Raw genomic sequence first — 57,671 nt, 5'->3', positions numbered from 1 at the left:
GTCGCCGCAGGGTTGTGGACCGTGCTGAGCGTGGCCGTCGCCTTCGGCCTACCGGCACCGGCTCCGTCCGCAACGGGAGACGGAGAGAGTGAGCGAGCGAGCACGGGAACCGAGGGTGTCTCCGAATTACCGTCCGATGGATACTACCTCCCGCAGTACGATGATTGGATCGGCCGCTCCTTCCGGCAGCTGGAGATCGCATCCTGGATTCGAAATCTCCCTGAAAACATTGATGTTGCTTCGCACTACATTATCTTTTATCGAAAGGACTGCGAACACTGTCACGAGCTCATGGAGGTTTTTTTCAGCGGTTCACTGCGCGTTCCAACGACCGCCATCGCGGTGCCGGAACGCGACGGTTTCCCAACCGAAAACCTCCAACCCTTCGCGTGTTCGGAGTGCCAGATGGCCGAGTTGCCGGCAGGCATCGATTGGTTCCTGCAGACCCCGGTACTGGTGCGCCTGGTGGACGGCGTCGTCGATTGCGCCGCCGAGGTCGACGTGTCTGAGCTGAAATGTATTGACTGGTAAGGATTCTCGCTGATATGAGACACGAGGCTTGCACCCGAGAATGTGTTATAGTATCGCCGTGCTAGTCGGAGTCAGCAGAAAATAAATAGAGCAACGACTAATTTTGGAGGTGGATGATGCGGAAAACCCTTTCCCCGGTTTTGGTGCTGCTTCTGGTGGCGACAGTTGGTCTGACTGGCTGCGCGACCAAGTCGTGGGTCAACGAGCAGATTTCGACCTACGGCCAGGTCACCAACACCAAGATTCACGAGATTCAGGACAGCCTCGAAGCCAATCAGCAGGGCATCTCGGACCTGGCCGCCCAGCAGGCCAAGCTCGAGGCCGATGTCGCCAAGCTGTCGGAGACAGCCAACGATGCGCTGAAGCGCGCTGAAGAGGCTGGAGTGCTTGCGCAGGGCAAGTTCCTGTATGAAGAGACCCTGGCGGTGAACGACGTGACCTTCGCGTTCAATCACGCCAATCTCTCCGATGGCGCCAAGGCTGCTCTCGACGCCTTTGCTGCCAAGGTCAGGGGCATCTCGAAGGACGCGTACGTCGAGATCCAGGGCCACACCGATAACATCGGCAGCGAGGTCTACAATCTCAAGCTCGGCCAGCAGCGTGCCGACGCCGTTCTCCAGTACCTCAACATGGAGCTCGGTGTGCCGCTGTTCCGGATGAACACGATTTCCTACGGCGAGTACAAGCCGATCGCCGACAACTCCACCAAAGATGGTCGCGCCCAGAACCGCCGCGTGACCCTGGTGGTGATGGAGTAGTCCATCAATTTTCATTCGAAATCGCCCGGGCAACGCCCGGGCGTTTTTTTGAAAATTGAAGAGGATTGGATGAGGGTGGGATGAAGACAATCGGCCAATCCGATGTAACGCCATTCCATGTCCTCGCTGTTCTTGGTCCTTCGGATGCGTCGCCGGAGGAAAACGCGATTGCCGAACGTGTGGGAGCGGCCGCCGCCCGCGCACAATGGGTGGTGCTGACCGGTGGTGGTCGCGGAGTCATGGAGGCCGCAAGCCGGGGAGCTGCCGAGGCCGGGGGAATCACGGTGGGCGTACTGCCGACCGCAGGACCCGGCGCTGGCTACCCCAATCGATGGGTTCGCCTGCCGATCTATACCGGTTCGGGTAGCGCACGAAATGCCTTCAACGTCTTGTCGGCAGATCTGTGCGTCGCCATTGGCGGCGGCCCGGGCACCCTGTCTGAAATTGCTCTCGCGCTGAAGAGCGGCACCCCGGTCTGGTGCCTTAATAGCTGGGTGTTGAAACCCCCTCCCGGCACGCATCGTCCGCTTCCGACAGTCTTCGACAATGAAGGTGAACTGATCGAGGCCCTCGAGGCACGGCTCGAGGTGGGGGGCTGAGAAGGTGAAAAGGGTAAAAGGGGCAGAGGAGCACAATCAGCCTCTCCTCTTCTCCTTTTCCCCTCCGCTCCTTTTCTGGCCCAGCGAGTCAGAATTCATTCTCGGGTTGGGCTTCCGGTCCTTTACGCCTCCTCGCCGCTTTCTTCCTCGAGCTGCCACTCGGCACCCTTCTTCGCCAGGAAGTAACAACACGCGACCAACGCCGCGAGTCCGAGAACACTGACCAGCTGACCACCCAGCCCTTCGTACCAGGTGGCGAAGGTGTTCGCACCCTGTTCGGAGTGGTGGAGAACATCGACCATGAGCATCGACTCACCAAGCTGCGGCAGCAGGAGTATGGCGCCAATGGTGCCAATGATGGCGGCCCCCGCCATCAGCCCCGAGGCGATGAGGGTGCCCTGTTCCTTTCGGGCTTCTCGTTCCGCTTCAGTCCGACCGCTCTTGGAAATGAAGTGTCCGACCGCGGCTCCGAAAAACACCGCCATGTTGATTTCGATCGGCAGGTACATGCCGAGTCCGAAGGCCAGCGCGGGCACCTTAGCCATCTCCAACATCACCGCGATGATGCCGCCGAGCAGGAAGAGGACGATCGCCTGTTGCTCGCCACCCATCACCGAAGAGACGATGGTCGCCATCAGATTGCCCTGCGGTGCCGGAAGGTCCGGGTTGGCCACCATCTGGCCGGTGCCGTCGGCGATCATGAATCCGTAAGAGGTAGCGAGCACCCAGATCACCGCGCCGACGCTGAGGGAGGCGACGAGGATCCCGAGAAACTTCCAGCGCTCCTGCTGGTACGGACTGGCCCCGAGCCAGTAACCGACCTTGAGATCGGTGATGAATGCGCCCGACGTGGAGAGCGCAGTGCAGACCGCACAACCGACGACCAGGGCAACCGACATCCCGAGCGCGTCCCCTCCGAGGCCGGTGGCGACCAGAGCCAGGCAGGCAATGATCAATGTCAACATCGTCATACCGGAAACGGGATTGACGCCGACGATCGCGATCGCCCGTGCAGCCACCGGAGTGAACAGAAACGCCAGAATGAAGGTGATGACTGTTCCGACGAGAGCGGTCGCAGCGCTGCCGCTGATGAACCAGAAGAGCAGGAACATGCCGACGACCGCTCCGATCTCGATCAGGAAGGTGTTGCGCGGGGGCATGTCGCGATCGGTGCGAATGTCGTCGCCGCCGTCACCTCCACCGACCAGTCCCTTGAAGGCGAGCGACACGGAGGAAACGATGATCTTTCCCATCTTGAGGATTCCGATGATTCCGGCGACGGCGATACAGCCGATACCGATTGGGCGCACGTAGTTTCCGAATATCTGAGCGGAGTCCATGTCGGCGATCAACGATTCCACCGCCGGCGGCGTCAGGGGAACCGTCAACCCGTTGGCCGCGAAATAGATCAGGGGAACCAACACCAGTACGGAAAGAACAGAACCGGCGGCGATGATGGCGGCGTAGCGAACTCCGATGATGTAGCCGAGGCCGAAGTAGACTGCGGTGGCATTGAGGCGAATCTCGAAACGCAGGTCGGCCATGCGCTGTCCAAAGGAACCGAAGAGCACCTTCGAGCTCAGATGATGGTTCCACAGATGGAGGAATTCCACGATAAGGTCATAGACAAAGCCCAGGCCGAAGGCCATCAACAACACTTTCCCGGCCGAGCCCTTGGATTTTTCTCCGGTCGCGAGGACGTTCGCGATGGCGGTGCCCTCGGGGAAGGGGAGCTGGCCGTGCAGGTCCTTGACGAAGTACCGTCGCAGCGGAATAAGCAGCACCACGCCCAGGTATCCGCCGAACAGGCACGAGAAGAAGATCTGCAGGAACGATGGTTTGAGATCGAGGATATAGAGCGCGGGGATCGTGAAGATCGCGCCGGCGACGACCACACCCGCGGCCTGCCCGATCGACTGGATGATCACGTTTTCGAGCAGGCTGTTGCGGCGGGCGAAGAGCGTGCCCAGGAACACTGCGAGAATCGCGATCGGGATCGAGGTTTCGATGACGTTGCCGGTTTTGAGGCCGATGTAGGCGGCGGCAAAGGTGAAGATCACCACCATGATGACGCCGATGATCACCGACCGCGCCGTGACCTCCGGCCGCGTATCGTCGGCTGGCACAACAGGCGTGTACGATTCGCCGGGCTCGAGCTCACGAAATGCGTTCTGGGGCAAGACCTTGGTGGATTCTGACGACGGCTCCATGAGCACCCTCCTCGACCTCGATTACGAACGATCGAAGTGTAGCAGGGAGGAAGTTTGAATGAGGATTTCGGAAATCGGAATGAGGGATGCCGCCCGGCGCTGCGATGTCATCCAGAGTGAGGTAGCGACCGAATCGAGGGATCTGTAGGCACGTCAGTAGTGCGCCTCGGCCTGGGACAGAGATCCCTCGACTTCGCGCCTTTGGCGCTCCGCTCGGGATGACGTTCTGACTGGGCTCGTCGGACGAGCCCGTCATCACGTCATTTTGGATTTTGAATCCTTCACCTGCAACCTCGGAGAAAGAGAAGGTGAGTCAAGACGCCCGCGGGGCGTCGGTTATTTAGAATTTTGAATTCAGAATTCAGAATTCGAACCAGGGTTCGTCAGTCGAGTTTGATGATGGCATCTCCGACGCCGACCGAGACCTGGATACGATAGCTGCCGTCTCCGGTCCAAGAGGCCGCTTTGGCGATGAACCCTCCGCCGTCGACCTTTTTTCCGTGGACGGTGAGGCGTGCGTCACCGACGCCTCCCGCGGCTTCTGCGGCACCGTATGCCATGGCCGGTGCGCGAACCACCGCCGTTCCGACTCCGAGATCGACGTTCACATTGCCCTCTGGAACCTCGATTGCCACGTCTCCGACACCGGAGTCGAGCTCCACGCCGGCGACAACTCCGTCAACCTCGATGTCGCCGACACCATGGTCGAGCCGGATCTTCAGACGAGCCGGTACCGTGATGTTCCACTGTTCCTCGAAACGCCGGTCCTCCTTGTCTTCAGACGACTCGATCCAAAGACTGAGACGGTCTTTCTCTACCACCGCTTCCAAGGTCGCGGCATCGACATCTCTCTCGGCCTGACGTTTGGATGAGAAAAAGCCTCCCCGACGGGGCGTCAGGATGACCTCGATTGCGATGTCCTTCTGATCGGTATTGGCGGTTATCGTGATGTCTCCGATTCCGCTGTCGAGCTTCAAAAACCCAATATCTCCGCCTTCGATGGTCCGTGTCAGGGTTTTCGGACCCGCGGCGTCGGCGGATAGCGCGAAAACGAACACAATCGACATCATCAGTGCGAGTTTCTTCATCGTCGGACACCTCTCTTGCCGCCAGCGCGGCTCACATAATAGAACGCGATTTCTGAAAAAAAGTTCGAGGTCGATCTGAAGATTCCGCGGGAATTCTGATCAGTCCCAGGCCTCGCCAACGGTCAGTTGAATCTCTCCCGAGGCGGTTTCGACGTCGAAGACGGGGCCGTCGCCGGCAAGACGAAGCGTCGTGCCGCCTTCGGTGACCTCTCCCGGGAACTCGCTACGGACCGACCCGGTGGTGGTGGTCAGCGATCCCCGTGGGCGGACTCCATCCGGAACGATGAGCTGGACGCGGCCGGATGAAGACCGGACTCGCACCATTGCATCGGGTTCGAGGCGGTCCCAGCTGAGTGTAATCTTCGCGGTCGAAGTACTGACCTCGACATCACCCGAAAGGTTTTCGAGCCAGATCCGGCCTGAGGCCGTGTCCACACGCGCTCTCTGTGCTCCGCCGGTCAGGCTGACGTCACCTGAGGCGGTTCGAGCCGTGATCGATTCTAGAGGGCGGATGACCTCGATTCTGGCGTCTCCCGCCGATGATCTGAAATCCAGCGATCGTGCCGCTCCAGTCAAGTCCACGTCACCGGTCGATGATCGCAGATGAAGGGGACGCGCATTTGGAAAATCGCCGTGAACCAGAATGCTCCCGCTGGTCGTGGTGATGTCGGGGACGATGTCGCCAGGCGTGAGGAGGAAAAGGCGTGCGCTGGCCGAGAGACTCCCGAAACCGAGGAAGCCGGTCTTTGCAGGCTCGACCGTGATGTGCAGATGGTCTTCCGAATCGGTGAACGAGGGGGTGTGATTCTCGATCCACCGTTCGGCCTTTTCTTCTCCGGTGCCGCCTATATGGAGCCTTACGTCCGCTTCGATCTGAGTGAGGTCTGCTGTTCGTAGCCGCACATCCAGGCTCCCCACGTCGACCTCGACGTGCTTCGCCGCAGCCGACGGGAATCGTTCGCTCGCGCTGTGGTCCCGTTGCGCCGCACCCACCGGAGCCTGAAAAAGCAGGGTGCCCATGAGGCAAACGAGAGCTGTAGGAAGGCAGCGTGACGTCAGTCGCTGGGACATGTCAGTGCTCCGGGAAGGGTACGACATCGGCAGGCCTTTCTTTGAATCGCGGCGTCGACGGGAGACCGTCCAGCCGTGGGTTCTTGTTCGCTGCGAACGCGCGCATCCGGAACTCGGGATCCAGGGACGACAAAAATGCACGCAACCTCGACAACGCTGTTCCAACGCTGGACGGACTGCTGCCGACGGAACGAGCGATCATCGCAATGGACGGCCGGCATTCGTCGAGTTCGAGGATCGCCAGAATAAGCGCCGCGCTCCAAGGGTCGGGTGCCTGCAGTCTGGGTTGCTCCTGCTCGATGAAGGCGCGCCACAGCCGCCGGGCGGCAAGGGTCACGAGTTCCGGTAGCTCGTTCACCGCTCCGCATCGCAGGATCGCTTCGTCGAACTCGCAGGCTGACCCATCAAGTTCATCCATTCCCCTGCTCCAGGATGTCACCAGCTCGTCCACTGCACGAGCTCGTTTCCTCGCGTGCTGCAGGGCATCCCGGGCATCTTCCAACACGCGGCACTCCGGGTGAGATCCGAGTCCTTCGTGGAGCGCTTCTTCCGCCTCCGCCCAGCGACCCATGGCCGCGAGCAGGTTCGAGCGCATGCCAAAGAGAAAAACTTGAAGGTCTTCGGGAATCCGATCATCGATTTCGATATCCTCGAGGACGTCGAGGGCCTCGGGGAAGCGTCCCTGATCCGAAAGGATCACCGCAAGTTGGACCGGCAAATGTGCCGCTTTCGGGAAGATTCGTCGACCCATTCGAAGCAGGTCTTCTGATCCGTCCAGGTCTCCGATGGCTTCGAGCGCGTTCGATTGGAGATGGCAGGCGTGCGGGGATGGTTCGAGCTCCCACGATCGTGCCGCCGGTGAGAGCGCTTCGTCCGGGAATCCCATTGCCAGAAGCGCCTGAGCCTTCCAGATGAGCAGGGTGGCCTCGAGTTGCGGGAGATCCGGGAGTGTCCGGAGTCTTCGGTCGACCTCGGTGACGACCCTTCGGTGGCGCCCGAGTCGGCTCCACTCCAGACACCGTTCGAGAGATCGCTCGACCTCTTTTCGCACCGAGTCGGAGCTGTCACCCATTGCGGCATGCTAGCACGGGGAAAATACGAACTCGGAATTCGGAATGAGGAATGAGGATTTTTGGAATTGGGGGTTTCGCCCGATTCTGGATACGAGATGCTAGATCCTGGATCCGCCTACCCTCCCTTGAAAATTCAATCGGACGAACTTCGATTTGTTGCATCCAGCATCCAGCATCCAGCATCGTGCGGCGATTACCGGATCAGGAAAATCCCAAATCCCAAATCCAGAATTCATCAAGTGGGGTGGGCGGGGCGGCCGATTGCCGCCCCGCCCGATGGTGATGTTCAGCGCCTCCGCCGCTGCGCAGACACTCTCCTTGGTTTCTCGTCAGGCACGGGCCTCGTACGAGCAGAGGCCGACCGTTCTCCCTTTGCGCGGACACGTTTCGATTCGATGTTACGGGTCGTTGCTGCTGAGGTTCGGCGGCTCGAAGTATCGACGACCTTCGAGCGCAATCGTGACCGCTGCGAGGTCGCCGCTTCCGGCGACGTGCGCACCCGCCGGCTCTTGGAGGTGGCGCTGGTCGCACGTTTTTGGCTGGCAGAAACACTCCGAAGTTGTCGGGTTTCCGCAGGGGCTGACCGATTGTTGGATCGGCGGAGATCAACTTCCGAGTTGCGCGAACGCGAGATGGATGGCGAGCCTGGAGCCCGAGCCTCGTTTTTCAGAGTCGCACTCCGCAACGACCGGGTTTTGGCGGCCGACGTCGAGCGGCTGGATCGCTCGGTGCGCGATGAGGGTGCGACCCGGGGCGGATGAACGCTCGGCTTTGAAAGTCTTTCTCGAGAACCGTCCTCGCGTGTCAGCTGACCCGTTTTCGCGACAGCCGTCTGGGACCGCGGCCGGACCAGGGGCTGACGCCGGGTGCGCGCGTCTTCCGAGAGCGCCCGACCGACGGTGTCGGTAGCGTGACGCTCGATGCTCGTCGCCATGCCCTCGGGGCGGGCAATCGTGATCTTGCGCCCGTCCATCGTCGCCGTTCTCCGGGACAGCCGTGTTCTGGAGATTTCCGGCGCGCCTCGACGCCGGATTTCGGAGCTGGTCGGGCTGCCCTTCAAAGCTTCGAGGTGGTTCCGCGACGCCACCTTGTGGGCGACCGCATGGCGGGATACGTTGTCGGTCCCGAGGTCTTTCCAGCCGACAAAGGTGCCGTAACGGGCGTCGTACCAGCCGTCAGCGTAGCCACTGCGGTATCCGCTGACGTAACCGTCCCGATGGCCGTATGTGTAGCCGTGACGGAAGCCGTGAGCGGCGTGGCTCCAGCCCACCGGTGGCCGCGCATACCAGCCGACGTAGTGGGCGGAACCGACCCAGACCACATTCGCGCAGGAGTAATCATAACCGGGTACCCACACCCAGCCGAAAGAGCTGTAGGCCCAGTTTCCGTAGTGGTGAGGGATGTAGCCCCAGGGTTCATACGACACCCAGGTCAGGCCGAAGTCGGTGGAGACCCACCGGCCATATGTGTAGGGACGCCAGGAGGTCGTGACCCAGGGCCTCCAAACGCGGCCAAGGCCATCCACCCAGACCCACCGGCCGTAACCCGAGAGGGCGGCGTGGAAGTCGATCGACCAATAGGGATCGGCCCACGATCTGGTGTAGATTCCCCAATCACCGAAGCCCACCGACACGCCAAAACCGCCGCCTCCCAGGTGGACACCGAAACCGCTCCCTTCGACCGGCGGAGCCGTCCCGACCGCGATCAAAGCGACAAGAGTTGCGAGAATAGCGTTCCGTCGGTGGTATCTCATGACTGCCTCCCCGATGGCTCTCGTTGCCACCGTTGCCGCTGAAGACAGCAATGCCCGTGCCAGCGAGGAAATGTGGAGTCGTCAGCCAAACGCCATTCGCCGGAAATGTAGAGGAGAAAAGGAGAAAAGGGGTAGGGTAGGGGGTGGGTGGCCCCTCCGCTCCTTTTCTCCTCTGTCCCTTCTCTCTGTGGCGGGGAAGCGTCCTCGCTGATCTGGGAGGCGTCCTCGAAAGAGGACAGTTACTTGGCGTCTCGTCTCCAAGGGGCTTTCGTCGGGTAGAGCGAGTCGCACGGCATCAGACGTGCTTTCTCACCTCCGCGGCAAAGTGCGTATTCGGCGCCCGCCCAGATGGCGGCGCCGGCCGCCTCTCCCGCCCGGTTGACGGCGTAGAATTTGACGTCGAAATTCGGCCGACCCTCGCCGTCGAGCAGGTACGGGACCCGGGTTGCCCGCACCAGTCGATCGAGGGCGCCAAGACAGGCGTCACTGGGCGATTGCCCCGCTCGCATCAGTTCGACGACCGTATGAGCTCCCGAGATCTGGATCACCGACTCTCCTCGGCCGGTGGAGCCGGCCGCTCCGATCTCATTGTCGACAAAGAGCCCGGCACCGATCAGTGGCGAGTCGCCGACCCTTCCCGGGATTTTGAACGCCAGACCGGATGTCGTCGTGGTGCCGCCGAGATCGCCGTTTCGATTCACGGCGCAGAGGTTGATGGTTCCAGTCGGGCGAATCTCTCCGTTCTTTTCGATGAATCGCCTGACGTCTGGATCTTCGGTCAACGCGGGCGGTGTGATCCAGTCGTCGACACCGGACATCTGGCCCTTCCAGTAGAGCCATATCTTGCGGGCACGCTCGGTAAGGAGGTTTTCCTCCGGGAATCCGAGGCTTTTGGCGAAACCAGCGGCGCCTTGACCGACCAGAAGCACCCGGGTTGTGCGGCGCATGATTTCGAAGGCAACCTGGGCGGGATGCATGTATCCCTCGAGGGCCGCCACTGCGCCGGCTCTCATCGTCGGTCCGTCCATACAGCAGGCATCGAGTTGGACGACACCCTCGGAGTTTGGCAATCCGCCGTAACCGACGCTGGTGTCCTCGGGGTCGGCCTCGACGACAGACACGCCTTTCACGGCGGCTTCAACCGGTGAGACTCCGGCCTGCATGCGCTCGACCGCGAGACGCACAGCCTCGACACCGTTCTTTGAGGCCACCGCGACCGGCTCAATCCCAGATTCGCTCGCTCGTGCCGGGAATGCCGTTGCGGCCGAAATCGCCGCTGCTGCAGCCGTGCCGACCGCGATCGCCTCGCGCCGGGTGAAATCGTTCTCGGTGGGTTCGGAACTGCTCGTGCAATTGTCTTTTCTCATGATGGACATGGTGGCTGCAGCGTGGCGGCATGTCAAGGAGGTGAGAATCGATGCTCGCTCGACAGTCCGATAAACGACCGGGGAGCCGTGGGCTGGATTCAGAGCCGTATCTCGGCATGAGAGTTGCAAACAACGTTGCCGTAGTGATGATGGTGAATCGTACCCGGCTGGATTACCATGAAATGGAGTTGGGAGGATGACCCGACGAAAGGTGGAGATCCGGATGGGACGTTGCGGTCACGTGAGTCGTTTGTTCCTGGCGACCGCTGTCTCGCTGGTGATGGTGTCGGTGGGAGCGTGTAATTCCCGCGCCAGGCAGGTCGACAAGCCTGAGGAACCGGATTGGACCATGCAGCGCGAAAACATGGTGAGCCAGCAAATCGAGGCTCGCGGTGTCAAGGATCCGCTGGTGCTCGAGAGCATGCGGGCGGTACCGCGCCATCTCTTCGTGCCGGAAAACTACCGCGACGCCGCGTATCAGGATTCTCCGTTGCCAATCGGAGACTCGCAGACGATTTCTCAACCCTACATCGTCGCTCTGATGTCCGAACTGCTCGAGACCGGCGAGGGAGACAAGGTGTTGGAGATCGGCACCGGCTCCGGTTACCAGGCGGCTGTTCTCGCACAGATGGGCGTCGCGGTTCGTTCCATCGAAATTCGAGCGCGTCTGTGTGAACGTGCTGCGCAGACACTGACCGAGCTCGGTTTCGATTCAGTTGAAGTCCGTTGCGGAGACGGATACGGAGGTTGGCCCGATGAGGCTCCCTTCGACGGCATCATCGTGACCGCAGCGCCGGAAAGGGTGCCGGATCCGCTGCTTGAGCAGCTCGCAGTGGGTGCGAAAATGGTGATACCGGTTGGCGATTTCTACCAGGAACTGAGGGTCATCACCAGAACTCCCGATGGCTTCGACGAACGGTCTGTGATCCCGGTTCGATTCGTTCCCATGACCGGCGAGGTCGAACGTCAAGGCTCTTGACCGCTTTTCCACCGACCCTTCCGATTCTCGACCGACCCTTCCGATACTCGAGGCTTGATCCTCGATACTCGATCCAACCGCTTACGCTATGACTATTCAAAGGTGGATTTTGCCGATCTATTGAATCGAGGATTGAGCATCGAGCCTCCAGCATCGAGCATCGAGCGTCCAGGTTTGAGAGACGGTCAAAATTCAGAATCCAAAAAGTTGTTCTATATTGAGCGCCTCGAAGGAGGACCGATGTGCGGCATCGTTGGCGTCATCAGCAATAACGGAAGAACTGTTGTGGGCGACCTCGGCAACGGTGCGCACTTTCTCCAACATCGCGGGCCGGCCTATGCGGGCCTCTTCGTGTTCGACCCGGTGCGTCGGAGAGTATCCATCGAAAAGGGAGAGGGCCTCGCCGACGACATCTTCAAACCCCTGGCCCACCTTCGGGGCGACCTCGGAATTGCCCATACCCGGTACAAGACCTTCGGCGGTGGAGGGACCGACAACGCGCAGCCCTTCTTCGACCCGATGGTGGCGATCGCCTTGGCTCACAACGGTCATATCACGAACGTGCCGCAGATCGAGGACGAGCTGAGAAATCGCTCGCAGACCCTGGCCGCCGACTGCGACGGCGAGGCGCTGCTCCGCGTATTCAGTTTGTGGCTGGAACATCATCGAGGTCTGGATCCCACTGCTGGCGAAAAGGAACTCTTTTTCCGCACCGTCGAGGAGTGCCAGAAGCGGGTCACTGGTGCGTATTCAACCGTGATGGCGACCAAGCACGGTCTGTGCGCCTTTCGCGATCCGCACGGGTTCCGGCCGATGGTGCTCGGGCGCCGGCGACGCAACGGGCGCGAGGCCGTGATGATCGCCTCCGAGACTCTTGCATTGGAGCAGAACGGGTTCGAGGTCGAAGAGCACGTGCCGCACGGTGCGGCGTTGTTCATCGATCGTGATCTCGAAATCGAAGAGCGCATCGTCGTTCAGCGCGATCCACGCCCGTGCGCCTTCGAGCTGATCTACTTTGCCGACGTCGAGTCAAAAATGATGGGCGACAACATCCGTTCGTTCCGCTGGCGGGCGGGCCGGACGCTCGCCATGTATCTGCTCGACGAACAGCCGGACCTCGTGCGAGAGATCGACCTTGTGGTCCCGATTCCGCATTCGCCGATTCCGGGCGCGGAGGCCTTCGCGAGGAAGCTCGAAAAGGAGCTCGACAGCACGGCCCTGCAGTATGCGACTCCGGTATCGAAATATCGCTATGGCGGTCGCATCTTCATGGAGGAGACTCAAGAGGCGCGGGATGAGGCCGCGATGCTCGATTTCCGGGTTGACGCCAAAGCGGTGGAGGGGCGCACGATTTTTCTGGTCGACGACAGCATCGTTCGCGGCACCAACGCGACCCGGATCGTTCGAGCCTTCCGTGCCGCTGGAGCGAAAAAGGTCTATTTTGGTACCCTTTGGCCAATGGTGATCGATTCCTGTTTTCAGGGCATCAATACCCCGACCCAGAACGAGCTCATTGGCGCACGGTTCAACGGTGACGTCGAAGAGGTGCGGGTGGAGCTCGGAGTGGACGCGCTCTACTACATGCCCGAGGAGACCTTTGTCGAACATGTGATCAAATCCGCGCCGGCGTGTATGGCCTGCACCAACGGCAAGCGGGCGGTCAAGTTCGAGCACTCGGGATCGGTCCTGCCGCCCAGCGGCTGATACTCGATCCGCGATTCTCGTTTCTCGATACTCGACGTATTCGCCGATCTCTTGGCAATTCGGCGATAGGGTTGTCGTGATTCGTCAAATCGAGCATCGAGAGACGAGTATCGATTTTGGGGCGGGCGTTGCGTCAATTCAGGCCGAGCTCAGCACGACAGGCGGCCAGGACCTGATCGTGAATTGCTCCGTTCGTGCAGACGATGCCCTGCCCGTTGCCGAGCAGCCGACCCTTGGAGAAATCCAGAGAGTGCCCCTGAAGATCGGTCACGCGTCCCCCGGCTTCCTCGACAACCAGCGAACCGGCCGCGTGGTCCCAGACCTTCTCCCGGTAGGTGGCATCGCGAGGCAGACGAAGGTAGATCGACGCGTCGCCACGGGCGACCACCGCGTACTTGCACTGGCTGTCAATGCGATAGGAAGGGGCCGAGATCCCGAGACTGCTGGCGATCCTGCCTTGAACCGAATGGGCCGCGTGAGCGGCCTCCACCGACTCGCAGAGAACTGCCTCGGCTGGGTTCGAGATGTCGTCAGTCTGAATTGCATGCCACTCGCTGGCGTCGATCGACCGAGCGATCGTTCCTTCTCCGATCCTCGCACTGAAAAGGTACCCCGTGGCGGATTCGGCGTTGGCTGAGGAAGCCGGCAGATTGGGACACCCGAGGACGCCGACCACGACGCGACCGGCATCCACCAGGGCCAGGGCGATCGCATACTGATCACCGCGGAGGAAGCCTTTGGTGCCGTCGATCGGGTCCAGGACCCAGTACCGTCCACTCTCTCCGGCGTGATCGCCGCGGTCGAGTGCCTCGACCATCGATTCGCGCGTGATATCAGGGATGTGGATTTTAATTTGTTCGTGCACCCTCGAGGCCATGTTGGGGGAGTTGTCGAAGGCATCGGAGCTTTCCTCGGCCAGCAAGGGATCTCCGGGGAATGCGTCCATCAGCCGACGGCTGACGACGACCTGGGTTGCGAGATCCGCCAGCGTGACCGGCGAGCGATCACTCTTGGTAACGGAATCGCTGGCGGCGGCGATTTGATCCTGGACCCGACGAGCGAGACTGCAGACCTCGGCGACGATATCGGAAGCCACCTGTTGTTCGTGTTCGTACATGGGCGGAGAGTGTAGCAGGAGAATGAATGAGGAATTCGGAATCAGGAATTCGGAATTGCCTGCCATCCGCCTCGACGGTTTCAGTATGAAACAAGAAACTCGAAAACCGAAATTCGCAATCCGGGGTCTTTCACACCGTGGTACCTTGCTGGGGATTTCCGGGAGGATTGGTGGCGGAACAGAGTGCTGAAGGTCGGGATTCGATATTCGATTGGCGCGTTTTCGCCGATGCGACCTGCGCTGGCCTCTCGATGCTGATCCCCGTGCCGTTGGTCGACATTTTCTTCGAGAGGATTTTCCGACGGAGGATCCCCGGAACGATCGGGCGCGTGAGAGAGAGGCCTATCCCGCCCGAGGTCCGCGCCGAGTTGGGTCGTCCGGTCGAGGCACCGTCGTCGTTCCTGTCCGGCTGCCTGTGGCTGCCGATCAAGGTCGGCAAGTACATACTCACGCGCTTGTGGCGCAAGATCATCTACATTTTTACCGTCCAGGATGCAGCGGTCGCGCTCGCCGAGTACTGGCATCGTGCCTATCTGATCGATCACATGACCCGTGGCGGCCATCTGTCCCCCGAGGCCGACACCGATCTCGCTATCGACGTCTTCAATCGGGTTTTGCAGGAGATCGATCCGAGCCCACTCTTCACCCTCGCCCAGCGGACCGTAGACAGCGCGACGCACGTTTTTCGTCTTTTGTTGCGTGCGCGAAAGCTGGGTGCAGCTGAGGTGATGAGATCGTTTGATGGCCTGCTCGATTCTCAGTGGGACATGGCCGAGGCCAGGTTCTGGGAGACCGCCATTCTGTACAACGAGATGTATGCGGCGGAGCTGGTCGCTCGAGAAAAAGCTGGCATTGAATCTGGAGCGAGGAATTAGGATCTTGCACTCGTAACTCACAGGCGTCGTCGGGTACCATGGCTCGCCATGAGGCGGTGTCATCTTCGACGTTGCACGAGAACCTTTACATTGTGCTGTGCTTTGATCGCCGCCCTCGGGTGTGGGGACCATGAACCCGGCCCGACGGAACAACGAGTTCTCGATTTGATCGGCGAGCGGCGCCTGGCGTCGTCAGCTGGAGTGCTGAGCGCCGACGAGGTCGTCGCCGCTGATGAGACATGGGTCGCGGTCGCTCTGAGTCCCGGTCAGAGGGTGCACACGAGATTGACTCTGGGCCACGACGCGAGCCTGACCCTCGGTGGATTCCTTCAGTGCGGGGAGAATCGAGAGGGCGGCACGGAGGGGATTCTTCGCGTCGGCTTGCACGAGGGCCGCGGTGGCAAGAGTCATTTCGAGGTCGACCTCGGTGCGGCAGGAGGCTGGTGGACCCGCAAGGTGGCCCTCGATGCGGGTGGCGGCCAGGAGGCGAGCCTGTGGCTCGAACCGGAGATCGACGAGGGTTGCTCCCTTTTTCTGCGCGAGGCCACGGTCATACATCAGGTGCCCGTGGCGGAAGGTGCGGCCGCGCCGACACAGATTCTGTTGATCTCGGTTGACACCCTGCGGGGGGACGCCGTCGGGTCTCTGGGAGGGGCCGTGCAGACGCCCTCTCTCGATCGGTTCGTCTCCGAGGCCGAGGCCTGGTCGAGACACTACGCCGCTGCCAGCTGGACCAAACCGTCCCATGCCTCGATGTTGACCGGCTTCTACCCGGAAACCCACCGCGCCATCAACCTCGAACAGGCGATGGATCCCGGCATTCCGACGCTCGCCGGGCGGCTTAGAAGTACAGGGCTCACCACCGCTGCGCTGGTCTTCGACTGCACCTGGCTGAGCCCGCGGTGGGGCTTCGACAAGGGATTCGACAGCTATCGGGTGACCCGCTGGCGGGCGGGCCGCCAGGCGCGGATGGCGGGCGAATGGGTCCTCGATCATCGCGACGAGAATTTCTTCTTCTTTCTCCACACCTTCGAGCCGCATTCGGACTTTGCCATCCTTCCCTACGAAGCGCCGGGTCTGAACAGAATGAGCATCGCCCAACGGTTCAGTGTCCGCGGATTCGGGTGCCGCGATGGGCTCTGCGCCTCGCAGTTCGTCAATGGCCTCCACCACGGTGATGTGGCGCTCGAGGAACAGGACGCCGAGATCCTGCGCTACACCTATGACGAAGGTGTCCGCTATCTCGACGGCGCTTTGGGACAGCTCTTTGACACATTGCGGGCGAGCGGAGTGTGGGAGCAGATGCTGGTCGTGGTGACCTCGGACCACGGTGAGGCATTCGGCGAGCGAGGGGAGTTCGGCCACAACACGGTGCACGAGGAAGTGGTACGCGTCCCCCTGATCATCAAATGGCCGTACGGCGCGGGACGAGGCGAGATTCACACCGACCTGCGCTCCGCGATCGACGTCGCACCGACGCTGCTCGAATATGCAGGGTTGTCTGCCGACGGGCTTCCCGGCCAGGACCTCCGTGCACCACGGCAGGAGGAGGCGGTCTTCACGGGGACGCTGGTCAAAGCCGTCATCATCGGTGATCTCAAGGGAATCTTCGATCGCAAATCGCCTCCGCGGATTTACGACCTGGCGACTGACCCGGGCGAGGAGAACCAACTCGGTGGGGGAGATGCTGTGCGCGAGCTCCGCGGTTTGTTGCGCAGGCATCATCAGGCCTCGAGCGACCTGTACCGGCGTTTCGGCTCGCAGGGGGAAGCCAACCAGGTTGACCTCAGTGAGGCAGAGCGGGAGCGCCTGCGCGCATTCGGTTACGTCGAGTGAAACCTCACTCGAGATAACCGAGGGCGCGAAGCTCCTCCTCCTTGTTTCGTGCACCGGCAGCGTGTTCGTCGATGCGAAAACGCTGGCCCGTATTCGCGAGCCAGTTGTTGAGCTCGAGAGACAGAGATTCTGTTGCTGAGTGGGAGGGATTGAAGAGGTCGCGCTGCTCGAAGGGGTCCGCCATGACATCAAACAGGGTCAGACGATCATTCGCGATATCGAATATCAGATGGAATCGACCGTCATCGACGCTTCGATACCGACCGACATCCGCAAAGGCGAATCGGTGCGTGGTCTCCCGGCCCTCGATCAATGGGCGGAGGCTGGATCCCTCGAAGCCGTATTCTTGCGTGTCGATGCCGAGGTAATCGAGCAGGGTCGGTACGATGTCGATGTTGCCGACTGCTGCGTCAATGCGCCGGCCGTTTTCGAGGCCCGGTACGCGGAGGATCAGTGGCACATGGGTCACGGTGTCCCATACGCCCCGGCAGTGCTTGATATGACCGTGTTCGAGAAATTCCTCGCCGTGGTCTGACACCAACACGATGAGAGTTCGTTCGAGCAGGTCGCGCGCTTCGAGACTTTCCAGCAGACGATGGAACACGCCGTCGAAGTAGCGGATCTCGTCATCGTAAAGGTCCATCAGATGATTGATCTCGAGATCGCCGATTTCGAGATCGGGTCCACCGGCGTAGAGCATTTTGCCGATTGGGTTGGGATCACCTCTCCGGATGAAATCGTACCCCTCGTAATCGCCCGCGAATCTTCGGGTGTATCGTTTCGGAGGACGGTAGGGTGAGTGCGGTTCCATGAAGTGAAGGTAAAGGAAATAGGGCTCTTCCAGAGCGTCGAGCTGGCGTTTGATCTTGCCCAAGAGACAAGCGCCGTGAAGCCATCGACATCCCTCGACGAAGGTGTCGAATCCTCGGTCGAACCCGCCGAATTGGTTGTATTCGTTCGGAGTCGCACGGACGATGTGGCTTGCAGATATCGCTACCGTGTTGTACCCGTGCGCATCGAGGATCTCGGAGATGGAGGGGATTCCCTCGGGGATGCCGAACCGGCCTTTTTCCTGAACCGTGAAGATCCCCGGATAGCGCGAGGTCAAGAGTGAATTCACCGACGGGAAGGTGCAGCTGGCCTGGGATCGCGCACGCTCGAACACCACCGCACCTTCCGAGAATCCGTCGATGAACGGTGTCGTCCTTCTGCCGAATCCGTAGGTGCTCATATGATCCGCGCGCAGGGTGTCAACCATGACGATCAACACATTCTCGGGTGGTTCGACGGTGGGATCCGCGGCCGTTTTCTCGTGACATGCGGGGGCGATGCTGGCCAGCAGGAGGAATGGAACGACCCGTCGCATCGTGGCCGGGGAGTAACCCGGACAGACTCGAAAACGAGGACGGCGATGGTCAATCGTTGACATATCCCAGGGCCTCGAGGCGCTCCAGCTCTTCAGGACCGATCTCCTCGATGGATTTGCCCCCTGGAGCGTCGCTGGGCGGCCTTCTGGAAGTCAGCATCTCGGCGAACTCCCGATATTCTTCGCGCATCCGCTCGACGATATCGGGATGGAGGCCGGCGACGTCATTCAATTCCGCCGGATCGGCGACGATGTCGAACAGACGTTCGACAGACCGGCCTTTCCCGTCGGCGCCTTTTTCCAGTCGGTATTTCCAGCGCGCATCGCGCACTATGTTGTAGTGGATCGTGCTGTAGAAGGCAGTCATCGGCGGTGTGCCGCCGCTTTCGATGAGCGGTCGCAGGCTGACGCCCTCCATCTGCCCGGCCTCGGCCGGCAGGCCGGCATAGTCGAGAATGGTCGGCGCGAAATCAACCATCCGCACGAGATCGTCGATGACCAAACCCCGACGCCCGGCATCCGGTAGCTTGAAGACCAGCGGGATCCGGATGAGTTCCTCGGCGAGGGCGGTGAGCTCGGTGTGGGCGACCTGGCCGTGATCGAGGAACTCCTCTCCATGGTCGGCGGTCAGCATCACCATCGTGTTGTCCCACAACCCCATGGCCTTGAAGCCGCCGAAGAGGATTTCAAGTTGGTCGTCAAGGAATCGGATCTCGCCCTCGTACAGGCCCAGAATGTGATCGACGAACTGGTCGCGATCGAGGCCGCGCTCCTCGGGAGACGGGTAGTCGCGAGCCACTCTCAGGGATCCCTGTTGGGTCCAGAGGAGGTGATAGAGAGACTCGTTGATCTCCAGGTCGGTGACACCGGTGTCGGTTCGATCGAAGAGCCTGGCGTACTCCTCGGGTGGAAGGTACGGGCTGTGTGGCTCCATGAAGTGGATCCAGAGAAAAACCGGCCTGTCGAAGCCGGCGTCGAGGCGCTTCAGCACCCGGTCGACGACGATCGGAGCGGGCGGGTAGTTCCCGATCAACTTGTGATTTCGCTCGGCCCTGACCTTCGTCAGATAGTCCTCGAACTGGAAGTACTCCTCGAATCCCTGCTGGAAATTGGCGGTCGTGCTGAGGTTTGGATTGGTGTGAAACCCCAGCGTCTGATAGCCGGCATCGCGGAGAATCTCCGCCAGCATCCTCAGGTGGTCGCTCAGGCCGGGACGTTCGACCTCATCTGGCGACTCGAATTCGTTGAAGCCGTTGCGGGTCTGCTTGCTCCACCTGTCCACGTTCTCAAAGCTCGGGTAGAGGCCGGTCATCAAGGACGGCATCGCCGGCGCGGTCCCGGGGAAAGAGGTCAACGCCTGTGTGAATATCACGTTCTCTCGGGCGAAGGCGTCGAGCACCGGCGAGGTCTGGTTCGGATGGCCGGCGTAGGATACGAAGTCGGCGCGCAGGGCGTCAACGGTGATCAGGACCACATTTGGGGCTGGCGGTTCGGGTTCCGGTCGGGCACAGCCAACGGCGGCTGACAGACCGGTAACGAGCAGAGCGAGAGCGGCCCGACGCATGTGCGCACGGTAGCACGGTCGACTTACGCCTCTTCCGTTTCGGATTTCGAATTTCGGATGTGCCACCCTCCCGGTCTCTGGCGGGTGTGGGCGGGAACTCAAAACTCAAAACTCAAAACTCAAAACTCAGAACTCAGAACTCAAAACTCAAAACTCAGAATTCAAAATTCCTTGCCCAGCCTCCTGTTATCATCGACCGGTGAAATCCCGGCACCGGAGGAGCACATGGCGTTGCGGCAGGCGGCCCTCGTTCCCATCCTTGTCTTCGCGATCCTGGGTTCGATGATGTCCTGTTCAGAGGCCCCAACCCAGCCCGGCGCAGGCCAGGGAGTGACGCCGAATCTACCGGACGGCGCCTCCGGGTGGCGGGCTGTCGATGGAGGCCAGGTCTACGATACCGAGTCGATCTACTCCTACATCGACGGCCACGCCGAGGTCTATATGGCCTATGGGATGCTCCGCTGCCTGTCTCGGCGTTATGAAGGCCCCGAAGGCGAGCCGGACATCGTGCTCGATCTCTTCGAGCAGGCATCTCCTGCCGATGCCTTCGGTGTCTTCACGCACGATCGAGACGGCACGGACGTGGAGGTCGGTCAGGGCGGGCGTTTTCGTTTCGGATGGCTCTCGTTTTGGAAGGGATCGTGGTTCGGCTCGGTCTATGCCGAGGGTGAGAGTGAGGCGGCCGCGAAAGCGGTGATCGAAATCGGTCGCGCGGCGGCTGATGCAATTTCAGACGTTGGGGAGGCCTCACCCCTGGTGGCCGAGCTCCCGGTTGAAGGGCTCGATCAACGCTCGGTCGTCTTTTTCCACACGCAGGAGATTTTGAATGGCGTCGTGTACCTGGGGTATGAAAACGTGCTGCAGCTCGGGCCCGATGTCGACGCGGTGCTCGGCCGGTACGAGCGTCCGGCCGGCAACGCCTGGCTGCTGGTGGCCGACTACCCGGACGAGGCGACGGCGAAGGCCGCCGAAAATGGCGCCGAGGCGGCGGGCCTTGAGACGCTCAGGAGCGCCTCGCGTTTGGCGGCCGTGCTCTCGCCGGAGCCCTCAGCCGTGGCCGACGAACTGTTGGCAGACGTGACGGGAGGTGACTGATGAGAGACACCAAGATCAGCCGCCGCGATTTTTTCGCGGTGGGGACCGCGGCAGCGGCGTCGGGACTGGTCGCGAGACCTTCGGACGCCGGCGACCGGGGAGGTAAGCCCACCAGCAGGGTTGTATTGATTCGCGATCGTGCGGTCCTCGATCAGGAGGGCCGGCCGGAATCGGAAGCTCTGCACCGGATGCTCAACCGGGGTCTGGTGGAGCTGACCGGAACCGAGGACTCCGCGTCGGCGTGGAAAAAGCTCTTCTCGCCGGAAGACGTCGTCGGCATCAAGAGCAACGTGTGGTCCCGCCTGCCCACGCCGCCAGCTCTGGAAGAGGCGATGCGAGCCGAGCTCCAAAGGGTTGGCGTTGCCCCCGGGAATATCGCGGTCGACGATCGCGCGGTCAAGTCCAACCCGGTCTTCCGCCGCGCGACGGCGTTCATCAACACCCGGCCGATGCGCACTCATAACTGGGCGGGGCTCGGCACCTGTCTCAAAAACGTCATCACCTTCACCGAACGTTACCCGGACTACCACGCTGACGCTTGCGCACCGCTCGGCTCGATATGGCTCCGCCCAGAGCTCAAGGGGAAGGTGCGTCTCAACGCCCTCGTGATGCTGACCCCGCAGTTTCACTCGACTGGACCGCACAGCTTTTCGAAGGAGTTCGTGTGGCCGTATAGAGGCCTGATTCTCGGTTTCGATCCGGTGGCGGTGGACGCTACCGGTGCGCGGGTGATCGAAGCAAAACGGAAGCTCTACTTCGGGGACGACCGCCCGATCAGCCCCCCTCCGCATCACATCCAGGTTGCGGAGACCCAGTACGGCGTCGGCGTTGCCGATCAGGAGCGCATCGAGGTGGTTCGCCTCGGTTGGACAGAGGATGCACTGATCTAGCGACCTGCCCGTCCTCCCGCCCGGTTCTGGATGTTCGATACTGGATGCTAGATCCTGGATCCGCCCACCCGCCCGATTCGGGACGCTCGTTTCTGGATACTCGATACTCGATCCGCCCGCCCACCCGGCTTCGCCCCTTGGGCTTCGCCGTGGCAAGCCCCTTGACAATTCAGCAAGACGATATATTGATTTGTTGAGTCCAGCATCCAGCATCCAGCATCCAGCATCCAGCATCCAGCATCGTACGCCCCTTAGAGTCGGCTATCATTCGGTGCGATCGTGATGGGGGTCGTGTTGGCTGATACGAAGTTCAAAATCCTCATGGTCACCAGCGAGGTCGTTCCGTTTGCCAAGGCAGGCGGGCTTGGCGACATGGTGGCGGCGCTGTCGGCGGAACTCGGACGGCAGGGACACGACGTCCGGATCCTCCTGCCGCGTTACTACTCGATCGATATCGGACGGTTGCGGCGGGTCGGCGAACCGCTGGGTGTGCCCCTTGGCGAAAAGGAAGAGTGGTGTGCCGTCTATCAGGGCCGCCTGCCGGACAGTGAAGTGCCCGTCCATCTCCTGGATCACGAGGTCCTCTACGGGCGTGATGGCATCTACGGAACCCGGGACGAACCGGGCTTTCCCGACAACCTGCGTCGCTTCGCCCTGCTCAGCCGGGGTTCCTTCCAGCTGTGCCGAGCGCTCGACTGGTATCCCGATATCATGCATGTCCACGACTGGCCCGCCGCGCTGGTTCCTGTCTGCCTTTACAACCGCGAGCTCGAGGGCGAGTTTGCCGCCACCGGATCGATGCTCACCATCCACAATCTGGGCCATCAGGGCGTATTTCCGACGGAGGAATTCGTCCACCTCCCGGTTGCGGAAGATCTCTACTCGTCCGCCGGCTTTCAATCACCCGATGGCCTCAACTTGTTGCAGGCGGGCATTCACAACGCCGACGTTTTGACGACGGTCTCGCCCACTTATGCCGAGGAGATTCAGACTCCGGAGTTCGGCTGCGGCCTCGACGGTCTCCTGCGCCGACGGAGCGCGGATCTCTTCGGTGTGCTGAATGGCATGGACTATGAGGTGTGGAATCCGGAAACGGATCTGCACATCCCGGCCAACTACTCACACGAAAACCTCGAAAGAAAGGCGATCAACAAGGAGGGGCTGCAGGAGGCAATGGGCCTCGAGATCGATCCGAAGGTGCCGTTGGTCGGCATGATCAGCAGGCTCGTAGATCAGAAGGGATTCGGCCAGTTGTGTGGTCCGACCCACGGCAGCCTGTGGTCGATCTGCAACGAACTCGATCTCCAGTTCGTGATTTTGGGAACGGGCGACAGGTGGTGCGAGGAGGAGTTGAGCATCCTGGCGAAAAAGCTCCCCAACCTGTCAGTGTCGCTCGAGTACAACGATCCACTGGCGCACCTGATCGAGGCTGGGGCGGATTTCTTCCTTATGCCGAGCGTGTACGAGCCGTGCGGTCTGACCCAGATGTACTCCCTCCGATATGGCACCTTGCCGATCGTTCGCCGTACCGGCGGTCTCGCCGATACGGTCGAGAACTATGACGAGAAAACCGGCCAAGGCACCGGTTTCGTCTTCGACGATCTCACGCCGAAGGCAATCGCCAACACGGTCGGTTGGGCTGTCTGGACCTGGTATAACCGACCGGACGACATCGACGCCATGCGGGTGCGGGCCATGCAATGTCGGTTCTCCTGGGAAGACTCTGCGGCGCGGTACGTGGAGCTCTACGGGGGTGCCGTCGATCGACGTGCCGGACGCACCCCGCGCACCTGGTGAGTCACCCAAGCGCGAAGAAAAGGGGCAGGGTAGCCCGCCCGCCCACGCATTTCGGATGTCGAATTTTCCACCCGCCTCCCGATCTGGGGATTTGCTGGCGGCCTGGTGTCCACTTCCCTTGCTTCTCCCCGGTTCGCGCCATCCGTGCGGTACACTGATCCCGACATGTCACCTCGTGCCATCAAGCTCGCTGTGGCGGCGGCGGTCGCATTGGTCATGGTGATCGCCATCCGACACTATTTCTCAGCCGGTGAGGTGGTCAAGCGCAAGATTGCAGCGACCATCGAAGCTTTCGAGGAGGAGCGGTTGCTGGGTGTGATGTCCTCGATCTCCCGCGGCTATTCGGATCCGCTGGGACTCGATTTCGAAATCCTCGGCGGGTATCTCAAACGGGCGATGGAGGACTACGACGATCTGGACGTCGACTACGTTCTCACCAGGCCGTCGGTTGCGGAAAACGAAGTCCGGGTCGGTATCGAGTTCGTCATCTGGGGGCGCGTCGAGGGCACCGGGGGCTCCGTTGTCGGCACGAGAGGCTCTGTCCTGGGCAGCGTGTCGGAGCCGTGTTCGGCTTCGCTTCTGTGGCGTAAGGAAGCTCCGGGTTGGCGCCTCGCATCAACCGTGGACCTCGACGTCCCCGAGTTCCGCGAGGAGCTCGACTCCCGCCGCCAAGGCCAGTTTTGAGTGTTGAGTTGTGAGTTGTCCCCCGCCCGCCCGGAGGGATCGCAGGGGGCGTGAGTGGGAACTCAAAACTCAAAACTGAGAACTCAAAACTCTGGAGGTGATCTCGACTGCCCGTTCGATGTCCTCGTCGCTGACGTGATAGTGGGTCACCATCCGAATGCTGTCCCCACCGAGCGGGTGGCAGAGCACACCCTCATCGGCCAGGCGGGTGGCCAGTGTCCCGGCGTCCATCGACGCGTCTTCGGCGAGTGAGAAGAAGACGATGTTGGTCTCGACCGTGTCCGGGTCGAGCACCACGCCCGGAATACCGGCGAGGCCCGCGCCGAGGTCGTGTGCACGGCGGTTGTCCTCGCCCAACATCGGCAGCACTTCGTCGAGTGCGACCAGTCCGGCTGCGGCGATGATCCCCGCCTGGCGCATGCCGCCACCGAACATCTTGCGGATCCGCCGCGCCTCTTCGATGGCATCGGCGTTACCGACGAGCAGCGATCCGACGGGAGCCCCAAGTCCCTTGGAGAGACAGAACATCACCGTGTCGCATCCGGCGCTCAACTCAGCGGCCGACATGCCGAGTGCGGCGGCCGCGTTGTGGATGCGGGCGCCGTCGAGGTGGACCGGAAGACCGTGGCTGCGGGCGACGTGAATCAGCGCCGCCATCTGGGCTGGCGGCGTGATTCGTCCGCCGGCGAGATTGTGGCTGTTTTCCAGCACCACCAGCGAGGTCGGGGTCCGATAGCCTGCCGGCGGTTGGATGGCCGCATCCAGCTGATCGGGCTCGAGGATGCCGTTGGTCGTATCGACTGGCCGTGGGAGGGCGCCGGACAGGGCAGCCATCGCTCCCATCTCGAAGTTGAAGATGTGCGAACCGGCCTCGGCGACGACCTCCGATCCCGGATGGGTGTGAAGGTGGATCGCGATTTGATTGCCCATGGTTCCGGTCGGAACGAATACCGCGGCTTCCCGGCCCATCAACCCAGCCGCCCGCTCTTCGAGACGATTGATCGTCGGGTCCTCGCGGTAGACATCGTCACCGACCTCGGCGCCGGCCATGGCTTTACGCATCGAGTCGGTGGGATGTGTTACGGTATCTGATCGCAAGTCGATCATGGCGTTGTTCATTGGGCTATTCTACTCGTTCAAATCGACTTGACTAAAGGTTGGGACGAAGTTAGGATTCATTCTCATGAATGAAGACAAGTTCAATGATATCTTCATTTTCCCAAAATGGACGTGGGTACTGCGACCCGCGGTGGCGGTTGCCGCTGTGGGAGGATTGCTGTATGCGACGGTGGTCGTTGCCTTCGGTTTTTCACCCCTCGCCACCGACGTCGGATACGAGCCCGTCCAGCCGGTGCCCTACAGCCACGCTCTGCATGTCGGTCAGCTGGGCATGGACTGTCGATACTGTCACACCGGCGTTGAACGGACTGCGAAAGCGACTATCCCTCCGAGCCAGACGTGCATGAACTGCCACAAAACGGTGCGCGCGAACTCGGAAAAACTCATTCCCGTCTTCGAGAGTTACTCGACCGGCATGCCGGTCGAGTGGGTGCGCGTTCATGACCTGCCGGATTATGTGTATTTCAACCACTCGGCTCACGTGAGCCGAGGCATCGGCTGTGTCTCCTGCCATGGCCGGATCGACACCATGGAGGTCGTCAGCCAACGGGAGCCTCTCAGCATGGGTTGGTGTCTCGATTGCCACCGCGAGCCAGAGCGCCATCTGAGACCAGTCGAGTTCGTTTTCCAGCTCGACTGGGTCCCCGAAGAAGACCAACTGGCCCTCGGCGCCAAACTCCGCGAGACCCACAACATCAACCCACCCCAGGACTGCAACACATGCCATCGATGAAACACAAGAAAAACGGCCCTACATATTGGCGGAGCCTCGATGAGCTCGCGCGCACCCCGGAGTTCCAGGAGGCGGTGGCGAGGGAGTTTCCGGGCGAGGACTGGGACCGGCTGCCCCCGGCGACGCGGCGACAATTCCTCAAGGTCATGGGTGCTTCGCTCGCCATGGCCGGGCTCACGGCCTGCCGTTGGCCGAGGGAAGAAATCGTTCCTTTCGCCCACCGTCCGGAAGGTCGCACACCCGGTGTGCCGGAACACTTCGCGACCTCCATGGAGTTGGGCGGAGTCGCGCTCGGGATGCTCGTCACCTCCTTCGACGGTCGGCCGATCAAGGCGGAAGGCAACCATCAGCACCCGGACAGTCTGGGCGCGTTGACCGCAGTCGCCCAGGCAGATGTCCTCCAGCTCTATGATCCGGATCGCAGCAGGCGGCTTCTGTTACGCAACAGCGGTCAGCAATTCGTCAAAGGGTGGAGCGACTTTGAAGAAGCGGCGGCAGAGCATTTTTCGGGCGATGGAACCGGTGTCGCGGTTCTCGCAGATACCTCGTCGTCACCGACCCGGGCGATGCTGCGCGACCGGTTCCTCGCAGTCCATCCCCAGGCGAGGTGGCACGAGTATGAGCCGCTCTCTCTGGATCACGAGAGGGAAGGCACGAGGCTGGTCTTCGGATCGGTTCTGAGAGTCCATCCGAAGCTGGACACAGCCAAGGTGGTCGCCTGCTTCGATGCAGATCCGCTCTTTGACCACCCGACGGCTCTGAGCCTGGCGCGGGACTTCGCATCGGCCCGTCATCCTGAAACGGGACTCGGTGCTCGACTATACGCTGCGGAATCCAGCTTCAGTTTGACCGGCGTTCGTGCAGACCATCGTGTGGCTGTGCCGGCTGCAGGTGTTCCGGCGCTGCTTGCCCACGTGGCCCACCTGCTGGTGGCCGAGCACCAAATCGACCTGCCCCCAGCGGCGGCTGGATACGCGGGTGCGTCGGGCGGGCCTCTCCCTGACAGGGAGCGCGGATTTGCGGCAACGCTTGCCGCAGACCTCGCTTCCCATCGGGGGTCGAGTGTCATTCTGGTCGGGCCCCGGCAGGAGCCGGCGGTGCACGCTTTTGCGGCGGTCCTCAACGAGGTGCTGGGAGCCACCGGTTCCACCGTCACCTACACGTCTGATCCGGACCCCGATCGACCCACTCATATGGCGTCGATCACCGAGCTAGCAGCCGCGATCGGCTCGGGCGCGGTGCGGACCCTGCTGATCTTGGGCGGTAACCCGGTCTACAACGCTCCCTCTGACCTTCGCTTCGGAGACCTCATGGCCAAGGTCCCGGTGTCGATCCATCTCAGCCTCTACGACGACGAGACCTCTCGGCGTTGCACGTGGCATCTGCCGCAGTCCCACGGCCTCGAGAGCTGGAGCGATGGCCGGGCATGGGACGGCACCCTGACGATGGGACAACCTCTCATTCAACCGCTCTACGACGGGAGGTCTTCGATCGAGGTCCTGGCGGCGGTTTTGGGGCTGGAGAATAAGTCCGGGTACGACCTCGTGCGGGAGACATTCCGGAACGAAAGCACTGATTCGGATTTCGACTTCGAGGGAGCCTGGCGGCGAGCGTTGCACGACGGGGTGATTGCAGGTACGGGACGGGAACCGGTGACGCCCTCCCTCGAACCTGGTCGTCTCGCGGTCGCGGTGGATCAGCTTCGGGCATTGCTCGACCATTCACCGCCGAGCTCCGATCGCACCGAGGTCGTGTTGGCCAGGGATTCGAAAATCTGGGATGGACGATTCGCCAATAACGGCTGGTTGCAGGAGCTTCCCGATGCTCTGACCAAAGTGACGTGGGACAACCCGCTCCTGATATCGCCGGCCACCGCGCGCGAGCTCGGCATTTCTGACGGCGAGGTGGTGGAAGTCGAGGCCTCCGGAACTACGATCGAAATCCCGGCCTGCGTGTTACCCGGTCAGGCATACGGAAGCGTCACGATCTCGCTCGGCTACGGTCGAACGGCGGCCGGCCAAGTGGGGGATGGGGTCGGAGTCAACGCTTACATGTTGCGGACGGCAGATTCGCCGCACGTCGTGATCGGGGCGAGGCTTCGAGGAACGGGGCGCCACTACAACCTGGCCACCACCCAGGATCATTTCGCGATCGATACCCTCGGTTTCCGCGAGCGCAATCGCCGGGTTGGCGATCTCGTGCGCGAGGCGTCGCTCGACGCCTACTTGGCCAACCCGGAGATATTCCACGAGCATGAGCACCACCCGCCGCTGGTGTCCCTCTGGAAGGACCACGAATACGAGGGTGAACAGTGGGGCATGGCAATCGATCTCAACACCTGCATCGGGTGCAACGCCTGTGTCGTCGCCTGCCAGGCGGAGAACAACATTCCGGTGGTTGGCCGTGAACAGGTCCTCAACCAGCGCGAGATGCAGTGGATCCGGATCGATCGCTACTTCAAGACGGAGCCGGGCGTCGCGCCCGAAGATGTGGACGACGCAGAGGTTGCATTCCAGCCGATGACCTGCGTCCACTGCGAAAACGCTCCCTGCGAGCAGGTCTGTCCGGTGGCTGCCACCCAGCACACGACCGATGGGCTCAACGCGATGGTCTACAACCGTTGCGTCGGGACCCGCTACTGCTCGAACAACTGCCCGTTCAAGGTCCGGCGGTTCAACTTCTTCAACTATCACAAAAACCTCGCCGACACGACGATGATGCAGTTCAACCCAGAGGTCACAGTTCGGTCGCGCGGCGTGATGGAGAAGTGCACTTTCTGCATCCAACGCATCGAAGCGGTGCGCATCGCCGCCCGCAACGACAACCGCCCGGTGACCGACGGCGAGATCGTGCCGGCGTGCGCACAGACCTGCCCGACACGTGCCATCACCTTCGGCAACCTCAACGATCCGGAGTCGGAGGTTTCAAAGCTGCGCGAGGAAAAACGCTCGTACGCGACGCTGGCCGAGCTCAACATCCGTCCGCGCGCCCATTACCTCGGCCGGCTGACCAACCGCGCCGACGGTGGCAGTGCGGATGACCACGGATCGCCGCACGGAGATGTGCAGAGTCACGGGAAGGAGGGTGCCTGAGATGAGCGCCGCCGCGGTCGATCCCGTGAGCTACCTCGACAATACCAGTGATGATCCGACCGTTCGCGCGCGGCTGGTGGTCGGTGACAACGATTTTCACTCAGTGACCGAAACGGTCTGTGGCATCATCGAGCAGCCGAAGCCTCCAAAATTCTGGTGGGCGGCATTTGCAGCGGCTTCGAGCCTCACCCTCGTCCTCTTCGCCTGTATCGGTTATCTGGTGACCACCGGCGTCGGCGTCTGGGGCCTCCAGATTCCGGTGGGGTGGGGCTATGCGATCGTCAACTTCGTATTCTGGGTCGGCATCGGCCACGCTGGAACCTTGATATCGGCTATCCTCTTTCTCCTGCGCCAGCAGTGGCGCACCAGCATCAACCGGTTCGCCGAGGCGATGACGATCTTCGCCGTCGTCTGCGCAGGCATCTTTCCCGGAATTCACGTCGGCCGCATATGGGTCGCATACTGGCTCTTCCCGATTCCCAACCAGATGTCGATGTGGCCGAACTTCCGCTCGCCGTTGCTGTGGGACGTTTTTGCCGTCGGCACCTACGCGACGGTGTCGCTGCTCTTTTGGTACATGGGGATGATCCCCGACCTGGCGACGATTCGCGATCGCGCAACCACCAAGCTTCGCTTCTACATCTACGGTGTCCTCAGCCTCGGTTGGCGCTCGTCGAACCGTCACTGGCACCGCTTCGAGTTCGCGTACCTGCTGTTGGCTTCGCTGGCGACACCACTCGTACTGTCGGTGCACTCGGTCGTGAGCTTCGATTTCGCAGTTTCGATCATGCCCGGCTGGCATACAACGATATTCCCGCCCTACTTTGTCGCCGGAGCCATCTTTTCGGGCTTCGCAATGGTCGTGAGCTTGATCGTCCCGACCCGGAAGTTCTTCGGGCTCGAAGAGATCATCACCGCCCGCCACCTCGAGAACATGGCCAAGATCATGCTCGCCACCGGGATGATGGTCGGATTCGCGTACTCGACCGAGTTCTTCATGGCGTGGTATTCGGGCAACGTCTACGAAGCGTTCACCTTCCTCAACCGGGCCTTCGGCCCGTACGCCTGGGCCTACTGGACAATGGTCACCTGCAACGTCCTGGTGCCGCAGATCTTCTGGGTGAGAAAGCTGCGCAACAACACCCTCATTCTCTGGGTGGCGTCGATTTTGATCAACGTCGGCATGTGGTTCGAGCGATTCGTCATCGTGGTGAGCTCTCTCAGCCGCGACTACGTGCCGACCAGTTGGGGCTACTATCGGCCGACCGCGATCGACGTTCTGACGTTCATCGGCAGTTTCGGTCTCTTTCTCACGCTCTTCCTGCTCTTCGTTCGTTTCCTGCCAATGGTGGGCATGGCGGAGGTCAAGGGCGTGATGCCGCAGGCCCACCTCGACCATCCGGGACACCGTGGCCACGGCGACTACCACGGCGATATCGCTGTTCGAGAGGTGGATCTGTGATGAGTGATCGGACCACACATGCCGGAGGCGGTGAGTCGAACGGACTGTACGGCTATCTCGTAGCCTTCGACAAGGTGGATGAGCTGCTGAGGGGCGCACGGATCGTGCGTGATGCCGGCTACACCCGCTGGGACACCCACAGCCCATTCGTGCTCCACCGCCTCGACGCGGCGATGGGCGTCAAGAAGACGATCCTCCCGTACATCGTGTTTCTGGGGGGCCTCACCGGGGCGGCGGCGGGAATCCTCCTCCAATGGTGGACCAACGCCGTCGACTACCCGTTTTTGATCAGTGGCAAGCCGCTCTTCAGCCTTCCGGCCAACATTCCGATAGCATTCGAGACGACAATTCTGTTCGCGGCTTTGAGCGCCCTCGTCGGCATGCTCGCCCTCAACGGACTGCCTCAGCTCTCACATCCCCTGTTCACAAACCGCTCATTCAAGCGGGCGACCGACGACACATTCTTCATTTCCATCGAGGCGAAAGACCCCCTGTTCGACCGTGTCGAGACGCGCCGCCTGTTAGAAGAGATCTCGGGACGAGCGGTGGAAGAAATCGAGGACCTACCATGAACCTTCCACGCTGGCTCCTGTTCGCGGTGGTGATTCTGGTGGTCCTGTCGTGGGTGCCGCTCGCGTTGATCATGCGGGCCCGGGTCACCTCCTCGCCCGATCCGAGGATCCACGTCATTCCGGACATGGACAATCAACCGAAGTTCAAGCCGCAGGCGCGCAATCCGATGTTTGCCGATCGCCGCGCCATGCGCCCACCGGTAGCCGGCACCGTGCCTCGCGGTGCGACGATCGATTCGCCGGCCCTGACGACCGGCAAGGATGGTGGGGACTGGCTCGAGGTGAGCCCCATCAAGGTCGATCTCGCGCTCGTCCGCCGTGGCCGGCAGCGCTACGACATCTACTGCTCGCCGTGCCACGGCCTTGCGGGCTTCGGCGACGGGATGGTGGCCAAACGGGCCGACGAACTTCTGGAAGGAACCTGGACGCCGCCGTCCTCCTTCCACACCGATCTGGTGCGAGGTCGGCCGGCCGGCCACCTCTTCAACACGATATCCAACGGAATCCGCAACATGCCGGCCTACGGCCCGCAGATCCCGGTTGAGGATCGCTGGGCGATCGTTGCCTACGTGAGGGCCTTGCAGCGGAGTCAGAATGCAACCGTCGACGACGTCCCGCCCGATCTGCGGGCGCGACTGCGATAGCGGGGGATCGATGCAGGACACCGTACTCGACATCACGACCGAAACACGACACCTGGACGGGATCGCGAAACCGGCATTGATCATCTCCCTCGTTATCGGCGTGCTCGGCCTGGTTGGCTCGTATGTGCTCGCGAACGGCAAAGAGGGCGGGATGGACTACCTGCTCGAAACCTATCTCGTGAGCTTCGCCTTCATCCTGAGCATCTCTCTCGGTGCGCTCTTCTTCGTTCTTCTCCAGCATTGCACGCGCGCCGGCTGGAGCGTGGTTGTGCGCCGGGTGGCGGAGGCGATAGCCGGCAACGTCTGGCTGATGGGCATCCTCGCCATACCGATCGTTCTCGGGATGGGTCACCTCTACCCCTGGACCGACACGGCTGCCGCGGCCCACGATCCGTTGCTCGAGGGTAAGATCGGGTTCCTCAACCCGACGTTCTTCACCATCAGGCTCGTCGCCTACTTCCTGATCTGGGGTTTTCTCGCGACCTTTCTCCATCGAACGTCGGTCGCGCAGGATGCGAGCGGTGATCCGGCCCTGACGCTGAGGATGGAGAAATTCAGCGCTCCGGGCATGATTCTCTTCGCTCTCAGCCTCAATTTCGCGTCCTTCGATCTTCTGATGTCCCTCGACCCGCACTGGTTCAGCACGATCTTCGGCGTGTATTACTTCGCCGCGTCTGTATTGGCCTTCCTGGCGGTGATGCCGCGGGTCTTGTACACCATGCAGGCCCGGGGAGTTCTCAGAAACGCGATCACCGTCGAGCATTATCACGATATCGGCAAGTTGCTCTTCGCTTTCGTGGTCTTCTGGGCCTACATCGCCTTTTCCCAGTACATGTTGATCTGGTACGGCAACCTTCCGGAGGAGACCGAGTGGTTCCTCAAGCGGCAGACCGGTGAATGGACGACGGTCAGCCTGATACTGATTTTCGGTCATTTCCTGGCTCCATTCATCTTGCTCGTCTCACGGATGATCAAGCGCCGGCCTTTGTTGCTCGCCCTCACCGGCGTCTTCGTAGCGGTGATGTGCTGGATCGACATCTACTGGCTGGTGATACCCGAGTTCAGCCCGGGGGTTGCCCGCTTCGGCGTGCTCGACGTTCTGTGCTTTCTCGGTTTGCACGGCATCACGTCGGCGGCAGTCATCTTGCGCCTCAAGAGACACTCGGTGGTTGCCGAGAAGGATCCGCGCCTCGAAGAATCCCTGGCGTTCGAGAGCGCATAAGGCAGTTGAGAGTTTTGAGTTATGAGTTTTGAGTTTCAACTCGCCAGCCAAGAACGATTCGTCGGAGGGGTGGGTGGCAACTCAAAACTCAAAACTGTGAACTCAAAACTCCGTCCCGGAGAAGTCGATGAGATATGACGATCCCAACGTAGCCGCATCTGCCGTGGTCGGCATCGTTTCCGCAATTCTTCTTTTCGTCATCATCGTCGTGTTGCAGGCGTTCTTCTATCGCGCCGAGCAGGGAGAGCTCGAACGAAAGGTCTACACCCAGCCTTACCAGGCGCTGCAGCAACTGGACGCCAACCAGGTCGAGCTTCTCAACAGCTACGGGTGGGTCAGCGAAGCGGAAGGCACGGTTCACCTCCCCATAGAACGCGCAATGGAACTGGTGGCGGCGGAACAGCAGTAGCGCACCCGTGCGGAAAATTGGGAATTAGGAGTTAGGAATTAGGAATTTCCACCCGCCCTCCCGGTAACCCTGGGGGTGTGGGTGGGAAATTCGAAATTCGAAATGCAAATGGGTGGATAGTCGGCATTCCTCATTCCCAATTCCTCATTCCTAATTCCTCATTCCTAATTCCTAATTCCTCATTCCTCATTCCTCATTCCTCATTCCTAATTCAACGCCAGTGGTATTCCCACCCCGATACGGCTGTCTCATATCGAGATAGATAGTAAGATGAGATAGGAGAGATCGCCGGGGTCGAATCTGGTATCGATATTGCGTGTTCCCCTGCGGGGGCGGCTGCTCACTCGTGGTTGGGCGGGAGCGGGGACGAGTCTCGGAGCAATACCAGCCGGCCCTCAGGTTCGGAATTGGAGGGTCGATCTTGATTGGCAAGGGCGGAATCGACATCGGCAAAAGAACCTCGAGATCGGAGTGAGTCATGGCTCTCGTCGGTCGTCTCGAGGATCTTCGGCTAGCTGAAATCTTCCAGCTGCTCGCGCTTTTTCGGAAATCGGGAAAGTTGACCTTGAGCCGCGGTGACTCGATCGGCATTTTTCTCTTCAAAGACGGCAAGGTCTTCCATGCGAGCAACGGGTACTCCTCGCCTTCGGTCGGCAAGTTCCTAGTCGAGAGAAAGCTCATCAGCGAGGAAACTCTGGACGCGGCGGTCGCGACTCAGCGCCTGTCAGATGAGCAGAAAAAGCTGGGCGCGATTCTGGTCGGCATGGGTGCGATCTCCCACGACACTTTGCAGGAAGTGCTTCGCGATCAGCTCCTCGAAATCGCTCGCGATTTCTTGCGCTGGGAATCCGGATTCTTCAACTTCAGAGCGGTGGAAGATAGTGAGCAGGATCCTGACCGGGTGTTTGACGACGACGAGGCGAAGCTGACCGAGTTCGTCAACGTCGACCCGTTCGTCCTCGATCTTTTGGCCAAGGTGGATGCCGTCGGCGGTGACGGAACGGTTCGGCCGGTTCCGCGAGCCCATGACGATAGTCCGTTCGAAGACGAGGGCGCCCGCACCGTGCACGAACTGCTGAACTATATGGTCGAACCCGGCCACAGCGTTCTCCGCACCGAACTGGCCGACATGATCACCGATTGGCCGTCTGATCTCGCCGAGCTCCGCAGGTTGATGGCGGAGATCCAGGTCCGCCCCACCGCGACGGTCGGAGAGATCGCGCTGTTGATTCTTCGTTACGCCACCAGGGTCGTGAACCGGGGCGCATTGTTCGGAGTGTCACCGGATGGAATCTCGGGAATCGGACAGTTCGGGATCGGACGCGACGATGACCAGGCACCGAAGGTGGACCGGCGGGTCCAGCAAATTCATATCCCCGGAAACGAGCCATCAGTCTTTTCGAGCGTCGTCAATACCATGTCCACCTACCACGGCAAGCTCGAAAAATGTCCGTGGAATAACTACCTCGTGGATCAACTCGGGGGGATTTTTCCGACCGAAGTCGTTGTGATGCCGATCGCGGTCAGCGGCGCGGTATCGGCCATCTTCTATGGAGACAATCTTCCGGGCGGGCATCCCATCACCTCGATCCACGGACTCGAACTCTTGATGATCGAGGCCGGCTTGGCAATCGAGCGAAACGTGCTGGCCGAGAAGCTGAATTGGTTGGAAGAGGCGAGATCGGTTGATGCGACGACGAACGAAGATGGCTGGGGAGAGCGTGAATGACCAAATGGCGGGTCATGACAGTCGACGATTCGGCCGCGATATTGACGATTATCGCGGCCTATTTGGAGGACTCTGAATTCGAGGTCGTAGCTTCGGAGCGCGACGGGCGTGCGGCGGTCGAGCGCTTCGCCGAGGAACGCCCGGATATCGTGCTTCTCGATCTCATCATGCCGGGCCAGTCGGGCGTCGAGACCCTCGAGCGGATTCTCGCCATCGATCCGGATGCTTTCGTGGTCATCGTGTCGTCGCTCGGAACCGAGGACGCGGTCCACGAGTGTCTGACTACCGGAGCCCGGTCCTTCCTGCAGAAACCGTTTACCAGAGACGATTTCGTCGAATTCATGCGTGACCTGACTCAGGTCGCCTGAGGAAAGGACCGGTTTTCCATGTTTTTTGGTCAATACCTGCTTTCCAAAGGCGCGATCAGCCGCGAGGCGCTGATCGAAACGATCGAACTCCAGAGAGAAAAGAACCTGTCGCTGGTCGAGCTTGCAGTTCGTGATGGGTGCCTCGAGCCGCGACGGGCGGAAACGGTTCTCACGGCATATCGGACAACTGATGCGGAGCTCGAAGACCTGTGCGAGGAAATCGGTCGGCTCGATCGTGAAAAGATCGACCAGCTTCTCGAGAAACAACGCGCCGATCGGGTAATGATCGGCGTGGCCTTGATCGAGAGCGGGCACCTGAGTGCTGACCATCTGGAAGAGCATCTTTCCGCATTTCATGAGGTTCAGAGAGCCGCGGAGAAAAGGCTGGAGGCGGACTTCCGCGCCTGCTCCCATCCGGCAATCGTCAAGACGGTCGTCGAGCTCGCAGTCTTTCACCTCAAGCGATTCACCGAGGGGCCGGTCAAGCTGCTGTCCTTGAGCGAGGATGGCGGAGAGCTCGAACAGGAGCACCGCAGGTATGTCCAGAAGCTCAAGGGCGACCACGAGATCCATGTCGTCCTCGACCTTCCGCCGGAGATCGAAACCTTGATCGGACGGGGGCTCCTCGGTATCCCGGTAGAGGAAGGCAGCGAGGTGGCGATCGACGCCGTCTGTGAGTGCGTCAACATCGTCGGTGGTCATGTATGTACCGAGCTCGAATCCGACGCCATCAAGCTTCGACCCGAGCCACCTTTCGCTTCGGACACCGTCACATTGCCGGGTGGCGAGAGGGCATCCGTCCGGGCGGCGTTGCTGGCCGGCGATTCGGAAGCCGATATCAGGGTATTTGTATGAGGTCCTGCCGAATCGTCACCTTGGGTCCACAGGACCACCGATGAGCGGGGACCTCGTCTACGTCGTGCACCCGGAATCCGCCATTGCGGCGAAGCTGTGCGGCGGACTTCAGGCGGCGGACTACGAAGTGGTCGCGATGTCGAATGTGGACGAGGCCGAATCGATCACCTCCAGACGACAGTTCGCCCTGCCGGACGCGATTTTGACCCCTCTCGGAGATGTCGCAGGGGGCGATTCGATTCTCTTCACCCTGTTCGAGTCGAATCCGCTGATGGAGCAGATTCCCTTGGTCGTGGTGGCCCACGAAGAGAAAGAGGACCGACGCCGGGCGCTGAGGATGGGCCTCCTGAGTGTCGTTTTCCCGCCTTACGACGGCGAAGAGGTCGCGCTCACGACCAAGCTCGCCATCGAAAAGCACCGTTCCGACCAGCTCCTCTTTGGATCGCTGGAACAGCTGTCGGTTCCGGATCTTCTCCAGACGGCTGAAACGGGCCGCAGGTCGGGAACCATCTATTTCCAGCACAACGGTTCGAAAGGAACAGTGTGGATGCGTGACGGTTTCGTCGTCGAGGCCGAAATCGAAGGTTCGCATCAGGGCAAAGAGGCTGTGTACGAGATAGCCCACTGGTCCGACGGGACCTTCGAGGCCGATTTTGGCGAAGTTGACGTCGAAGACCGGTTCCAGATTCCACCGTCCACACTGCTCCTCGAAGCCATGCGGCGCCTCGATGAGGAGAGCGCTGTGAGAATGCCTCCTCCGGAGCTGCCGGATGAAGAAAATCCGGTGCTGAATCTCGCTTTGATAGTCCTCAATGTGGTTGGCTCGTATGCCGTCAACCACCTCGATCCGCGTCTGGTCCAGCAACGATTCGCTGAGCTTCAATCGGAAATCGCAGAGGAACTCCCGATCCTCGACATCTTTTCGATCCATGAAGAGGGTGCGGTGACTGTGGCGGGCACCGAAACCGGCGAAATCTCTGCCGACGATCTCGTGCAGGGAGTTTCGTTGTGGATCGAGGCGATCTTCGATCGTCTCGACGGTGCGTTGGCCTGGAGATTCAATCCGGACCGAATCGCCCGCTTGCTTGCCCCATGGAGTGACGAGCTTGAAAGTTGCGGCTTCTCGGAGATCTTCTCACTCGGGAAACGAGACGGTGGATCCGAAGAAGAGGGTCATGGCTCCGACCAGATGATCGACCTGCCGGTTCCGGTTGGCTGCCTGGTGCTCGACGGTGAAGGCGTTATCCAAACCCTTTCGATCTATGGGCCGAGGCTCGGCAACGTCAACCCCGGATTGCTGATCGGAAAAGCCCTGGGTGAGGTCTTGCCGGCCGATATCGCACTTCTTGCTGACAGGCTGACGGAGCGCCTTGGACGAGAAGGCCCCGACGGTGAGAGAGTGGCCGTGGGCCGAGAGGTGCTCGGCTGCGGTCATCAAGAACATGTCCTTCGCATGGCGATCGTGAAGCAGGCGTCGGGAGATGGCAGCATCGTCGCCATCAATCGGTTGAGAGACCAGCGTCGTGCTCTGTCGCCGGACATCGAGAGGGATCCGTTGACTGGATCTTTGAGGGACGAGAAGTCGGACCGGCTGCTGGTTGCCAACGAGGATTTCCTGCAGGCCTTCGAGGGACTCTTCTCTCGCAGCCTGATGCATCGTCATCACGAGCTCCTGCAACGTTTCGGGAAGAAGTGGGGATTGCGCCACGCGATGCGGCTCGAGCAGGTCGTGCAACGAGACTACGGCAAAACCCTGCGCGAGCTCGAGTCCCAGATGGCTCTCGAGCTCCTGTCGTCCTCGATCGGCATTTTTGGCCTCGGGAGCTTCGAAGCCGATCTCGGGTATCGAGAAAACGGACTCGTCCTGATCCGGCATCATTCGAGCCCGTTCCCGGGGATTTTCTCGGCCGCAGCGGGTGGTGCATGCGCGATCCTCGCTGGATTCCACGCCGCAATCCTGTCCTATCTGGCCGGTCGCCAGCTCGCAGCGCGCGAAGTGCACTGCAGCCGCGAGCCTGGCGATACATGCCTCTTCATTGTGGCGACCGACGATCGACTCACCAAGCTTCTGATCGCTACTCCGGGTTCCGAGGATCACAAGCTGCTGAGCGAAATTACCGGTTCGGATGATTCACGAGGTGACCGATGAGTCGCAAGAAACCTGACGTCCTGGCGACCCTCGCGGATGCTCTCGACGTCACGTGCTGGGACTATTCTCCGAGCAGGGACGGCAGGGTCCTCCTGCGTCCGGCCGGATCGGTCTTTGCGGAGCTGCCGTGGGAGATTCAGCCGCAACATCTGGCGCCGGCGGGCGGTGCGACGGACGAAGACACGAACGAAACCTCAGCGACTCATCGCACCTCGAGGAAGGCAGGATAGCGACGGCCCGCCCGTTGCGATCTCCGATCGCAGCCACGCATCCTCGGGTCTCCGGCTCCCCGAAAGCGAGCTTTCGTCGATCCGTCGGCCCTCGTCCGCTGCGCGCCTGCGGCGCGCGGGCAGGCCGCACACCCTTTCATCCCGACCGAGCGAAGCCTCAACCCCCCACTGTCATCCCGACCGAGCGAAGCGAGTGGAGGGATCTGTGAATATCGCGCGTCCATCAGTCCATTTCTCCTCGCGCCGATTCCGGACCTGGTGGCGCGCTTCCGCCGGTGAGTGCCCGAGGTCGGCGGGGCGCCTACGGCGCCTCCGTTCTCGGCCCGAAGGAATGACGCAAGCGGGTCCCCGTCATTCCTTCAGGCCTCGCTTGTCCGCTGTCGTTCTCGGGCTTCTGCTGCGGCCCGCGATACGCCGCAATCTGGCGCCCGCAAGCGGTCGCCATCTCGCACCGCCTCGCGGCCCTCGCGAAGACTTGTCACGGCGTAGCCGTAGGCGGAGCCGGAAGCCCTTCACTCCAGCGGCCGCCGACGGTGGCGGTTTCGGGCCACTCAGGCTGTCACATTCGGAAGACTGACCAGGAAAAAGCCAACGGATCACTGCCTTTCCGGAATGCGTGGGTGCAGTTCACCTGGGTTGCGGCCGTGAAGGCCAGCGGAGATTCCGGAAACACAGGATTTTATTCGTCTTCCGGGTGTCTTGCTTCCGAACCGGCCGGGCGGGTTACAACTCTCAACTCTTAACTTTTTACTCTCAACTCACTTCCCGTTGTTTTCCGCAACCTGATAGAACACGGCACGTCCCGACCGCACGCGGACGAACGAATCATCGAGATTGAGCGTCGTCTCGGCTGTTCCGAGCACCAGGTAGCCGTCAGGACGGAGCAGGCGTCGAACGCGCCTGAGCACCTTGCGGCGAGTATTGACGTCGAAATAGATGAGGACGTTTCGCAGCAGCATGATATCGACCGGCGGGAGCGCCGGCCAATCGGCAGCGAGGTTCTGACGAAAGTAACGAAACATCCCGCTGACTCCACGGTCGAGGTGCCACTGGTCGTCCTTCTGACTGAAGAATCGGACCAGGTACGATGCGGGAAGGCCGCGGTTGACCTCGATCTGCGAGTAAATGCCCTCCTGCGCACGATCGACCATACGCCGGGAAATGTCGCTCGCCAGAAGCTGCAGGTTCCAGCCGTTGATAGTGGTGAAACGATCCCTCAGGATCATCCCGATGCTGTGAGGCTCCTGACCACTCGAGCACGCTGCCGACCAGATGCTGAGACTCCGAGATGTGCTCCGTCGGGCTCTGATGAGCTCCGGCAAGACCGTGTCACGGAGCTCGATGAAGGGATAGAGGTCACGGAAGAAAGAGGTTTCGGTTGTCGCGATGGCCTCGACCGCGAGGTCATGAATCTCTCCTCTCGGAGATGACTGCAGGTGCGAGATCAATGCCTCGACCGACGGGAATCCCTGTTCGCGGGCCACCGGGGCGAGTCGCGAGACGACGAGATACATCTTGCCTTCGTCGAGCATGATCGAGGATTCCTCGTGAACCAGGGTGCGGATGAAGTCGAAATCGAGCCGATTGATCGACTGCGGAGGGTCGACGTGCTGGCCGCTCATCGTCGCGAGTCTTTCACCCGGCGCACAATCTCTGCTCCGATGTCGGTCACTGGGAGTACGGACTCCGCCAGTCCGGCACCGGCTACCTGTCCGGGCATGCCCCAGACGACACTGCTGTCGCGGTCCTGGACAATGACCCGTCCGCCCGCGGCGGAGATCGCACGGCATCCGTCGAGGCCGTCCTGTCCCATGCCGGTCAGGACCACGGCGAGGACGGAAGGGCCGTAACACTCTGCTGCGGCTTGAAACAGAATATCGGCTGCGGGTCTGCAGGAGTTCACCAGGGGACCGTCGTTGGTGGAGAGCCTGATGCCTCGGTCGGTGGATTGCGTTTCGAGGTGGAGGTTTCCGGGTGCGATCCACACCGTGCCGGCCTCGACCGACGCCCCTTTGCTCGCCTCACGAACCGGCAAGGCACACGCGGCGTCGAGGCGTTTGGCAAGGAAGGTGGTGAAGTTCTCGGGCAGGTGCTGGACGATGAGAACCGGTACCGGGAAATCGGCCGGAATCGCCTTGAGAATCGTCGTCAGCGCGTTCGGGCCACCCGTCGATGAACCGATGACCACGACCTCGATAGGTTCGGCGTCGGTTGGCGGCGCGAAGGAGGCGTGTGCCGCGGAGACCTTCCTGGAGGCCGAACCGGTTCGCGAAACGATGGCTCGAATCTTGGGTGCCAGCTGTTCGCGGAGGACGGTCCGCGCCTCCTCGTAGGTGTTGGCGCCCTGGGCCTTGGTGACGTAGTCGGCTGCTCCTGCAAAAAGAGCATCGACGGTTATGGCGGCGCCTCGTCGGGTGTGGCTGGAGACCATGATGACCCGAACCTCAGGGTGATCGGATCGGATCGCGGAGAGGGTTTCCATGCCGTCGAGCTCCGGCATGTCGATATCGAGGGTGACGATGTCCGGCTTGAGCCTGGCGATCTTTTCCAGCGCGAGTCTTCCATTCGGTGCGGTTCCAACCACCTCGAAATCGTCCTCGGCGACGAGGATGTCGGAGATGATCCGGCGCGCCACCACGGCATCATCGACAACCAGGATGCGAATTGCGTTCATGCGGCGGCTCAACCGACCTCGATACCGAGGAGAATCAGCTTCTCCAGGAGCATCTCTTTGTCGAACGGCTTCATGATGTACTCGTCCGCGCCCGCATCGAGCGCTTCCTGGACCCGTGCGCGCTCGGTTTCGGTGGTCACCATCATGAGCCGGATATCGTTCATTTCCGCTCGATTGCGGATTTGTTGCACGAGTTCGAGCCCGCTCATCCCGGGGAGATTCCAGTCCACCAGCGCAAAATCATAGGCGTGGTCGTCCTCGAGGCCGGCCAGCGCATCTTCGGCGTCGGCCGCCATCACGGACTCGAACCCGACATCACCGAGGATCTCACCAAGGATCGATCTCATCGCTCGCGAGTCCTCGATCACCAGCGCCCGCACGACCACTCCCGAACTCTGCAAGTTCGTTGCGTACTGAAAGTTCTCACTTTTCCTTCTCTCTGGAGCCGTCAATCTTTATTGTGACCGCGTGCTCGAGGTCGAGCACCAACAACAACGAGTCTTCCAGCTTGTGAGCACCCTGAATGAGACGCCTCGGCTCCCCAGTGAGAGTGTCCGGCGGCTGTTCGAAGCTCTCTTCGTCGACCTCAACAACTTCGCCAGCGCGATCGACCACGAAGCTGAGGGGTTCCGTGCCGGTGTCGAGCACGAGCACCGTAAACGGTCCATCAGCGCTCTTTTCGATTCCGAACCGCGTTCTCAGATTGATTGCAGGCACGATCTGGCCGCGCAAGTTGATCAGACCGCGGATTTCCGGCGGTGCGGCAGGAACCGGGGTGATCTCACATCCGCGAAGCACTTCCTGCACATTGTTGACCTCGATGCCGAGAAAAAGATCACCGACGTGAAAGGTGCAGAACTGTCGATGCATTTTCACTCCCGGCCGCTCGGTCGTTCGAAGAACTCGGGATCGGAGAGCTGTATGAGGGCTTCGAGGTCGAGAATTTCAGTGATGCGGTCTCTGACGACCGCGCAGCTCTGGACTCCGGTGCGACTGCCCGGCTGTCGTGCCTTGAGGTCTTCATCGACGATGTCAACGATGCGGTGAGCCAACAGCCCGACATGGCGACCCTTCACGGTGCAGACGACGACCGGCACGGTCTCGTCCAGCAACCGGATGGACCTGTCCCGCGCCTGGCTACGCCTCTCAGGCAGAGTGCCCTGGATATCGACGAGTTGGAGGATCTCGCCGCCGTACTGGACGACCAGCCGATCGCCAACCTGCTCGAGCGATGCGCGTGGGAAGTTCTCCAGCCGGTTCACGAGATTGAAATCGAGAGCCAGTCGTTCACCGCCTTCGCCGTGGAGAAAGACGAGACGTTCGGTCTTCTTCCTTTCTCTGACAGCCTCGGATAACAGGGTAGACGTTGTGTGGGCGCGGGTTTCAGAAACCACGCCTGCGGCCAGTCCGAGGCGGAAGATGTCCAGGATGAGTGCGATTCTTCCGTTTCCGAGGATCGTGGCGCCGGCAAAGGGGAGCCCGGATAGCAGGTTTCCGAGAGGCTTGACCACGATTTCCTGGGAATCCTTGACGCCGTTCACCACCAGCCCGAACTGACGGTCGTCGCCCTGGAGGACGATGATATTTGCGTTTCGTTCGTCCTCGTCACGTGTTCCGACGCCGAGCTCCCGGTCGAGGAATACCAACGGGAGGAGATTGCCTCGCAGGCGATAGACCGGGACGCCGCCGAGATCCTCGATACCCGGATCTTCTCCGCGCTCATCGAGACGGATGAGCTCGATCACGCTTGCCTGTGGAATTGCGATCTGATGTCGACCCGAGCGGACCAGGAGCACCGAGACGATGGCGAGCGTCAGCGGAATCTTGAGCCTGAAGGTCGTCGACTTGCCGGTTTCACTCTGAATCTCGATGGTTCCGCCCATGCTCTCGACATTTGCGCGAACGACGTCGAGCCCGACTCCGCGCCCCGAGACGTTGGTGACCTCGGAGGCGGTTGAAAAGCCAGGTCGAAAGATGAGGGATTCAATCTCCGGCTGGCTGAGCCTGCCACCCTCCTCTTCAGTCACCAGGCCGGCCGTCACCGCGCGGGCGAGGATTCCTTCGTGATCGAGGCCGCCACCGTCATCACGCACCTCGATGACGACATTTCCGCCCTCGTGGTGAGCGCGCAGCCGCAGATTCCCCGCGGGTGGTTTGCCGAGGTACTCGCGCGTCTCCGGACTTTCGATTCCGTGGTCGATCGAATTGCGGACGAGGTGGAGGAGGGATCCCTTGATCGCCTCGATGACGCTCTTGTCGAGGTCGGTCTCCTCGCCCTCCATCGTGATTTCCACCTGTTTTCCGAAGCTCATGGCGAGGTCGCGGGTGAAACGAGGCAGCTTGCGCCAGATGGAGCTGATCGGCTGCATGCGGGTGCGCATCACCGCTTCCTGGAGTTCGCTGGTGACGCGATCGAGCCGCTGCGAGGAAGAGGCGAGGTTGGGATCCGCCGATGCGGTGGGGTGCTGGACGAGCTGATTTCGGGCGAGCACGAGCTCGCCGACCAGATTCATGAGGTGGTCGAGGACCCGCACGTCGACGCGGATATTGCTCTCGGCCATGGTCGGCGTCGAAGTCAGCTCGAGCTCCTCCCGATCTGCTTCCGGATCGTCCGTGCCGGTTTTCGAGACCGATTCAGCTTCGGTTGATGCCGCGGGTTTCTTCTTGGTCGATCCGGATTTCTGAGTCGTAGTCTTCTTTTTCGCCTTCGCGGCCGCGGCCGGCTTCTTGCCGCCAGTCCTGGGTTTTGCGGACTTTTTCGCGCCGGTTTCCGGCCGTGATTCTTGTTCCTCGGCTGTCCGGTCGTGGCTCTCGAGGCGGCCGATCAGGAGGCTGTAATCCTCGTCGCCTTCGCTGCCCGTCGCATCGATGTTGGCGAGGATCGCTCGCACGGCGTCGATCATCGCCAGCAGATCGGTGGTGATTTCGGGCGTCAGCTCGATCTCTGCGTCGCGAAGGCTACCAAGCAGGGATTCGCCCACGTGGGTGACCGATTCAAGGGTTCCGAAGGCGAGGAATCCGCAGGTGCCCTTGATCGTGTGAATGGTGCGAAAGATCCGCCCGTACGTCTCCCGATCCGATGGGTTTTTCTCGAGGTTCACCAAATCCTTGTCGATCTGGTCGAGGTTTTCGACGCTCTCGGCAAGGAACTCGGCGATGATCGCGTCCATACCACCCATGCATGCACTCCACGATAAGGCGCCGTGGGTCGCTCGATGCGGCCCCGATTTGCCCTGACATCCAGAATAGCAGCTGTATGCACCCCATCCATTCACCCATTAGGGATTTCGGATTTCGGATTTCGGAATTGCCGCCCGCCCGATGATCGGCTGCACACGCCCTGATGACCTGTGCGGTACACTTTTATTGAGGACTCGCAGGGCGCTTTGAGGGGGGTTTCAGAGCATGCATCTCAACATCCAGCAGAAATTAATTGTGTTCGTCGGAGGTTCGATTGCGCTCGCGCTGGCGATACTCGGAGTCGTGACCGTGATCGAATACGCCGACATCACGCGCCAGAAGACCTACACTGAAGTCGAACAGGTGGTCGGGGGCACGGCGCAGGAGATCGAGACGTTCTTCACCACCAGGGGTAGGATGGTCGACGCCGTCTTCTCCAACCCCTCGATTCTCGATTATTTCGAACGCTACACCGAACACCGCGCACCGGTGTTCGGCGATCCGGACTATGAAGCGATCATCGACTACTTCGACGCCTTGGTGGGGAAGGACCCGTCCGTCAAAGCCGTCTTTTTCGCCGACGAGGACACCCAGGACTACTTCTCCAACCGGATTCCCGAAATGCCGGAGGGTCGGGTGGAGGAGGAGGGGTACCTCGTCAAGAATCGTCCCTGGTGGCACGAGGCAGTCGGCGAGGACAAGCTGTACCTTGCCTCGCCGACGGTCGACCTTCTGACACGGGAGGTGGCTGTCGTCATCCAGACGACGGTGTACCTGCAGAACGGCACCCTTCTTGGTGTTGGCGGCGCGGATGTCCTGCTGACGACTGTCGCGGGACTCGTCGAACAGGTTCGATACGCGGGCACCGGCTCAGCTTTTCTGGTCGATCAACGGGGCGAAATCATCTACTTCACCGATGCAGATATTGAAATCGAAGCCACCTTGAAAGACCTTGACGGGCTGGTGCCGGACACCGTCGGCTTCTCGGACCTCAGCAGCCGGCTCCTCTCGGGAGACCGGAGCCGCAGCAGGGCCACCTGGAAGGGCGAGGACGTCTTCATCCTGATGGCGCCGGTCAAGTCTGAATCGCCGTATATCGACTGGACCCTCGGTCTTGTCGTGCCGGACGAAGTCATTTCCGGGCCGGTTCGCCAGAGCGCACTCAAGGCGGGCCTGGCTGTCCTGCTGACGATCCTCGGCATCAGCGGGTTCATTGTCTGGATCGCGCGGCGGATCATCACGCGACCGATCCGCAAGCTGCTCGACCGGTTCCAGGACATCGCAGAGGGAGATGCGGATCTCACGCGCAGGGTCGAGATCACCGGCGCGGATGAGCTCAGCCAATTGGGCGAGAGTTTCAATGTCTTCGCCGGCGGTATCCAGAAGGACATCCAGCAGCTCGCCGTTCAGGCGGGTTTGCTGTCGAGCTCATCCGACGAGATGAGGAACCTGTCCCAGCAAATCGCGTCGGCCAACGAGGAAACATCGACCCAGGCGAGCATGGTATCGGCCGCGGCCGAGCAGGTGTCTGCCAACGTCCAGAGCGTGGCGACGGCGACCGAGGAGCTCAACGCAAACACCCGGGAGATCGCGGCCAACGCGTCCGAGGCGGCTCAGGTCGCAACCCGGGCAGTAGAGATCGCCGATGAGACGAAGGCGACCTTCGACCGCCTCGATGAAAGCGGCACGACCATCGGTGACATGGTCAAGGTAATCTACGCCATCGCCGAGCAGACCAACCTTCTCGCGCTCAACGCCACCATCGAGGCGGCCCGCGCGGGTGAGGCCGGTAAGGGCTTTGCAGTGGTCGCGGATGAGGTCAAAAAACTGGCCAATCAGACGGCGCAGGCGACCGAAGAGATCAGCTCGACCGCCGAGGTCATCAGCAACCACACCAAGGTTGCGGTGGACGCAACCGAGGAGATCTCGGGGATCATTCGCAAGATCCACGATATTCAGACGACGATCGCGAGCGGTGTCGAGGAGCAGACGGCCACCACCGCAGAGATCGCTCACAGCGTGACCGAGGCAGCCACCGGATCGAGCGAGATTGCGGAGCGCATCGCAGGCATTGCGGCCGCCGTGCAGCAGACGGCGGTTGCCTCCACGTCATCGCACGAGCGCGGCGACGAGTTGGCGAGAATGGCCGAGGAGCTGAAAAAGATCGTGGGACGATTTACGTATTGAATTGAAGCTCGGTGAGAGGCGCCTCTCGCAGTGATGTGCAGGGTACCACCTTCACAATTGTTGCTCAGCCAGTGCCTGCCGGATCAGGCCTCCCTCGCGGCGCAACAATTGTGAAAGTGGTACCTGTGTCGTCGATGCCACTGAGCGCTCTCGGGTGGGCTGGGGAGCTGACTGCTGACAGCTTTCCTCATTCATAGCGGAGCGCCTCGATCGGGTCGAGGGCCGAGGCCTTCGCGGCCGGGTAGGTGCCGAAGAAGATGCCGACCAGCGCCGCGAATCCGAAGCCGAGGGCGACTGCCCACAGGGGCACGTGGGCCGGCGGAAAGCCCGGTATCGCCTTGGCCCCGAGGATCCCGAGCCCCCAGCCGGCGAGCACGCCGATGAACCCGCCGAAGAGCGAAATGGTCACAGCCTCGATCAGGAACTGCACCAGAATGTCTGATTTGCGGGCACCGACTGCCTTGCGCACTCCGATCTCCCGCGTGCGCTCGGTGACCGATACCAGCATGATGTTCATGATGCCGATGCCGCCGACCAGAAGTGCGATCGACACGATGCCGGCGACAACCGACGTGATCGTGCCGAGAATTGCCCCGGTGGTTTCGAGGAGCTCCTCCTGCAGCAGAATTTGGAAGTCATTCTTCATGCCTTCCGGAAGCCGGTGGCGCTCGCGGAGAATCTCCGTCATCTGATCTCGCGCCTGATCGACGGTTTCCGGACTCTCGGCCTGGAAATCCAATCGGAGCTGCTTGAAGGCCTCGACTCCATATATATCGCGTGCCGTGGTGATGGGAATGAGGACAAAATCATCCTGATTCTGGCCCAGCATTTCTCCCTGGTACTCCATGACGCCGATGATGGTGAAGGCCGAGGAACCGACGATCAGGTCGGTGCCGAGAACCGGTTCTTCGAGCTCGAGCTCATCGATCACTTCCTGGCCGACCAGACAGACCCTCGCCGCACGTTGCAGGTCGAGGTCGGAGAAGAACCGCCCCCGATCGACCCAGTGGTTCGCCACCTCCTGGTGGTACGGACCGACCCCGAGCAACATCGTCGCGTAGCGTCGGCTTCCGGCCTTCGTTACCTCGCCGCGAAAAAATATTGGATTGAAGTACGCGAGGCCGGTCGCGCGTTCCATGATCGCGAGGCCATCTTCGTAGGTCAGGGTGACTTCGCGGCCGGCCAGATCCGGGTCTTGCAGATCCTGCCGTGGGAAGACCATGATGTAGGTGACGCCGACCCCTTCGAACTGGGTCGCGATGACGAAGTTGAGCCCCTGCACGATCGAAACCACCGCGATCACGGCCGCCACGCCGATGATGATGCCGAGCATTGTCAGCAGCGAGCGCATCTTGTTGGCGCGGATTGCCTGCAGGGCGATGAGGAGGTTGTCCCAGATCACGACGGCTCTCCCGAGTTCCCGACCTTCTCGTCGACCACGATCTTGCCGTCGAGCAGGCGCACGATCCGCTGCGCGCGGGCGGCAATGTCCTCTTCGTGGGTTACCACCACCAGAGTATTCCCTCCCTTGTTGAGCTCGTCGAAAAGATCCATGATCTCGGCCGAGGTCCTTGAATCGAGGTTTCCAGTCGGTTCGTCGGCGAGCAGAATCGACGGGTTGTTGACCAATGCGCGCGCCACCGCGACGCGCTGCCGTTGGCCTCCGGACAGCTCGTTCGGCTGGTGTTTGCCGCGATCCCCCAGCCCGACTTTCTCGAGGGCTTCCTGGGCCCGTTGGCGGCGCTCCTTGACCGAGGTCCGGGCGTAGATCAGCGGCAGCTCGACATTGGCGAGGGCCGTTGCCCGGGACAGCAGATTGAAGGTCTGGAACACGAAGCCGATTTCGTGGTTTCGGATCTCGGCGAGTTCGGCATCGTCGAGGTCCGAGACTCGCTGGCGGTTGAGGATGTAATCGCCCGAGGTGGGTGTGTCGAGGCAGCCGATCAGGTTCATCAGGGTCGATTTGCCGGAGCCGGACGGCCCCATGATGGCCAGGTATTCACCGGCATCGACCTCGAGATCAACCCCGTCGAGCGCCCGCACCTCGACCTCACCCATGTGGTAGATCTTGCGCAGGGCCGAGATCGTGATCAGCATCAGTCGACGCGCACCTCGACACCACCGGACTCCTCGTCATCTCCTTCGTCCTTGCCGTCCTTCTTTTCTTCTCTCTTGACGGCGTCTCCAGCGTGGAGGTTCTTGAGTGTGCGGTAGGGGCCGACAATGACCTCTTCGCCTTCCGTCAGGCCGTCGATGATTTCGACGTGAAGCTCGTCGGACACGCCCGTCTCGACCGTGCGAACGGTGGCCTCGTTGTCCTTGATGACGTAAACCACGTCGGATTCCTCGACTCCCTTGGCCGCCGATCCCTCGAGCTCTTCGCCTTCGTCGTCGAGGGTCCTCTTGACGACCGCCTGAATCGGCGCGGTGATCGCGTTCTCGCTGGTCGCAGTGAGGATGTCCACCTTGGCGGTCATCGCCGGGCGCAGCGCCGGATCGGGGTCGTCGAGGGCAACCTTGACCCTGAAGCGAATGGTGCCCTGGGCCGGATCTCGCCGGCCGGAGGTCGCGATCTCGACCACCCGTCCCTCCTGATGCTCGGTGCCGAGAGCGTCGACCTTGACCTCGGCCTTCTGTTCGAGGGCCACGTTGACCACGTCCACCTCGCTGACGTCGACCTCGGCCAGCAGCACCGACATGTCGGCGATCGTCATGATGACCGAGCCCGGGAGGTTGGTCGAGCCGGGCACTACCGTCTCGCCCTGTTCGGCGTTGAGCTGGATGAGGGTGCCGTCCATTGGCGAGCGGATGGTGGTTCTCGCGAGGTCGTCCTGGGTGCGTTGCAGGGCCGATCGATATTGTTCAACGGCGTGCTGCTGGGCCTCGAGCTCGACCGTCGCCGTATCGACGGCGAGTTGAGCAGCGTCGAGTGCTTCCTGACTCACCAACCCGTCCGCGATCAGCTCCTGGGTGCGGTGAAAATTGCGGCGCGCGTCGGCGAGCTGCACCTCCTGGCGTCGGACCGATACCTCGGCCTGGCGGAGGGCCGCTCGCGCCTGGTCACGGGCGGCTTCGTAGATATCGCGCTCGATCTCGAGCAGGAGCTGCCCTGTGTGGACCTCCTGTCCTTCGACCACCGGCAGGTTGATGATCTCGCCCACTACCTTGGCCGAAATCTCGACCCGCTTCTCCGGCGTGATCTCTCCGGTCGCCTTGACGCGCGACGAGATTGTTCGCTTTTCTGTCGCCTGCACCTCGACCTCGGTGCCGCGAGGACCCGCATCGCGCAGGCTCGCCCAGACGACCACCCCGAGCACCGCGAGCACACCGATCACGATCAGGATTTTCTTCATATTCACCTTGTGCACCGTCCTTTGAAGGGTCGGTTATTGCTCTGCCCGCCTATGCGAACACTGCTGCGAGCGCGGCCTTGGCTATGATCCAGACACCCCAGGGAACCAGGACCACCGTTGCGGCTTTTCCACGTGAAATCTTGCCGACCGCCGCGAAGCCCATGATCAGCAGGATCACCGCCCAGATGTTGAATACGCTGATGGTACCGGCTGCGGCTGTCAACCAGGCCGGGGAATCGGGCGACAGGAACGCCCCGAGGTTGGCCTTGACCACATTCGTGAGCTCGTTCTGTGGCACCTTCCCGACCCGCTGGATGAGTATCGCAGTCAGAATCAGCTGCACCACCGTCGCCGGCCAGTAACCGTGGAGGGTTGTCGACAGTGTCCTGGTGTAGTCGGTGTCCGAACTCACCAGCTTGAGCATGATGAAGAACACGGCCGCCATGATGACCCACGCGATGGGTGCGACGACGAGACCGATGATCGGGCCGAACTTGCTGAACTTCTCGGCCTGCTCGATGGCGGTATCCATCTGGGCTTCGCTGAGCTCTCTGCCTTGTTGCTCGATGCGGGCGCGGATTGTCGCCTCCGTGTCGACATGCGGCATGATGATTGCCTGCGCGCCCACGCCGAGTAGGACCAGGATCACCATCGCGAGTCTCCATGTCGGTTTGATGCTGATGTCGGAGAAAACATCTCCGGGCGAGGTGAACATCATCCACAGCCGTTGCACCGCACTGTACTTCTGTGCCGGTGACGGCGTCGGCGGCGAGGCCAATTCGGGTTCGTAGCTCGGACGATCCGTGGCGTCTTCCATCGTTTCCCCTCCTTCGGTTCCTCTTTCCCGTACTGTTCATCGCGGATTATATTCCAGCGTTTCGACACTGTCGGTCTTTTCGAGACAGCGGCTCAATCGGGCAGGTCAGCGAGCGCCTGCTGGATCTGGTTCTTGTAAGCCTGAAAAGCCGCCCGCCCGACTGCGGTGAGGCGGATCATGGTGTACGGTTTCTTACCGCGAAATCCTTTCTCCGTCTCGACGTAGCCCGCCTCGTCGAGCTTTGCCAGGTGGGTGGACAGATTGCCCCAACTGAGACCGGTCAGGTGCATCAGGGCGATGAACTCTGCGCTCTCGACCACGTAGAGATTGGTCATCACCATCAGCCGTGCCGGCGAGTGGATCGTCCGGTCGATCTCGGCCAACGGATGGGGAGGTGGTTCGCCGGAGTCAGGTGCGACCATGGTTCCCGTCCTCGGTGATAGCGTTCTGGTGCACTACGGGGTGGTCGCGCAGGAAGCGAGCGAAGAGGATCGTTCCGACGGTCAGCGGAACCAGCCCGGCCACGATCTGCGCCCGGGCAGCCATTGGATCGCCGCGAATCTCGGTGATGACCATGAAGGCGGCGATCAGAACGGTATAGCCGTAGAGGCGATTAAAATCCATGAAATAGGCCATCAGGAGGAAGACCCCGCTGACGACGAATACGAAGATCCAGCCGACCACGTTCCGGTCGACATCCGCCCCGGCCACGATCATGACGAGAATCACAGCGGTGAATATCATCGCGGCCAATCCGGCAACCCGCACCGCGTTCAGACGTGCCTTCCTTCGAGGGCCGTATTTGATCTGTCCGACGCGGGGTGCGGTGACCAGCAGCTTGCCCAGGATGAACACCAGCACACCTGCTGCAACCAGGAGGTAGCACCAGAGGTTGTCGGTCAGCGAGCGCAATCCACCGCCGAGGAAGGTGAGGCCGAGGAAAATGTCCCACAATCCGTCCTCGAAATAGAGCGTCCAGGCGCGCCGCTCGATATCGCGTATGGGATCGTTGTCTGGCATTGTCAGGCCTCCATTTGGCGGCTTCGAATTATCAAGTACTTTTTTTTTCAAAGTACATTAGAACACAATGTAGGGTGAGGATGCCCGGATGTCAATGCCTCTGTCGCAATCGCAGGCAGATCAGGCGTTCGGCAGGCGACGAAATCCCAGATGAATTTGATGTGAGATGTTGGATCTTTGATATTGGATGCTGGTAATCGGGTCCATCATCCAACATCCAAAATCCAATATCCAAAATCCAATATCAGACATCGAATATCTGACGTCGGGCGAGCGGCTGGAAATTCCGAATTCCGAATTCCGAAATCCGAATTCCTCATTTTCCACCCACGCCCCCTAGAGAACGGGAGGGTGGGTGGGAATTCACAACTCACAACTCAAAATTCAAAATTCAGATTTGCTACATTGCGTCCCGCATGAACGGGAAACGGCATCTGCCACGCCTTACTGCGATTGCCCTGCTGCCGATATTGAGCAGCCAGATCGTGGTTGCAGGTGACGGGGAGTCGATTCAGGACCTGGTTACCCGTGTCGGTCGTGCCCGGTGGACATACGACAACTCGGTCGAGTTGATCGTGGATCCGCGGGACGCCTGGCAGATGCGGATCGATCTCGCGAGGAACGCCCGACATCATCTTCTGATCAGCACGTTTTCCTGGCACAACGACGTCTCCGGCAACGAATATCGTGACATCCTGATCAATGCCATTGATCGGCGAAGGGCCGAGGGAGTCGACCTCAAGATCAGGGTGTTGGCCGACGCCTCGTCGTTATTTCTGTTCAGCAGGATGTTCGCGTCGCTCGAGAAGCACGGAGCCCGGGTTCGCGGTTACAACCGCTCCACCTGGGGTTTGACTCCGCTTTACGACGGCCGAATGCACGACAAGATCTTTGTCGCCGACGGGCGCACCGCGATCGTGAGCGGGCGAAACCTTTCCGACGATTACTACGACTTCGATCACTGGTGGCTCGACCTCGGAGTCGAGGTGAAGGGCCACGCCGTCGATGACCTGCAGATGATCTTCCTCAAATCGTGGGAGTTGACCGAGTTCAACCGCAAGGCGGGGAGGTTCTTGTTGCCGCAGGAGATGCTGCTCGAGGAGCTCAAAGCCTTCTGGCGGACCGGGCGCTTTCCGAATGGCCACAGCCCACTCGAAAAATACATGACCGACGAGTATTTTCCCGTCCGGCACGAGCCTCAGGGATCAGTGCCGGTGGCGGTCCTCAACGACAACCCTCTGTTGAGGCGGCGCGCAGCGACCACCGACCTGCTGATCGAGCTTGCCGGAGTGGCCGAGAAGCGTATCGACCTGATGACCCCGTTCCCAAACTTCGACTCTTCGCTGACCGACGCGCTGGTTGGAGCGGTGGATCGAGGCGTCGAGGTGAGGCTCTTCACCAATGGGCGAGAAGCGGCGCTGAGGCCGGGACCGTTCCTGCTCGCCGGGTACCCGACCCTGATCCGGCTCGCCGAAGCCGGTGCCGAGATCTGGTCGTGGAGAGGTAACGAGGAGTTACTTCGGCAGATCAAGGACGCCGGCTGCCAGTCGGAGTTGATGCCGCCGATCGCCCTGCACGGGAAACTGGCCCTGGTCGACGATGAGCTGTCGATCGTCCACTCGTCAAATTTCAACATTCGTTCGACCTACTACAACACCGAAGCCGGCGTGGCAGTGCTCGATCGGGACTTCAATCGAGAGCTGACCGAGGTCCTCTCCGATCTGACCGAGTCTCACGACGTCGAGGTGGATTGTGGAGACGGGAATGGAAACGCGATCGTACCTGAGCTGGTGGTTCGCCTCGGACCGGCGGACATTTCGAGGATGAAAGACGAGCTCGGCGACAGGCAGAAGTTCCTCGATGCCTGGAGCGTGACCTGGTGAGCTCGCTTCTGCGGCTGTTCGCGGCATTGGCGCTTGCGGCGGTGGCGTTGCCGCTCGACGCCCAGACGAGCGACACGATCGACGTCGACCTGTGGCACGCCGACCTGCTCGAGACTCTCGGTCAGGAGCCGGAGGAGCACGGTGACCGGAGACCCGCTTTCGGAATCTATCCCAGCTTCGGCGCGTCATTCGGCCTTCCGGGGTGGATTTCGGCGCAGGGACACGCCTACCTCTCGTTCACCGACGGCAAGCATTTCTCGTTGTACGGCGGCTACGGCGAGGAGTGGGGATTCGGACTGGATTCGAGAATCGTTACCGTCGGTTGGGGTGGCGTGCGTCCGATCGATGTGGCGTCGAAGCAGACGGGATTTCACGGAAAATACCTCCGGTATCGACGTTGGGACGACGAGGACCACGGGATACACCGGGGACTCTCCTTCGGAACCGAAACCGGGATCGGTGTCGGCGCGTTGGCTTTCGAGATCGGGGCGGCCCGGTCGCAACGCAACCACTGGCTGATCGTCGCCGAGATTCAAATCAAGTTTGCGGTTCCGATCCGGATTCCGCTCACTCGCAAGGAAGCCCCCCCGGACGGCGACTGACCAGCGAGGAAATTTCGAATTGCGAATTGCGAATTTCCCACCCACCCTCCCGATCTCCGGGGGGGGCGGTCGGGAAATTACTGACGCCCTACGGGCGTCGTGACTCCCCGCCATCAGCGAGTGGCCGTAAAGCCTCCCACCCGACCTCTACGGCCCAGCCTACGCTGGGCCTACGATCCCCACGGCTACGGCCACGAATCGCTGCTGTCGATGAGTTTCGAAATCCCAAATCCGAAATGCGGGGTGGGTGGGCGGCATTCCTAATTCCTAATTCCTGATTCCTAATTCTGATCTGTTGTGCGCTATCCTCATCCGATGTTCCTGCGCCTTCTCCTGCTCTTCACCGTCGTGCCGTTGATCGAGCTCTTCCTGCTCGTCAAGCTCGGCACCATCATCGGCATCGGACCAACCGTGCTCATCGTGATCTGTACAGGCGTCCTGGGGGCGTGGCTCGCCCGTTCGCAGGGACTCGGCGTCCTGCGCCGCATCACGGAGGATTTGAACCAGGGACGCATGCCGACCGGCTCGCTGGTTGATGGACTGCTGATTCTCATCGCGGGCGCCGTTCTGCTGACACCCGGCCTGATCACGGATGCTCTGGGGTTCTTTCTTCTGCTGCCGCCCGGACGGGCCCTGGTGAGGAAGGCCATCACGACCCGGCTCTCCCGGAGGAGCGAAACCGCCGTGCCTGACGTCATCGACGTCGATTGGCACCGCGAAGGCTGAGGGTACCCGGGGTACAATCGTCTCTTACGATGGCGATCTACGGCGGCGAATTCAACCTCGAAGCCTACCAGTTGATGGTCGAGATCCTGGTCACAGCGAGAAAGATCATCTGCCGCGGCCTCGAAAAGGCGACCGGCGAGTCCTGGTACCTGGAGGGCTGTTCGTCGGCGGTGTTCGAGCGCATGGTCGCGCGAAAGGAGCGCGAGGCCGAGATCGATCGCTTCGATCGGGAGTACCAGGAGCTCATCTCCTTCGCCACCCTCGACGATCTCGCCGACATCATCGACTTCAACCAAAATCTCGCAAAACTCCTCGAAGGGATCGCTCCGGAGGGGATTTCTCTCGCCGACAGGTTTCGGCAGCTCGAGATTCTGCGCCTGAAGCTCGCAGCGGCCGTCCCCCTGAACGAAGAGGACCTGGATAACCTGCTCGAATATCACCTGGAGTTCCGGCGGGCCATCTCCAAACCGAAGAAGACGGCCGAGGCCGAGGTGGAAGGGGCGCCGGCGGGAGAAGAAGCCGAGCCGGCCGAAGACAGTGGAGCCCCGGGCGACGAGCCCGATGAGCTCGGAGCGGACGACGTTGTCACCGAAGGGCCATCGGACGTGTTCCATCGATCGGCGATGGACGCGAAGCCCGGCGAGGAGGCGGGTGACTCGGCCGCCGGGGACGAGTCCTCGCTGGAAGTGCGGCGGGCCATCGAGAGTCAGGACGACGGCGCAGTGCTTCGGGTCTTGCATCGCGAGATCATGGACCTTGCCCAGGGCATCCTCAAGGGTGACGTCGACCGCGATTCCCCGGTGTGGAACGAGCTCGAGGCGACCGGCTGGTATGCGGAAAAGAGCGAGCCGCTGGGCCTCCAGCCGGTCGAGCAGTTCTTCGTCTTCACGGATGACGTGCGGACGCTTCGGGAAGCAGGCGAATCTGCGGAAGAAATCAAGGCATTCGCGAACCAGGCCGGTGTGTCGAAGCTGCTCCTCGAGCTCGGCGAGATGTTCAAAAGACAGAAGACGAAATAGGAATTAGGAATTAGGAATTAGGAATTAGGAATTCCGACCCGCCCGCCCCGCATTTCGGAATTAGGAATGAGGAATTCGGAATTCCCGCCCACCCTTCCCGCATTTCGGATTTCGAAATTCGAATTTCGAATTTTCCACCCGCCCTCCCGGTACCCGTTCATCCTGACCAGGCGGACGAAAGACTCCTCCTTTGTCATTCCGACCGAGGGAGCGACTTGTCACGGCGTAGCCGGAGGCGAAGCCGGGAGCGACCGAGCGGAGGAATCTGTGGACAAGGCAGGAGGGTCATGCTGCATTGCCCACAGATCCTTCGACTCGGCGGCTCTGCCGCCTCGCTCAGGATGACAGGTGTGGTTGGGCGCTCTTTCCGATTTCGCATTTTCCACCCACACTCCAAGAAAACTGGAGGGTGGGTGGGAACTCAAAACTCAAAACTGAGAACTCAAACCTCAGCCGACGTAAATCGCCCCCGGTGCGATGACCTTGCCATTGGGCAGGTACTCGAGGCAGTGCGCCATCCAGCCGGTCTGGATTGCCAGACAGAACGGGATCGGGAAGGCGCTCACCGGCAGGCCCATCGGTTGGTAGAGGAGGCCGGTGATGCTGTCGACATTGGCGTAAACCCCCTTCGCGCCCAGGGCGCCCTCGATCTCCTCCCGCACCGCCAGGTAGGTGTGCCAGAGCTGCTGGATGTTGCCCGCCTCGAGCAGAGCCTTGACATACGGTTCGAGGGCGCGAACCCTCGGATCGGGGCACTTGTAGACGCGGTGGCCGTAACCGGGGAATCGATGGCCGCGAGCGATCGCCTCTCGTGTCCAGGATCGGGCGTGCTCGGGTCCGTCCAGTGCATCCAGCATTTCGAAGGCGAGCTGGTTGGCGCCGCCGTGGCGGGCACCCGACAGTGCGCCCATCCCGGCCAGAACCGCCGAGCCGAGATCGGCGCCGGTCGAGATGACGACCAGAGCGGCCAAGGCAGCGGCGTGCAATCCGTGCTCGGCCTGCACGACCAGGCTCGCCTCGAACGCGTCGGCCTCGGCTTTCGTCGGTTCGCGACCTGTCGCCTGATAGAGGAAGTTCGCCGCATAGCCGAGATCGTCGCGTGGTGCCACCGGGCCCAGGCCTTCGAGGTGGCGGATCGCACAGGCGGCGAGCCCAGCAGTCCAGCTCAATATTCTTGCCGGCCGCCGCCATTGGGCGTCGAGCTCGGTGTTCTCGGGCTCGGGAATGTGACAGGCGGCGACGGTCATCATCGTCCGGAACTGGGCCATC

50 protein-coding genes (1 of these 50 running past the window's edge) are annotated in these 57,671 nt (G+C 61.2%); 28 read left to right on the top strand and 22 right to left on the bottom strand.

Annotated elements, in window-relative coordinates:
- The 3 genes from LJE93_14765 to LJE93_14755 all read left to right on the top strand — a co-directional run.
- A protein-coding gene (locus LJE93_14765) for a hypothetical protein (protein MCG6950172.1) crosses the window boundary here: on the top strand, nucleotides 1-531 show its 3' portion. Its footprint begins 447 nt before the window's first position; the window shows 531 of its 978 coding nt (coding positions 448-978); the start codon falls outside the window, past its left edge; it ends in the stop codon at nucleotides 529-531.
- Nucleotides 532-644: 113 nt separating this feature from the next.
- A complete protein-coding gene (locus tag LJE93_14760; protein ID MCG6950171.1) occupies nucleotides 645-1,289 on the top strand; it encodes an OmpA family protein in 645 nt (214 codons plus the stop codon).
- A gap of 80 nt (nucleotides 1,290-1,369) precedes the next feature.
- Nucleotides 1,370-1,888 (top strand): DNA-processing protein DprA, encoded by a 519-nt coding sequence (locus LJE93_14755; GenBank protein MCG6950170.1) that lies wholly within the window; start codon nucleotides 1,370-1,372, stop codon nucleotides 1,886-1,888.
- Between the two features lie 122 nt (nucleotides 1,889-2,010).
- On the opposite strand, the gene LJE93_14750 is transcribed toward LJE93_14755, so the two are convergent.
- From LJE93_14750 to LJE93_14725, 6 genes are all read right to left on the bottom strand, one after another.
- Nucleotides 2,011-4,098: an oligopeptide transporter, OPT family gene (locus tag LJE93_14750; GenBank protein ID MCG6950169.1), complete on the bottom strand. Its 2,088-nt coding sequence runs from the start codon at nucleotides 4,096-4,098 to the stop codon at nucleotides 2,011-2,013.
- Between the two features lie 383 nt (nucleotides 4,099-4,481).
- The gene (locus tag LJE93_14745) at nucleotides 4,482-5,186 is read right to left on the bottom strand and encodes a hypothetical protein (GenBank protein MCG6950168.1); all 705 of its coding nucleotides are present in this window, start codon (nucleotides 5,184-5,186) and stop codon (nucleotides 4,482-4,484) included.
- 99 nt (nucleotides 5,187-5,285) lie between these two features.
- Complete coding sequence (locus LJE93_14740) at nucleotides 5,286-6,257, bottom strand: DUF4097 domain-containing protein (GenBank protein MCG6950167.1); 972 nt, start codon at nucleotides 6,255-6,257, stop codon at nucleotides 5,286-5,288.
- Between the two features lies 1 nt (nucleotide 6,258).
- Entirely contained in the window at nucleotides 6,259-7,329 is a 1,071-nt protein-coding gene (locus LJE93_14735; GenBank protein ID MCG6950166.1) for a hypothetical protein, read from the bottom strand.
- 287 nt (nucleotides 7,330-7,616) lie between these two features.
- Nucleotides 7,617-9,083: a hypothetical protein gene (locus LJE93_14730; GenBank protein ID MCG6950165.1), complete on the bottom strand. Its 1,467-nt coding sequence runs from the start codon at nucleotides 9,081-9,083 to the stop codon at nucleotides 7,617-7,619.
- Between the two features lie 239 nt (nucleotides 9,084-9,322).
- Nucleotides 9,323-10,450 carry a N(4)-(beta-N-acetylglucosaminyl)-L-asparaginase gene (locus LJE93_14725; GenBank protein MCG6950164.1) on the bottom strand — a complete coding sequence of 376 codons (1,128 nt, stop codon included), beginning with the start codon at nucleotides 10,448-10,450 and terminating at the stop codon, nucleotides 9,323-9,325.
- Between the two features lie 196 nt (nucleotides 10,451-10,646).
- Between LJE93_14725 and LJE93_14720 the strand changes: the two genes are divergently transcribed.
- Nucleotides 10,647-11,429 carry a protein-L-isoaspartate(D-aspartate) O-methyltransferase gene (locus LJE93_14720; GenBank protein MCG6950163.1) on the top strand — a complete coding sequence of 261 codons (783 nt, stop codon included), beginning with the start codon at nucleotides 10,647-10,649 and terminating at the stop codon, nucleotides 11,427-11,429.
- A 240-nt stretch (nucleotides 11,430-11,669) separates the two neighbouring features.
- Entirely contained in the window at nucleotides 11,670-13,133 is a 1,464-nt protein-coding gene (locus LJE93_14715; protein MCG6950162.1) for a hypothetical protein, read from the top strand.
- Between the two features lie 133 nt (nucleotides 13,134-13,266).
- Here the strand turns inward: LJE93_14715 and LJE93_14710 are convergent, their stop codons facing one another.
- Nucleotides 13,267-14,250 (bottom strand): 3'(2'),5'-bisphosphate nucleotidase, encoded by a 984-nt coding sequence (locus tag LJE93_14710; GenBank protein MCG6950161.1) that lies wholly within the window; start codon nucleotides 14,248-14,250, stop codon nucleotides 13,267-13,269.
- Between the two features lie 170 nt (nucleotides 14,251-14,420).
- Here LJE93_14710 and LJE93_14705 point away from each other — a divergent pair, with 170 nt between their 5' ends.
- Entirely contained in the window at nucleotides 14,421-15,125 is a 705-nt protein-coding gene (locus LJE93_14705) for a hypothetical protein (GenBank protein MCG6950160.1), read from the top strand.
- 48 nt (nucleotides 15,126-15,173) lie between these two features.
- Entirely contained in the window at nucleotides 15,174-16,961 is a 1,788-nt protein-coding gene (locus LJE93_14700) for a sulfatase (GenBank protein MCG6950159.1), read from the top strand.
- Between the two features lie 4 nt (nucleotides 16,962-16,965).
- Here LJE93_14700 and LJE93_14695 read toward each other — a convergent pair whose 3' ends face one another.
- Both LJE93_14695 and LJE93_14690 read right to left on the bottom strand, forming a co-directional pair.
- Nucleotides 16,966-18,327, bottom strand: a complete 1,362-nt coding sequence (locus tag LJE93_14695) for a sulfatase (protein MCG6950158.1) — start codon at nucleotides 18,325-18,327, stop codon at nucleotides 16,966-16,968.
- A 49-nt stretch (nucleotides 18,328-18,376) separates the two neighbouring features.
- Nucleotides 18,377-19,891 carry a sulfatase-like hydrolase/transferase gene (locus tag LJE93_14690; protein ID MCG6950157.1) on the bottom strand — a complete coding sequence of 505 codons (1,515 nt, stop codon included), beginning with the start codon at nucleotides 19,889-19,891 and terminating at the stop codon, nucleotides 18,377-18,379.
- A gap of 225 nt (nucleotides 19,892-20,116) precedes the next feature.
- Here LJE93_14690 and LJE93_14685 point away from each other — a divergent pair, with 225 nt between their 5' ends.
- The 4 genes from LJE93_14685 (at nucleotide 20,117) to LJE93_14670 (ending at nucleotide 24,357) form a co-directional block, all read left to right on the top strand.
- Nucleotides 20,117-20,986, top strand: coding sequence for a hypothetical protein (locus LJE93_14685; protein ID MCG6950156.1), 870 nt, complete (start codon nucleotides 20,117-20,119; stop codon nucleotides 20,984-20,986).
- On the top strand, nucleotides 20,986-21,876 hold the full coding sequence (locus tag LJE93_14680) for a DUF362 domain-containing protein (protein MCG6950155.1): 891 nt from the start codon (nucleotides 20,986-20,988) through the stop codon (nucleotides 21,874-21,876). Before LJE93_14685 ends, LJE93_14680 begins: the two co-directional genes overlap by 1 nt.
- 321 nt (nucleotides 21,877-22,197) lie before the next feature.
- A complete protein-coding gene (locus LJE93_14675; protein ID MCG6950154.1) occupies nucleotides 22,198-23,673 on the top strand; it encodes a glycogen synthase in 1,476 nt (491 codons plus the stop codon).
- Between the two features lie 165 nt (nucleotides 23,674-23,838).
- Nucleotides 23,839-24,357 (top strand): hypothetical protein, encoded by a 519-nt coding sequence (locus tag LJE93_14670; protein ID MCG6950153.1) that lies wholly within the window; start codon nucleotides 23,839-23,841, stop codon nucleotides 24,355-24,357.
- Between the two features lie 69 nt (nucleotides 24,358-24,426).
- Here the strand turns inward: LJE93_14670 and LJE93_14665 are convergent, their stop codons facing one another.
- Nucleotides 24,427-25,476: an aminotransferase class I/II-fold pyridoxal phosphate-dependent enzyme gene (locus tag LJE93_14665; protein MCG6950152.1), complete on the bottom strand. Its 1,050-nt coding sequence runs from the start codon at nucleotides 25,474-25,476 to the stop codon at nucleotides 24,427-24,429.
- 64 nt (nucleotides 25,477-25,540) lie between these two features.
- Here LJE93_14665 and LJE93_14660 point away from each other — a divergent pair, with 64 nt between their 5' ends.
- The 12 genes from LJE93_14660 (at nucleotide 25,541) to LJE93_14605 (ending at nucleotide 38,941) form a co-directional block, all read left to right on the top strand.
- A complete protein-coding gene (locus LJE93_14660) occupies nucleotides 25,541-26,209 on the top strand; it encodes a cytochrome c family protein (protein MCG6950151.1) in 669 nt (222 codons plus the stop codon).
- Nucleotides 26,206-29,301, top strand: a complete 3,096-nt coding sequence (locus LJE93_14655) for a TAT-variant-translocated molybdopterin oxidoreductase (protein MCG6950150.1) — start codon at nucleotides 26,206-26,208, stop codon at nucleotides 29,299-29,301. Before LJE93_14660 ends, LJE93_14655 begins: the two co-directional genes overlap by 4 nt.
- Nucleotide 29,302: 1 nt before the next feature.
- The gene (gene nrfD / locus LJE93_14650; protein ID MCG6950149.1) at nucleotides 29,303-30,763 is read left to right on the top strand and encodes a polysulfide reductase NrfD; all 1,461 of its coding nucleotides are present in this window, start codon (nucleotides 29,303-29,305) and stop codon (nucleotides 30,761-30,763) included.
- A complete protein-coding gene (locus LJE93_14645) occupies nucleotides 30,763-31,335 on the top strand; it encodes a DUF3341 domain-containing protein (protein MCG6950148.1) in 573 nt (190 codons plus the stop codon). Before nrfD ends, LJE93_14645 begins: the two co-directional genes overlap by 1 nt.
- Entirely contained in the window at nucleotides 31,332-31,979 is a 648-nt protein-coding gene (locus tag LJE93_14640; protein ID MCG6950147.1) for a cytochrome c, read from the top strand. Before LJE93_14645 ends, LJE93_14640 begins: the two co-directional genes overlap by 4 nt.
- A 10-nt stretch (nucleotides 31,980-31,989) precedes the next feature.
- Nucleotides 31,990-33,201 (top strand): quinol:cytochrome C oxidoreductase, encoded by a 1,212-nt coding sequence (locus LJE93_14635; protein ID MCG6950146.1) that lies wholly within the window; start codon nucleotides 31,990-31,992, stop codon nucleotides 33,199-33,201.
- 127 nt (nucleotides 33,202-33,328) lie between these two features.
- Nucleotides 33,329-33,610 (top strand): hypothetical protein, encoded by a 282-nt coding sequence (locus tag LJE93_14630; protein MCG6950145.1) that lies wholly within the window; start codon nucleotides 33,329-33,331, stop codon nucleotides 33,608-33,610.
- 478 nt (nucleotides 33,611-34,088) lie between these two features.
- On the top strand, nucleotides 34,089-35,339 hold the full coding sequence (locus tag LJE93_14625) for a DUF4388 domain-containing protein (GenBank protein MCG6950144.1): 1,251 nt from the start codon (nucleotides 34,089-34,091) through the stop codon (nucleotides 35,337-35,339).
- Nucleotides 35,336-35,707 (top strand): response regulator, encoded by a 372-nt coding sequence (locus tag LJE93_14620; protein ID MCG6950143.1) that lies wholly within the window; start codon nucleotides 35,336-35,338, stop codon nucleotides 35,705-35,707. Before LJE93_14625 ends, LJE93_14620 begins: the two co-directional genes overlap by 4 nt.
- 18 nt (nucleotides 35,708-35,725) lie before the next feature.
- The gene (locus LJE93_14615) at nucleotides 35,726-36,562 is read left to right on the top strand and encodes a chemotaxis protein CheC (protein ID MCG6950142.1); all 837 of its coding nucleotides are present in this window, start codon (nucleotides 35,726-35,728) and stop codon (nucleotides 36,560-36,562) included.
- 40 nt (nucleotides 36,563-36,602) lie between these two features.
- Nucleotides 36,603-38,711, top strand: a complete 2,109-nt coding sequence (locus LJE93_14610; GenBank protein ID MCG6950141.1) for a DUF4388 domain-containing protein — start codon at nucleotides 36,603-36,605, stop codon at nucleotides 38,709-38,711.
- On the top strand, nucleotides 38,708-38,941 hold the full coding sequence (locus LJE93_14605) for a hypothetical protein (protein ID MCG6950140.1): 234 nt from the start codon (nucleotides 38,708-38,710) through the stop codon (nucleotides 38,939-38,941). The genes LJE93_14610 and LJE93_14605 overlap by 4 nt, the downstream gene beginning before the upstream one ends.
- 758 nt (nucleotides 38,942-39,699) lie before the next feature.
- Here LJE93_14605 and LJE93_14600 read toward each other — a convergent pair.
- From LJE93_14600 to LJE93_14580, 5 genes are read right to left on the bottom strand one after another with little or no spacing between them, the layout of a single operon-like run.
- Nucleotides 39,700-40,563: a protein-glutamate O-methyltransferase CheR gene (locus LJE93_14600; GenBank protein ID MCG6950139.1), complete on the bottom strand. Its 864-nt coding sequence runs from the start codon at nucleotides 40,561-40,563 to the stop codon at nucleotides 39,700-39,702.
- Entirely contained in the window at nucleotides 40,560-41,615 is a 1,056-nt protein-coding gene (locus tag LJE93_14595; protein MCG6950138.1) for a chemotaxis response regulator protein-glutamate methylesterase, read from the bottom strand. The genes LJE93_14600 and LJE93_14595 overlap by 4 nt, the downstream gene beginning before the upstream one ends.
- A gap of 8 nt (nucleotides 41,616-41,623) precedes the next feature.
- On the bottom strand, nucleotides 41,624-42,016 hold the full coding sequence (locus LJE93_14590) for a response regulator (GenBank protein ID MCG6950137.1): 393 nt from the start codon (nucleotides 42,014-42,016) through the stop codon (nucleotides 41,624-41,626).
- A 22-nt stretch (nucleotides 42,017-42,038) separates the two neighbouring features.
- Complete coding sequence (locus LJE93_14585) at nucleotides 42,039-42,485, bottom strand: chemotaxis protein CheW (protein MCG6950136.1); 447 nt, start codon at nucleotides 42,483-42,485, stop codon at nucleotides 42,039-42,041.
- Between the two features lie 2 nt (nucleotides 42,486-42,487).
- A complete protein-coding gene (locus LJE93_14580) occupies nucleotides 42,488-44,794 on the bottom strand; it encodes a chemotaxis protein CheW (protein MCG6950135.1) in 2,307 nt (768 codons plus the stop codon).
- 226 nt (nucleotides 44,795-45,020) lie between these two features.
- Between LJE93_14580 and LJE93_14575 the strand changes: the two genes are divergently transcribed.
- On the top strand, nucleotides 45,021-46,982 hold the full coding sequence (locus LJE93_14575) for a methyl-accepting chemotaxis protein (protein ID MCG6950134.1): 1,962 nt from the start codon (nucleotides 45,021-45,023) through the stop codon (nucleotides 46,980-46,982).
- Between the two features lie 187 nt (nucleotides 46,983-47,169).
- Here the strand turns inward: LJE93_14575 and LJE93_14570 are convergent, their stop codons facing one another.
- From LJE93_14570 to LJE93_14545, 6 genes are all read right to left on the bottom strand, one after another.
- A complete protein-coding gene (locus LJE93_14570; GenBank protein MCG6950133.1) occupies nucleotides 47,170-48,384 on the bottom strand; it encodes an ABC transporter permease in 1,215 nt (404 codons plus the stop codon).
- Nucleotides 48,381-49,076 carry an ABC transporter ATP-binding protein gene (locus LJE93_14565; GenBank protein MCG6950132.1) on the bottom strand — a complete coding sequence of 232 codons (696 nt, stop codon included), beginning with the start codon at nucleotides 49,074-49,076 and terminating at the stop codon, nucleotides 48,381-48,383. The genes LJE93_14570 and LJE93_14565 overlap by 4 nt, the downstream gene beginning before the upstream one ends.
- A 2-nt stretch (nucleotides 49,077-49,078) precedes the next feature.
- Nucleotides 49,079-50,335 (bottom strand): efflux RND transporter periplasmic adaptor subunit, encoded by a 1,257-nt coding sequence (locus LJE93_14560; GenBank protein MCG6950131.1) that lies wholly within the window; start codon nucleotides 50,333-50,335, stop codon nucleotides 49,079-49,081.
- A gap of 49 nt (nucleotides 50,336-50,384) precedes the next feature.
- Nucleotides 50,385-51,152, bottom strand: coding sequence for a YIP1 family protein (locus tag LJE93_14555; protein ID MCG6950130.1), 768 nt, complete (start codon nucleotides 51,150-51,152; stop codon nucleotides 50,385-50,387).
- Nucleotides 51,153-51,244: 92 nt separating this feature from the next.
- Nucleotides 51,245-51,574, bottom strand: coding sequence for a transcriptional regulator (locus LJE93_14550; protein ID MCG6950129.1), 330 nt, complete (start codon nucleotides 51,572-51,574; stop codon nucleotides 51,245-51,247).
- Complete coding sequence (locus tag LJE93_14545) at nucleotides 51,561-52,172, bottom strand: hypothetical protein (GenBank protein ID MCG6950128.1); 612 nt, start codon at nucleotides 52,170-52,172, stop codon at nucleotides 51,561-51,563. The genes LJE93_14550 and LJE93_14545 overlap by 14 nt, the downstream gene beginning before the upstream one ends.
- A 416-nt stretch (nucleotides 52,173-52,588) precedes the next feature.
- On the opposite strand from LJE93_14545, the gene LJE93_14540 reads away from it, so the two are divergent.
- The 4 genes from LJE93_14540 (at nucleotide 52,589) to LJE93_14525 (ending at nucleotide 56,402) form a co-directional block, all read left to right on the top strand.
- On the top strand, nucleotides 52,589-54,055 hold the full coding sequence (locus tag LJE93_14540) for a phosphatidylserine/phosphatidylglycerophosphate/cardiolipin synthase family protein (protein ID MCG6950127.1): 1,467 nt from the start codon (nucleotides 52,589-52,591) through the stop codon (nucleotides 54,053-54,055).
- Entirely contained in the window at nucleotides 54,052-54,657 is a 606-nt protein-coding gene (locus LJE93_14535; protein ID MCG6950126.1) for a hypothetical protein, read from the top strand. Before LJE93_14540 ends, LJE93_14535 begins: the two co-directional genes overlap by 4 nt.
- Before the next feature lie 315 nt (nucleotides 54,658-54,972).
- Nucleotides 54,973-55,383: an FxsA family protein gene (locus LJE93_14530; GenBank protein ID MCG6950125.1), complete on the top strand. Its 411-nt coding sequence runs from the start codon at nucleotides 54,973-54,975 to the stop codon at nucleotides 55,381-55,383.
- 29 nt (nucleotides 55,384-55,412) lie between these two features.
- On the top strand, nucleotides 55,413-56,402 hold the full coding sequence (locus LJE93_14525) for a hypothetical protein (GenBank protein ID MCG6950124.1): 990 nt from the start codon (nucleotides 55,413-55,415) through the stop codon (nucleotides 56,400-56,402).
- 449 nt (nucleotides 56,403-56,851) lie between these two features.
- Here the strand turns inward: LJE93_14525 and LJE93_14520 are convergent.
- Nucleotides 56,852-57,671, bottom strand: an 820-nt coding sequence (locus tag LJE93_14520) for a citrate/2-methylcitrate synthase (protein MCG6950123.1), incomplete at its 5' end; no start/stop codon positions are given.

This window comes from Acidobacteriota bacterium (assembly GCA_022340665.1).
Taxonomy (GTDB): domain Bacteria; phylum Acidobacteriota; class Thermoanaerobaculia; order Thermoanaerobaculales; family Sulfomarinibacteraceae; genus Sulfomarinibacter.
This window is presented reverse-complemented; position numbering and strand designations above follow the sequence as displayed.

Excerpts from the sequence above, each read along its gene's own strand:
- LJE93_14555 (MCG6950130.1), bottom strand. The coding sequence starts at position 51,152 with ATGGAAGACGCCACGGATCGTCCGAGCTACGAACCCGAATTGGCCTCG.
- LJE93_14625 (MCG6950144.1), top strand. The coding sequence starts at position 34,089 with ATGGCTCTCGTCGGTCGTCTCGAGGATCTTCGGCTAGCTGAAATCTTC.
- LJE93_14560 (MCG6950131.1), bottom strand. The coding sequence starts at position 50,335 with ATGAAGAAAATCCTGATCGTGATCGGTGTGCTCGCGGTGCTCGGGGTG.
- LJE93_14655 (MCG6950150.1), top strand. The coding sequence starts at position 26,206 with ATGAAACACAAGAAAAACGGCCCTACATATTGGCGGAGCCTCGATGAG.
- LJE93_14700 (MCG6950159.1), top strand. The coding sequence starts at position 15,174 with ATGAGGCGGTGTCATCTTCGACGTTGCACGAGAACCTTTACATTGTGC.
- LJE93_14610 (MCG6950141.1), top strand. The coding sequence starts at position 36,603 with ATGAGCGGGGACCTCGTCTACGTCGTGCACCCGGAATCCGCCATTGCG.
- LJE93_14750 (MCG6950169.1), bottom strand. The coding sequence starts at position 4,098 with ATGGAGCCGTCGTCAGAATCCACCAAGGTCTTGCCCCAGAACGCATTT.
- LJE93_14725 (MCG6950164.1), bottom strand. The coding sequence starts at position 10,450 with ATGAGAAAAGACAATTGCACGAGCAGTTCCGAACCCACCGAGAACGAT.
- nrfD (MCG6950149.1), top strand. The coding sequence starts at position 29,303 with ATGAGCGCCGCCGCGGTCGATCCCGTGAGCTACCTCGACAATACCAGT.
- LJE93_14740 (MCG6950167.1), bottom strand. The coding sequence starts at position 6,257 with ATGTCCCAGCGACTGACGTCACGCTGCCTTCCTACAGCTCTCGTTTGC.
- LJE93_14745 (MCG6950168.1), bottom strand. The coding sequence starts at position 5,186 with ATGAAGAAACTCGCACTGATGATGTCGATTGTGTTCGTTTTCGCGCTA.
- LJE93_14710 (MCG6950161.1), bottom strand. The coding sequence starts at position 14,250 with ATGTACGAACACGAACAACAGGTGGCTTCCGATATCGTCGCCGAGGTC.
- LJE93_14530 (MCG6950125.1), top strand. The coding sequence starts at position 54,973 with ATGTTCCTGCGCCTTCTCCTGCTCTTCACCGTCGTGCCGTTGATCGAG.
- LJE93_14645 (MCG6950148.1), top strand. The coding sequence starts at position 30,763 with ATGAGTGATCGGACCACACATGCCGGAGGCGGTGAGTCGAACGGACTG.
- LJE93_14720 (MCG6950163.1), top strand. The coding sequence starts at position 10,647 with ATGACCCGACGAAAGGTGGAGATCCGGATGGGACGTTGCGGTCACGTG.
- LJE93_14550 (MCG6950129.1), bottom strand. The coding sequence starts at position 51,574 with ATGGTCGCACCTGACTCCGGCGAACCACCTCCCCATCCGTTGGCCGAG.
- LJE93_14675 (MCG6950154.1), top strand. The coding sequence starts at position 22,198 with ATGGTCACCAGCGAGGTCGTTCCGTTTGCCAAGGCAGGCGGGCTTGGC.
- LJE93_14695 (MCG6950158.1), bottom strand. The coding sequence starts at position 18,327 with ATGCGACGGGTCGTTCCATTCCTCCTGCTGGCCAGCATCGCCCCCGCA.
- LJE93_14525 (MCG6950124.1), top strand. The coding sequence starts at position 55,413 with ATGGCGATCTACGGCGGCGAATTCAACCTCGAAGCCTACCAGTTGATG.
- LJE93_14680 (MCG6950155.1), top strand. The coding sequence starts at position 20,986 with ATGAGAGACACCAAGATCAGCCGCCGCGATTTTTTCGCGGTGGGGACC.
- LJE93_14615 (MCG6950142.1), top strand. The coding sequence starts at position 35,726 with ATGTTTTTTGGTCAATACCTGCTTTCCAAAGGCGCGATCAGCCGCGAG.
- LJE93_14670 (MCG6950153.1), top strand. The coding sequence starts at position 23,839 with ATGTCACCTCGTGCCATCAAGCTCGCTGTGGCGGCGGCGGTCGCATTG.
- LJE93_14630 (MCG6950145.1), top strand. The coding sequence starts at position 33,329 with ATGAGATATGACGATCCCAACGTAGCCGCATCTGCCGTGGTCGGCATC.
- LJE93_14640 (MCG6950147.1), top strand. The coding sequence starts at position 31,332 with ATGAACCTTCCACGCTGGCTCCTGTTCGCGGTGGTGATTCTGGTGGTC.
- LJE93_14575 (MCG6950134.1), top strand. The coding sequence starts at position 45,021 with ATGCATCTCAACATCCAGCAGAAATTAATTGTGTTCGTCGGAGGTTCG.
- LJE93_14595 (MCG6950138.1), bottom strand. The coding sequence starts at position 41,615 with ATGAACGCAATTCGCATCCTGGTTGTCGATGATGCCGTGGTGGCGCGC.
- LJE93_14580 (MCG6950135.1), bottom strand. The coding sequence starts at position 44,794 with ATGGGTGGTATGGACGCGATCATCGCCGAGTTCCTTGCCGAGAGCGTC.
- LJE93_14600 (MCG6950139.1), bottom strand. The coding sequence starts at position 40,563 with ATGAGCGGCCAGCACGTCGACCCTCCGCAGTCGATCAATCGGCTCGAT.
- LJE93_14540 (MCG6950127.1), top strand. The coding sequence starts at position 52,589 with ATGAACGGGAAACGGCATCTGCCACGCCTTACTGCGATTGCCCTGCTG.
- LJE93_14660 (MCG6950151.1), top strand. The coding sequence starts at position 25,541 with ATGAATGAAGACAAGTTCAATGATATCTTCATTTTCCCAAAATGGACG.
- LJE93_14735 (MCG6950166.1), bottom strand. The coding sequence starts at position 7,329 with ATGGGTGACAGCTCCGACTCGGTGCGAAAAGAGGTCGAGCGATCTCTC.
- LJE93_14545 (MCG6950128.1), bottom strand. The coding sequence starts at position 52,172 with ATGCCAGACAACGATCCCATACGCGATATCGAGCGGCGCGCCTGGACG.
- LJE93_14730 (MCG6950165.1), bottom strand. The coding sequence starts at position 9,083 with ATGAGATACCACCGACGGAACGCTATTCTCGCAACTCTTGTCGCTTTG.
- LJE93_14665 (MCG6950152.1), bottom strand. The coding sequence starts at position 25,476 with ATGAACAACGCCATGATCGACTTGCGATCAGATACCGTAACACATCCC.
- LJE93_14620 (MCG6950143.1), top strand. The coding sequence starts at position 35,336 with ATGACCAAATGGCGGGTCATGACAGTCGACGATTCGGCCGCGATATTG.
- LJE93_14635 (MCG6950146.1), top strand. The coding sequence starts at position 31,990 with ATGCAGGACACCGTACTCGACATCACGACCGAAACACGACACCTGGAC.
- LJE93_14690 (MCG6950157.1), bottom strand. The coding sequence starts at position 19,891 with ATGCGTCGGGCCGCTCTCGCTCTGCTCGTTACCGGTCTGTCAGCCGCC.
- LJE93_14605 (MCG6950140.1), top strand. The coding sequence starts at position 38,708 with ATGAGTCGCAAGAAACCTGACGTCCTGGCGACCCTCGCGGATGCTCTC.
- LJE93_14760 (MCG6950171.1), top strand. The coding sequence starts at position 645 with ATGATGCGGAAAACCCTTTCCCCGGTTTTGGTGCTGCTTCTGGTGGCG.
- LJE93_14715 (MCG6950162.1), top strand. The coding sequence starts at position 11,670 with ATGTGCGGCATCGTTGGCGTCATCAGCAATAACGGAAGAACTGTTGTG.
- LJE93_14755 (MCG6950170.1), top strand. The coding sequence starts at position 1,370 with ATGAAGACAATCGGCCAATCCGATGTAACGCCATTCCATGTCCTCGCT.
- LJE93_14685 (MCG6950156.1), top strand. The coding sequence starts at position 20,117 with ATGGCGTTGCGGCAGGCGGCCCTCGTTCCCATCCTTGTCTTCGCGATC.
- LJE93_14585 (MCG6950136.1), bottom strand. The coding sequence starts at position 42,485 with ATGCATCGACAGTTCTGCACCTTTCACGTCGGTGATCTTTTTCTCGGC.